61 protein-coding genes and 1 pseudogene (1 of these 62 cut by a window edge) are annotated in these 57671 nt (G+C 39.2%); 58 read left to right on the top strand and 4 right to left on the bottom strand.

The window, feature by feature from the left end; genetic code table 11:
• The first annotated feature begins 384 nt into the window (after positions 1-384).
• The 8 genes from DN393_RS19800 (at position 385) to pyrG (ending at position 10307) form a co-directional block, all read left to right on the top strand.
• Positions 385-2496 (top strand): (Fe-S)-binding protein, encoded by a 2112-nt coding sequence (locus DN393_RS19800; RefSeq protein ID WP_048542718.1) that lies wholly within the window; start codon positions 385-387, stop codon positions 2494-2496.
• A 9-nt stretch (positions 2497-2505) separates the two neighbouring features.
• Positions 2506-3789, top strand: a complete 1284-nt coding sequence (locus DN393_RS19795; protein WP_098101706.1) for an acetyl-CoA C-acetyltransferase — start codon at positions 2506-2508, stop codon at positions 3787-3789.
• A 56-nt stretch (positions 3790-3845) separates the two neighbouring features.
• Positions 3846-4697, top strand: a complete 852-nt coding sequence (locus DN393_RS19790; protein ID WP_149173786.1) for a 3-hydroxybutyryl-CoA dehydrogenase — start codon at positions 3846-3848, stop codon at positions 4695-4697.
• Positions 4698-4769: 72 nt separating this feature from the next.
• On the top strand, positions 4770-5900 hold the full coding sequence (locus tag DN393_RS19785; protein WP_149173785.1) for an acyl-CoA dehydrogenase: 1131 nt from the start codon (positions 4770-4772) through the stop codon (positions 5898-5900).
• Positions 5901-5921: 21 nt separating this feature from the next.
• Positions 5922-7061, top strand: a complete 1140-nt coding sequence (acdA, locus tag DN393_RS19780) for an acyl-CoA dehydrogenase AcdA (protein ID WP_000545531.1) — start codon at positions 5922-5924, stop codon at positions 7059-7061.
• 66 nt (positions 7062-7127) lie between these two features.
• Positions 7128-7757 (top strand): TetR/AcrR family transcriptional regulator, encoded by a 630-nt coding sequence (locus tag DN393_RS19775; RefSeq protein ID WP_000238598.1) that lies wholly within the window; start codon positions 7128-7130, stop codon positions 7755-7757.
• 154 nt (positions 7758-7911) lie between these two features.
• The gene (gene rpoE, locus DN393_RS19770) at positions 7912-8442 is read left to right on the top strand and encodes a DNA-directed RNA polymerase subunit delta (protein WP_064476095.1); all 531 of its coding nucleotides are present in this window, start codon (positions 7912-7914) and stop codon (positions 8440-8442) included.
• A 257-nt stretch (positions 8443-8699) separates the two neighbouring features.
• Complete coding sequence (pyrG, locus tag DN393_RS19765) at positions 8700-10307, top strand: CTP synthase (protein ID WP_000170450.1); 1608 nt, start codon at positions 8700-8702, stop codon at positions 10305-10307.
• Positions 10308-10338: 31 nt separating this feature from the next.
• Here the strand turns inward: pyrG and DN393_RS19760 are convergent, their stop codons facing one another.
• On the bottom strand, positions 10339-10863 hold the full coding sequence (locus DN393_RS19760; RefSeq protein WP_064476097.1) for a DUF2529 domain-containing protein: 525 nt from the start codon (positions 10861-10863) through the stop codon (positions 10339-10341).
• Positions 10864-11065: 202 nt separating this feature from the next.
• Here DN393_RS19760 and spo0F point away from each other — a divergent pair, with 202 nt between their 5' ends.
• The 16 genes from spo0F to DN393_RS19690 all read left to right on the top strand — a co-directional run bounded on the left by spo0F (position 11066) and on the right by DN393_RS19690 (position 24384).
• A complete protein-coding gene (gene spo0F, locus DN393_RS19755) occupies positions 11066-11434 on the top strand; it encodes a sporulation initiation phosphotransferase Spo0F (protein WP_000398593.1) in 369 nt (122 codons plus the stop codon).
• Between the two features lie 211 nt (positions 11435-11645).
• A complete protein-coding gene (locus tag DN393_RS19750) occupies positions 11646-12503 on the top strand; it encodes a class II fructose-bisphosphate aldolase (protein ID WP_048542703.1) in 858 nt (285 codons plus the stop codon).
• 332 nt (positions 12504-12835) lie between these two features.
• Complete coding sequence (gene murA / locus DN393_RS19745; RefSeq protein ID WP_064476098.1) at positions 12836-14125, top strand: UDP-N-acetylglucosamine 1-carboxyvinyltransferase; 1290 nt, start codon at positions 12836-12838, stop codon at positions 14123-14125.
• A gap of 116 nt (positions 14126-14241) precedes the next feature.
• A complete protein-coding gene (gene glpX, locus DN393_RS19740; RefSeq protein ID WP_000442336.1) occupies positions 14242-15207 on the top strand; it encodes a class II fructose-bisphosphatase in 966 nt (321 codons plus the stop codon).
• A 394-nt stretch (positions 15208-15601) separates the two neighbouring features.
• On the top strand, positions 15602-16873 hold the full coding sequence (gene rho / locus DN393_RS19735; RefSeq protein ID WP_001053898.1) for a transcription termination factor Rho: 1272 nt from the start codon (positions 15602-15604) through the stop codon (positions 16871-16873).
• Between the two features lie 444 nt (positions 16874-17317).
• Positions 17318-17563, top strand: coding sequence for a type B 50S ribosomal protein L31 (locus DN393_RS19730; protein WP_000643447.1), 246 nt, complete (start codon positions 17318-17320; stop codon positions 17561-17563).
• A gap of 110 nt (positions 17564-17673) precedes the next feature.
• Positions 17674-18258, top strand: coding sequence for a thymidine kinase (locus tag DN393_RS19725; protein WP_000281086.1), 585 nt, complete (start codon positions 17674-17676; stop codon positions 18256-18258).
• 40 nt (positions 18259-18298) lie between these two features.
• Positions 18299-18646: a hypothetical protein gene (locus DN393_RS31630; protein ID WP_103655212.1), complete on the top strand. Its 348-nt coding sequence runs from the start codon at positions 18299-18301 to the stop codon at positions 18644-18646.
• A 48-nt stretch (positions 18647-18694) separates the two neighbouring features.
• Entirely contained in the window at positions 18695-19762 is a 1068-nt protein-coding gene (prfA, locus tag DN393_RS19720; RefSeq protein ID WP_002096180.1) for a peptide chain release factor 1, read from the top strand.
• Entirely contained in the window at positions 19762-20613 is an 852-nt protein-coding gene (gene prmC, locus DN393_RS19715) for a peptide chain release factor N(5)-glutamine methyltransferase (protein ID WP_064476100.1), read from the top strand. The genes prfA and prmC overlap by 1 nt, the downstream gene beginning before the upstream one ends.
• A 113-nt stretch (positions 20614-20726) precedes the next feature.
• Positions 20727-21590: a stage II sporulation protein R gene (gene spoIIR / locus DN393_RS19710; RefSeq protein WP_064476324.1), complete on the top strand. Its 864-nt coding sequence runs from the start codon at positions 20727-20729 to the stop codon at positions 21588-21590.
• 49 nt (positions 21591-21639) lie between these two features.
• Positions 21640-22098 (top strand): GNAT family N-acetyltransferase, encoded by a 459-nt coding sequence (locus DN393_RS19705; protein ID WP_000758431.1) that lies wholly within the window; start codon positions 21640-21642, stop codon positions 22096-22098.
• 108 nt (positions 22099-22206) lie between these two features.
• Positions 22207-23250: an L-threonylcarbamoyladenylate synthase gene (locus DN393_RS19700; RefSeq protein WP_064476101.1), complete on the top strand. Its 1044-nt coding sequence runs from the start codon at positions 22207-22209 to the stop codon at positions 23248-23250.
• Between the two features lie 74 nt (positions 23251-23324).
• Positions 23325-23873, top strand: coding sequence for a manganese efflux pump MntP (locus tag DN393_RS19695; RefSeq protein WP_064476102.1), 549 nt, complete (start codon positions 23325-23327; stop codon positions 23871-23873).
• A 19-nt stretch (positions 23874-23892) separates the two neighbouring features.
• Complete coding sequence (locus tag DN393_RS32065; RefSeq protein WP_255299896.1) at positions 23893-24024, top strand: hypothetical protein; 132 nt, start codon at positions 23893-23895, stop codon at positions 24022-24024.
• A gap of 81 nt (positions 24025-24105) precedes the next feature.
• Positions 24106-24384: a DUF3935 domain-containing protein gene (locus tag DN393_RS19690; RefSeq protein WP_064476103.1), complete on the top strand. Its 279-nt coding sequence runs from the start codon at positions 24106-24108 to the stop codon at positions 24382-24384.
• A 190-nt stretch (positions 24385-24574) separates the two neighbouring features.
• On the opposite strand, the gene DN393_RS19685 is transcribed toward DN393_RS19690, so the two are convergent.
• The gene (locus tag DN393_RS19685; protein ID WP_064476104.1) at positions 24575-25186 is read right to left on the bottom strand and encodes a flavin reductase family protein; all 612 of its coding nucleotides are present in this window, start codon (positions 25184-25186) and stop codon (positions 24575-24577) included.
• A gap of 159 nt (positions 25187-25345) precedes the next feature.
• Positions 25346-25732, bottom strand: coding sequence for a DoxX family protein (locus tag DN393_RS19680; RefSeq protein WP_064476105.1), 387 nt, complete (start codon positions 25730-25732; stop codon positions 25346-25348).
• A gap of 386 nt (positions 25733-26118) precedes the next feature.
• On the opposite strand from DN393_RS19680, the gene DN393_RS19675 reads away from it, so the two are divergent.
• The 18 genes from DN393_RS19675 to DN393_RS19585 all read left to right on the top strand — a co-directional run bounded on the left by DN393_RS19675 (position 26119) and on the right by DN393_RS19585 (position 39861).
• Positions 26119-26616: a PTS sugar transporter subunit IIA gene (locus DN393_RS19675; RefSeq protein ID WP_000473649.1), complete on the top strand. Its 498-nt coding sequence runs from the start codon at positions 26119-26121 to the stop codon at positions 26614-26616.
• A 247-nt stretch (positions 26617-26863) separates the two neighbouring features.
• Positions 26864-27304 (top strand): low molecular weight protein arginine phosphatase, encoded by a 441-nt coding sequence (locus DN393_RS19670; RefSeq protein ID WP_064476106.1) that lies wholly within the window; start codon positions 26864-26866, stop codon positions 27302-27304.
• A 96-nt stretch (positions 27305-27400) separates the two neighbouring features.
• Positions 27401-27844, top strand: a complete 444-nt coding sequence (rpiB, locus tag DN393_RS19665; RefSeq protein WP_000869917.1) for a ribose 5-phosphate isomerase B — start codon at positions 27401-27403, stop codon at positions 27842-27844.
• 21 nt (positions 27845-27865) lie between these two features.
• Entirely contained in the window at positions 27866-28483 is a 618-nt protein-coding gene (locus tag DN393_RS19660; RefSeq protein WP_098101704.1) for a TIGR01440 family protein, read from the top strand.
• A gap of 253 nt (positions 28484-28736) precedes the next feature.
• Entirely contained in the window at positions 28737-29978 is a 1242-nt protein-coding gene (gene glyA, locus DN393_RS19655) for a serine hydroxymethyltransferase (RefSeq protein WP_064476109.1), read from the top strand.
• A 271-nt stretch (positions 29979-30249) separates the two neighbouring features.
• A complete protein-coding gene (upp, locus tag DN393_RS19650) occupies positions 30250-30879 on the top strand; it encodes a uracil phosphoribosyltransferase (RefSeq protein ID WP_000517539.1) in 630 nt (209 codons plus the stop codon).
• 371 nt (positions 30880-31250) lie between these two features.
• Positions 31251-31364, top strand: coding sequence for a DUF4024 domain-containing protein (locus tag DN393_RS19645; protein ID WP_075309829.1), 114 nt, complete (start codon positions 31251-31253; stop codon positions 31362-31364).
• A gap of 26 nt (positions 31365-31390) precedes the next feature.
• Positions 31391-31615, top strand: a complete 225-nt coding sequence (locus DN393_RS19640) for an AtpZ/AtpI family protein (RefSeq protein ID WP_001171220.1) — start codon at positions 31391-31393, stop codon at positions 31613-31615.
• Entirely contained in the window at positions 31615-32007 is a 393-nt protein-coding gene (locus DN393_RS19635) for an ATP synthase subunit I (RefSeq protein ID WP_000567600.1), read from the top strand. The genes DN393_RS19640 and DN393_RS19635 overlap by 1 nt, the downstream gene beginning before the upstream one ends.
• 7 nt (positions 32008-32014) lie before the next feature.
• Positions 32015-32734 (top strand): F0F1 ATP synthase subunit A, encoded by a 720-nt coding sequence (gene atpB, locus DN393_RS19630; RefSeq protein ID WP_000399874.1) that lies wholly within the window; start codon positions 32015-32017, stop codon positions 32732-32734.
• 56 nt (positions 32735-32790) lie between these two features.
• Positions 32791-33009 (top strand): F0F1 ATP synthase subunit C, encoded by a 219-nt coding sequence (gene atpE, locus DN393_RS19625; protein ID WP_000052064.1) that lies wholly within the window; start codon positions 32791-32793, stop codon positions 33007-33009.
• Between the two features lie 129 nt (positions 33010-33138).
• Positions 33139-33645 carry a F0F1 ATP synthase subunit B gene (gene atpF / locus DN393_RS19620; RefSeq protein ID WP_001142625.1) on the top strand — a complete coding sequence of 169 codons (507 nt, stop codon included), beginning with the start codon at positions 33139-33141 and terminating at the stop codon, positions 33643-33645.
• Entirely contained in the window at positions 33642-34184 is a 543-nt protein-coding gene (atpH, locus tag DN393_RS19615; protein ID WP_046960138.1) for a F0F1 ATP synthase subunit delta, read from the top strand. Before atpF ends, atpH begins: the two co-directional genes overlap by 4 nt.
• 11 nt (positions 34185-34195) lie before the next feature.
• Positions 34196-35704, top strand: a complete 1509-nt coding sequence (gene atpA, locus DN393_RS19610; protein WP_000027511.1) for a F0F1 ATP synthase subunit alpha — start codon at positions 34196-34198, stop codon at positions 35702-35704.
• Between the two features lie 291 nt (positions 35705-35995).
• On the top strand, positions 35996-36856 hold the full coding sequence (atpG, locus tag DN393_RS19605; RefSeq protein ID WP_000157696.1) for a F0F1 ATP synthase subunit gamma: 861 nt from the start codon (positions 35996-35998) through the stop codon (positions 36854-36856).
• A 240-nt stretch (positions 36857-37096) separates the two neighbouring features.
• On the top strand, positions 37097-38506 hold the full coding sequence (atpD, locus tag DN393_RS19595; RefSeq protein WP_002113041.1) for a F0F1 ATP synthase subunit beta: 1410 nt from the start codon (positions 37097-37099) through the stop codon (positions 38504-38506).
• A 20-nt stretch (positions 38507-38526) separates the two neighbouring features.
• Complete coding sequence (atpC, locus tag DN393_RS19590; protein ID WP_000847214.1) at positions 38527-38928, top strand: F0F1 ATP synthase subunit epsilon; 402 nt, start codon at positions 38527-38529, stop codon at positions 38926-38928.
• Positions 38929-39057: 129 nt separating this feature from the next.
• Positions 39058-39861, top strand: a complete 804-nt coding sequence (locus tag DN393_RS19585) for a DUF975 family protein (protein ID WP_149173784.1) — start codon at positions 39058-39060, stop codon at positions 39859-39861.
• A 16-nt stretch (positions 39862-39877) separates the two neighbouring features.
• Here DN393_RS19585 and DN393_RS19580 read toward each other — a convergent pair whose 3' ends face one another.
• Complete coding sequence (locus DN393_RS19580) at positions 39878-42607, bottom strand: putative bifunctional diguanylate cyclase/phosphodiesterase (RefSeq protein WP_149173783.1); 2730 nt, start codon at positions 42605-42607, stop codon at positions 39878-39880.
• 289 nt (positions 42608-42896) lie between these two features.
• Between DN393_RS19580 and nuoA the strand changes: the two genes are divergently transcribed.
• From nuoA to DN393_RS19500, 16 genes and pseudogenes are all read left to right on the top strand, one after another.
• The gene (nuoA, locus tag DN393_RS19575) at positions 42897-43265 is read left to right on the top strand and encodes an NADH-quinone oxidoreductase subunit NuoA (RefSeq protein WP_000179273.1); all 369 of its coding nucleotides are present in this window, start codon (positions 42897-42899) and stop codon (positions 43263-43265) included.
• The gene (gene nuoB, locus DN393_RS19570) at positions 43256-43774 is read left to right on the top strand and encodes an NADH-quinone oxidoreductase subunit NuoB (protein ID WP_000236331.1); all 519 of its coding nucleotides are present in this window, start codon (positions 43256-43258) and stop codon (positions 43772-43774) included. The genes nuoA and nuoB overlap by 10 nt, the downstream gene beginning before the upstream one ends.
• On the top strand, positions 43771-45126 hold the full coding sequence (locus DN393_RS19565; protein ID WP_149173782.1) for an NADH-quinone oxidoreductase subunit C: 1356 nt from the start codon (positions 43771-43773) through the stop codon (positions 45124-45126). Before nuoB ends, DN393_RS19565 begins: the two co-directional genes overlap by 4 nt.
• A 3-nt stretch (positions 45127-45129) precedes the next feature.
• The gene (gene nuoD / locus DN393_RS19560; protein WP_098101694.1) at positions 45130-46230 is read left to right on the top strand and encodes an NADH-quinone oxidoreductase subunit NuoD; all 1101 of its coding nucleotides are present in this window, start codon (positions 45130-45132) and stop codon (positions 46228-46230) included.
• Complete coding sequence (gene nuoH / locus DN393_RS19555) at positions 46230-47231, top strand: NADH-quinone oxidoreductase subunit NuoH (RefSeq protein ID WP_000573430.1); 1002 nt, start codon at positions 46230-46232, stop codon at positions 47229-47231. Before nuoD ends, nuoH begins: the two co-directional genes overlap by 1 nt.
• A 25-nt stretch (positions 47232-47256) precedes the next feature.
• A complete protein-coding gene (gene nuoI, locus DN393_RS19550; RefSeq protein ID WP_000677191.1) occupies positions 47257-47676 on the top strand; it encodes an NADH-quinone oxidoreductase subunit NuoI in 420 nt (139 codons plus the stop codon).
• Entirely contained in the window at positions 47673-48197 is a 525-nt protein-coding gene (locus DN393_RS19545; RefSeq protein WP_064476115.1) for an NADH-quinone oxidoreductase subunit J, read from the top strand. The genes nuoI and DN393_RS19545 overlap by 4 nt, the downstream gene beginning before the upstream one ends.
• Positions 48190-48504: an NADH-quinone oxidoreductase subunit NuoK gene (gene nuoK / locus DN393_RS19540; protein ID WP_000100078.1), complete on the top strand. Its 315-nt coding sequence runs from the start codon at positions 48190-48192 to the stop codon at positions 48502-48504. Before DN393_RS19545 ends, nuoK begins: the two co-directional genes overlap by 8 nt.
• A gap of 29 nt (positions 48505-48533) precedes the next feature.
• Positions 48534-50396, top strand: a complete 1863-nt coding sequence (gene nuoL / locus DN393_RS19535; protein ID WP_149173781.1) for an NADH-quinone oxidoreductase subunit L — start codon at positions 48534-48536, stop codon at positions 50394-50396.
• A complete protein-coding gene (locus DN393_RS19530) occupies positions 50393-51895 on the top strand; it encodes an NADH-quinone oxidoreductase subunit M (RefSeq protein WP_149173780.1) in 1503 nt (500 codons plus the stop codon). The genes nuoL and DN393_RS19530 overlap by 4 nt, the downstream gene beginning before the upstream one ends.
• 7 nt (positions 51896-51902) lie before the next feature.
• Positions 51903-53417 carry an NADH-quinone oxidoreductase subunit NuoN gene (gene nuoN / locus DN393_RS19525; protein WP_323135203.1) on the top strand — a complete coding sequence of 505 codons (1515 nt, stop codon included), beginning with the start codon at positions 51903-51905 and terminating at the stop codon, positions 53415-53417.
• Positions 53418-53629: 212 nt separating this feature from the next.
• Positions 53630-53866, top strand: coding sequence for a DUF1146 family protein (locus DN393_RS19520; protein ID WP_000940744.1), 237 nt, complete (start codon positions 53630-53632; stop codon positions 53864-53866).
• A gap of 51 nt (positions 53867-53917) precedes the next feature.
• Positions 53918-54622, top strand: coding sequence for a YwmB family TATA-box binding protein (locus DN393_RS19515; protein ID WP_370458093.1), 705 nt, complete (start codon positions 53918-53920; stop codon positions 54620-54622).
• Between the two features lie 39 nt (positions 54623-54661).
• A complete protein-coding gene (gene murA, locus DN393_RS19510; protein WP_000411269.1) occupies positions 54662-55966 on the top strand; it encodes a UDP-N-acetylglucosamine 1-carboxyvinyltransferase in 1305 nt (434 codons plus the stop codon).
• Between the two features lie 265 nt (positions 55967-56231).
• Positions 56232-57251: a stage II sporulation protein D gene (gene spoIID / locus DN393_RS19505; RefSeq protein ID WP_064476119.1), complete on the top strand. Its 1020-nt coding sequence runs from the start codon at positions 56232-56234 to the stop codon at positions 57249-57251.
• A gap of 108 nt (positions 57252-57359) precedes the next feature.
• Positions 57360-57671, top strand: a pseudogene (locus DN393_RS19500) (AMP-binding enzyme) (its annotated part continues 165 nt past the right edge of the window); the annotation flags it as partial.

The following is a 57671-nucleotide window of genomic DNA, read 5'->3' as shown; positions in this document are numbered from 1 at the left end:
TTGCATTCTTTTCACCTTCATTTTGCTGGTTGCCTGGAAAAGCCCGATTGGTGAAGCTAATAATCAGTAGGGAATAAACAGCTCTCCACTGATTAAAATTTCACTTTATCCGATATTAATGGGAGGTAAGCCACCTACTTAAAAATTAGGCTTACTTAAAGGAATCAGGCGGGAGGAAACAATCCCCTACTGATTAAAGTTTCACTTTATAGTTTCACCGAAATAAACAGCTTTATTAAAAAATATGTTGTTGTATAACAAAAAACTGTTGACTGAATGCTCACTCATTATATAATGAAGATAGGGGAAAAAATTCAGAAAATTATATGTTTTTGAAGATTCTAAAAAAGAAAGAGGGCTTACAAAGAGAGGGGTAGCATAAAAATGAATAGCTTACTGATCATTAATTGGCTGGCTGCCATTGCTGTTATTGCTTATGCGGGATATTTGTTTGTGTATCTTATACGGACGAGGATGGCCTACATACAGTTAGGAAAAAAGATTGAATTTGACCGTCGTTTTAAAGAGCGTTGGGATCTCCTTAAGGTCAATGTTTTCGGTCAGAAAAAGCTGCTGAAAGATAAGAAGAGCGGCATTATTCACGTTATGTTCTTTTACGGATTTATTCTTGTCCAATTTGGAGCAATTGACTTCGTTTGGAAAGGACTCGCACCAGGATCACATCTTCCACTTGGACCACTATACCCTGCATTTACATTCTTCCAGGAAATTGTCACACTTGTTATTTTAATTGCAGTCTTTTGGGCTTTTCATAGACGTTATGTTGAGAAGCTAGTTCGTTTAAAACGTAATTTCAAATCAGGCCTTGTTCTTATCTTTATTGGTGGCTTAATGATTTCTGTGCTACTCGGTAATGGGATGGGAATTATATGGCACGGCGAGGAGCTTTCATGGAGTGAACCAATTGCTTCTGCAATCGCTTACGTTTTCTCGGGAATAAATGAAACCGCAGCCATTTCTGTGTTCTATTTCTCTTGGTGGGTGCATCTACTAATTTTGTTAACGTTTTTAGTGTATGTTCCACAATCAAAACACGCGCATTTAATTGCGGGACCAGTTAACGTTTTCTTCGGTCGTCTTTCAAATCCAGGGAAACTTGAAAAGATTGACTTTGAAGATGAAACGCAAGAAACATTTGGTGTTGGTAAAATCGAAGACTTTAGACAAAATCAGCTTATTGATTTATACGCTTGCGTAGAGTGTGGTCGCTGTACAAATATGTGCCCGGCAACAGGGACAGGGAAAATGTTATCGCCGATGGATTTAATTTTAAAACTTCGTGATCATTTAACTGATAAAGGAGCAGCAGTGACATCAAAAGCACCGTGGGTTCCAGTAGTTGCCTTTAATAATACACAAGGAAATCAGTTAGCGATGATGGCAGCTGGGAAAGGGCAACAAGAATCAGCAGCTACAACGCTTGCTTACGATCCGAGTTTAATCGGAGATGTTATTACAGAGGAAGAGATTTGGGCTTGTACAACGTGCCGTAACTGTGAAGATCAGTGTCCGGTTATGAATGAGCATGTTGACAAAATTATTGATTTACGCCGCTATCTCGTTTTAACAGAAGGAAAGATGGACGCGGAAGCGCAGCGTGCGATGACAAACATCGAGCGTCAAGGGAATCCGTGGGGACTGAACCGTAAAGAGCGTGAAACTTGGCGCCAAGGTGATGATGAAGTAACAGTTCCAACTGTAAAAGAAAAATCGAAAGCTGGCGAGGAGTTCGAATATTTATTCTGGGTTGGTTCAATGGGATCATATGATAATCGTAGTCAGAAGATTGCGATATCGTTTGCGAAGTTAATGAACGAAGCAGGCATTTCATTCGCGATACTTGGTAATAAAGAAAAGAATTCTGGAGATACACCGCGACGTCTTGGAAATGAATTTGTCTTCCAAGAGATGGCGACAAAGAATATCGAGGAATTTGAAAAAGCAGGAGTGAAGAAAATCGTTACGATTGATCCTCACGCTTATAACACATTTAAAAATGAGTATCCAGACTTTGGTTTGCAAGCAGAAGTCTATCATCATACAGAATTGTTAGCTCAGTGGGTGAAAGAAGGACGCTTAAAACCTGTTCACGCTATTGAGGAAACAGTTACGTACCATGATTCCTGTTACTTAGGAAGATACAACGAAGTATACGAAGCGCCACGCGATATTTTGAAAGCAATTCCTGGTGTGAATCTTGTAGAAATGGCACGTAACCGTGAAACCGGAATGTGCTGTGGCGCAGGTGGTGGCTTAATGTGGATGGAAGAGACAGCAGGTTCACGTATTAACGTTGCTCGTACAGAACAAGCACTAGCTGTAGAGCCATCTATTATCGGTACAGGTTGTCCATATTGCTTAACGATGATTAGCGATGGGACGAAAGCGAAAGAAGTAGAAGAGAAGGTTCAAACTCTTGATGTAACAGAGATTTTAGAACGCTCTGTTATCGGACAGAAGAAAGAAGCGATGTAATCTGCAAGCATGAATACAACTTTAGAGAGAGGTGCAATCATTGCACCTCTTCTCAACGTAAGAACACCGAGCGAGCGCTCGGTCCTAAAAAAAGAGATGGGGGAAATAAATATGAGTAAAACAGTTATTTTAAGTGCTGCAAGAACACCGGTTGGGAAATTTGGAGGATCTTTAAAAGACGTGAAGGCAACAGAACTTGGGGGAATTGCAATTAAAGCAGCGCTTGAGAGAGCAAATGTTCCTGCTAGTGATGTTGAGGAAGTTATATTTGGAACAGTTATTCAAGGGGGACAGGGACAAATTCCATCGCGCCAAGCTGCGAGGGCTGCTGGAATCCCTTGGGAAGTACAGACGGAAACAGTGAATAAAGTTTGTGCATCAGGGCTTCGTGCGGTTACGTTAGCGGATCAAATTATTCGTACTGGCGATCAATCACTAATTGTAGCTGGCGGTATGGAGTCGATGAGTAACAGTCCTTACATTTTACGAGGTGCAAGATGGGGATACAGAATGGGTAACAACGAAATCATCGATTTAAACGTTGCTGACGGTTTAACATGCGCATTTTCAGGTATACACATGGGTGTTTATGGCGGAGAGGTTGCGAAGGAAGATGGAATCTCTCGTGAAGCGCAAGATGAATGGGCATATCGTAGCCATCAGCGTGCGGTTTCAGCGCATAAAGAAGGACGTTTTGAAGAGGAAATCGTGCCAGTAACGATTCCGCAAAGAAAAGGCGATCCTATCGTCGTTGCAAAAGATGAGGCGCCACGCGCGGATACAACGATTGAAAAATTAGCGAAATTAAAACCTGTATTTGATAAGACGTCGGCAGTGACAGCGGGTAATGCTCCTGGACTAAATGATGGCGGTGCAGCGCTCGTATTAATGAGCGAAGACAGAGCGAAGCAAGAAGGAAGAAAGCCATTAGCGACAATTTTGGCACATACAGCAATTGCAGTGGAGTCTAAAGATTTCCCAAGAACGCCAGGTTATGCAATTAAAGAATTGTTGAAAAAAACAGGAAAGACAATTGAAGATATCGATTTATTCGAGATTAATGAAGCGTTTGCAGCGGTAGCAATTGCAAGTACAGAGATTGCAGGAATTGACCCAGACAAATTGAATGTAAATGGCGGCGCTGTAGCGATGGGACATCCAATTGGAGCAAGTGGAGCGCGTATTATCGTTACACTTATCCACGCACTGAAGCAGCGCGGCGGCGGAATTGGAATTGCTTCTATTTGTAGCGGTGGCGGTCAAGGTGACGCAATTATGATTGAAGTTCGTTAATTTACGTGTAGGTGATTTTTGATTTATTAACAATTTATATTAAGGGGGAAGAAAGAATGGGTGTACAAAAAATAGTTGTAATTGGTGCAGGACAAATGGGTTCGGGAATCGCACAAGTATGTGCAATGGCAGGATATGATGTGAAGGTACAAGATTTAAAACAAGAGCAATTAGACAGAGGATTGGCTATTATTACGAAAAACTTAGCGCGCCAAGTAGAAAAAGGACGCATGAAGGAAGAAGAGAAGGAAGCGACGTTAAATCGCCTTACAGTAACGCTTGATTTAGATTGTGTGAAGGAAGCGGATCTTGTTATTGAAGCGGCTGTTGAGAAAATGGACATTAAAAAGAAAATTTTCGCGAATCTAGATGAAATCGCTCCAGAACACGCAATTTTAGCGACGAATACGTCCTCTCTACCAATTACTGAAATTGCAGCAGTAACGAAACGTCCAGAGAAAGTAATTGGTATGCACTTTATGAATCCCGTTCCGGTTATGAAGCTTGTTGAGATTATTCGTGGTTTGGCTACAGGTGATGAGGTGTACGAAACAATTGAAGATATTACGAAAAAAATCGGGAAAGTGCCAGTTGAAGTAAATGATTTCCCAGGATTTGTATCGAACCGTATTTTATTACCGATGATTAACGAAGCGATCTATACGTTATATGAAGGTGTAGCGACGAAAGAAGCGATTGATGAAGTAATGAAACTAGGTATGAATCATCCGATGGGACCACTTACATTAGCTGATTTTATCGGTTTAGATACATGTTTATACATTATGGAAGTGTTGCATGAAGGATTAGGAGATAGTAAATATCGCCCATGTCCATTATTACGCAAGTATGTGAACGCAGGATGGTTAGGACGTAAAACAGGCCGTGGTTTCTACGTTTACGAATAAAGTCCTCCTTTTATTAAAATAGTGGTCTTACCAAATTATTAAAAAGATATATAGCAAACGGAGGCGGAGTACATGAATTTTCATTTTACCGAAGAGCAACAAATGATGAGGAAAATGGTTCGAGATTTTGCGCAGAAGGAAATAGCTCCCTTTGTTCCTAGTATGGAACAAGGGGTGTTCCCTAAAGAGATTTTGCAGAAGATGGGTGAGCTTGGACTAATGGGTATTCCAGCGCCTGCAAAATATGGCGGGGCAGAAATGGATTTTATTTCTTACATTTTAGCAATTGAGGAAATTTCAAAGGTAAGTGCAACTGTTGGTGTAATTTTGGCTGTACATACGTCAGTTGGAATGAACCCGATTTTATATTTTGGAACAGAAGAACAGAAGCAGAAATATGTTTCTAAACTTGCGACTGGTGAATATTTAGGTGCATTTGCATTAACAGAACCAAATGCAGGATCAGATGCAGGGAGTTTGAAATCAAGAGCTGTAAAGAAAGGCGATCACTACATTATTAATGGATCGAAAGTATTTATTACAAATGGCGGTGAAGCAAGTACATACATTGTATTCGCTTCTACAAATCCAGAGGCAGGAAAAAGTGGGATTTCTGCATTTATAGTAGAGAAAGATACACCGGGCTTAATTATCGGCAAAGATGAGCATAAAATGGGACTTCTTGGTTCTCGCACGGTACAACTTACGTTTGAAGATATGAAAGTGCCAGCCGAGAATTTACTTTGTGAAGAAGGACAAGGATTTAAGGTGGCAATGGCGAATTTAGATGTTGGACGAATTGGAATCGGAGCGCAGGCATTAGGAATCGCGGAAGCGGCGCTTGCATGTGCGATTGATTATGCGAAAGAGCGTGAGCAATTCGGCAAGCCAATTGCGGCGCAGCAAGGAATCGGATTCAAACTTGCAGATATGGCGACTAGCGTAGAAGCAGCACGACTACTTGTATACAGAGCAGCATCGCTAAGGGCGCAAGGATTACCATGCGGTAAAGAAGCTTCTATTGCGAAATTATTCGCTTCTAAGACGGCTGTTGAAGTTGCGATTGAAGCGGTGCAAGTATTTGGCGGTTACGGTTATACGAAAGACTATCCGGTAGAACGATTTTTCCGTGATGCGAAAATCACGCAAATATATGAAGGAACGAGTGAGATACAGAAACTTGTTATTAGTCGAGCTTTATAAAAGGATAAGGGGGAGACGGGAATGCATTTTAAACTATCAGAAGAACATGAAATGATAAGAAAAATGGTTCGGGATTTTGCTAAGAACGAAGTAGCACCGACGGCAGCTGAGCGTGATGAAGAAGAGAGATTTGATCGTGCACTATTTGATCAAATGGCAGAGCTTGGTTTAACCGGCATTCCGTGGCCTGAAGAATACGGCGGAATTGGAAGCGATTACTTAGCGTATGTAATTGCTATCGAAGAATTATCTCGTGTTTGTGCTTCAACAGGTGTAACGCTGTCTGCACACACTTCACTTGCTGGTTGGCCAATTTTTAAATTTGGAACGGAAGAACAAAAGCAAAAGTTTTTACGACCGATGGCAGAAGGAACGAAAATTGGCGCATACGGTTTAACGGAACCAAGTTCTGGTTCAGATGCGGGCGGAATGAGGACAACTGCGAAACGAGATGGAGACCATTACATTTTAAATGGATCGAAAATCTTTATTACAAATGGCGGTATTGCTGATATTTATGTTGTTTTTGCGTTAACTGATCCCGAATCGAAGCAGCGTGGTACGAGCGCGTTTATTGTGGAAAGTGATACACCAGGATTTTCAGTTGGGAAGAAGGAAAGCAAGTTAGGGATTCGCTCTTCACCAACAACTGAAATTATGTTCGAAGATTGCCGTATTCCTGTAGAGAACCTACTCGGGGAAGAGGGCCAAGGATTTAAAGTTGCGATGCAAACATTAGATGGCGGCCGTAATGGTATTGCCGCGCAAGCAGTCGGTATTGCGCAAGGGGCTTTAGATGCTTCTGTAGAATATGCAAGAGAGCGTCATCAGTTTGGGAAACCTATTGCGGCGCAGCAAGGAATTGGCTTTAAACTTGCAGATATGGCAACGGATGTGGAGGCGGCGCGTCTTCTAACATACCAAGCGGCTTGGCTTGAATCGGAAGGGCTTCCGTATGGGAAAGAGTCAGCGATGTCAAAGGTATTTGCAGGCGATACAGCGATGAAGGTGACGACTGAAGCGGTACAAGTATTTGGTGGTTACGGTTATACGAAAGATTATCCCGTAGAGCGTTATATGCGCGATGCAAAGATTACACAAATATATGAGGGAACACAAGAGATTCAAAGGCTTGTAATTTCTCGTATGTTAACGAAGTAGGAATGAAAGCGTAGGTATTTTCCTACGCTTTTTCCTTCCAAAAAATAATAGGGAGAGGTGAAGGGGATGGTTAAACATAATGTACATGCGTCCGTGAAAGATGAAAAATTAGTTGCGTTAAGACGTGAACAAATGATTAAAGGTGCGGTGCAATTGTTTAAGCAAAAAGGGTTCCCGCGTACAACAACGAGAGAGATTGCGAAGGCGGCTGGGTTTAGTATTGGAACACTTTATGAGTACATTCGTACAAAAGATGATGTTTTATATTTAGTTTGTGATAGTATTTATGAACATGTAAAAGAAAGATTAGAGGAAGTAGTGTGTACAGAGAAGGGAAGTATAGAAAGCTTAAAGATAGCGATAACGAATTATTTTAAAGTGATGGATGAATTGCAAGAAGAAGTATTAATTATGTATCAAGAGGTACGTTTTTTACCGAAAGAATCACTCCCATATGTATTAGAAAAAGAGTTTCAAATGGTCGGGATGTTTGAGAATATTTTAGAGCAGTGTACAGAAAATGGGACATTTACATTAAATAAAAAAGAGATACAGCTTCTTGCACATAACATTTTCATACAAGGACAAATGTGGGGATTTAGACGTTGGGCCCTGCAAAAACTGTATACGCTTGAAGAATATACAGAAATGCAAATTAGGTATGTACTGCAAGGAGCGCATATGTTTCCGAAATAAGGAATAGACAAATTATAATTTTATTACCATATTAAAGTTTCCCGTTTTTTTTGTAGCATATTTGTGCGACTTTTGTTTATAATGAATAGTATGGATTTTTTTAAGCAGACCGTTATATATAAGGTTATATTTGAAGAAAGGAAGTGCCGCATAAGTGAATTTTAAGCAATATTCACCAGAAGAGCTAAAAGAATGTTCAATGATTGAAGTTGTACATAGCGTTTTAGGGGATAAAAGACAAGCAACGACATTCAACGAGTTGGTTCGAGAAATCGCTCAAGTGCTGGGACTATCTCAAGAGCAAGTTAATGCGAAACTCGCACAATTTTATACAGATTTAAACATCGATGGACGTTTCATTAATTTAGGAGAAAATCGTTGGGGGCTACGTAGCTGGTACCCATATGAGCAAATTGATGAAGAAATCTTACCTCAGCCAAAACCGAAGAAGAAACGTAAAGTTGAAGAGGACGGTTTTGACGACTACATCGAAGAAGATGAAGACTTCGAAGATGCAGACGCAAATGAAGAAGAGGTAGAAGATTTGGACAAGGTTCTTGAAGAAGAAGACGGAGATGACGATGATCTTGATGATTTAGATGAAGATGATGACGATGACTTCGCCGAAGAAGAACTTGAGTACGATGAAGCTGAAGCTGAAGAAGAAGAAGAGGAAGAACTGTAGTTCTTGACTTTTCATTATCGTCCATGTAGAATCATTTTTGGGCTCTTTAAAAAAGGACGATAATACTTTTAAAGTGTAAATATAAAAGAAAATTGCTCCCTACTTATTACTTTATGTGATGAGGGGAGCAATTTTCTTTTTTGTTTTTTGTTTAGAAAATAAAAAGAGTCTAACAATAAGATGGATACAGTGTTATCTACATACGTTGCGCTTTGCAACGGTGATTATATAACAGCAAAATAGGAGGGAGCTTTTTCATGACTAAGTATATTTTTGTAACAGGCGGTGTAGTATCGTCTTTAGGAAAAGGTATTACAGCAGCATCTCTTGGAAGACTTTTAAAAAATCGTGGTTTAAACGTAACGATTCAAAAGTTTGATCCATACATTAACGTAGACCCAGGGACTATGAGCCCATACCAACACGGTGAGGTATTCGTAACAGATGATGGTGCAGAAACTGATTTAGACCTTGGTCACTATGAGCGTTTCATCGACATCAACTTAAACAAATACAGCAACGTAACAACAGGTAAAATTTACTCTTCAGTTCTTCAAAAAGAGCGTCGTGGTGAATACCTAGGAGGAACAGTTCAAGTTATTCCTCACATTACTAACGAAATTAAAGAGCGTGTATATCGTTCTGGTCGCGAAACAAACGCGGACGTTGTTATTACAGAAATTGGTGGAACTGTTGGTGACATCGAGTCTCTACCATTCTTAGAAGCAATCCGTCAAATTAAGAGCGACATCGGTCGTGACAATGTAATGTACATTCACTGTACGTTAATCCCGTATTTAAAAGCAGCGGGTGAAATGAAAACAAAACCAACGCAACATAGCGTTAAAGAGCTTCGCAGCTTAGGTATTCAACCAAATATTATCGTTGTTCGTACAGAATTGCCTGTTTCTCAAGATATGAAAGACAAGCTTGCATTATTCTGTGACATTGATACAAAAGCAGTTATCGAAGCACGTGATGCAGATACTTTATATGCGGTTCCATTATCTCTTCAAGAGCAAAATATGGACCAAATCGTTTGCGATCACTTGAAATTAGACAATCCAGCTGCAGATATGACAGAGTGGACTGCGCTAGTTAATAAAGTACGTAACCTTTCTAAGAAAACAAAAATCGCTCTTGTTGGTAAATACGTAGAGCTTCAAGATGCATACATTTCTGTTGTAGAAGCACTTCGTCATGCGGGTTATTCATTCGACACAGATGTAGAAGTGAAATGGGTAAACGCTGAGCACGTAACACCAGAGAACGTACAAGAATTAGTTGGTGACACAGATGGTATCCTTGTACCTGGTGGATTCGGCGATCGTGGTGTAGAAGGTAAAATCGTTGCAATTCAATATGCTCGTGAAAACAAAGTTCCATTCTTAGGAATTTGCCTAGGTATGCAACTTGCATCAATCGAATTCGCACGTAACGTATTAGGATTAGAAGGAGCTAACTCTTCTGAAATTAATCCTGACACACCTTATGCAATCATTGACTTATTACCAGAACAAAAAGATGTAGAAGACTTAGGTGGCACACTTCGTCTTGGTCTATATCCATGTAAGCTTGCTGAAGAAACAAATGCTTACAATGCTTACAACGAGCCGGTTGTATATGAGCGTCATCGTCATCGTTATGAGTTCAACAATCAATTCCGTCCGGATATGGAAAAAGCAGGATTTGTATTCTCTGGTACAAGCCCAGACGGTCGTCTAGTTGAAATCATTGAATTAAAAGACCACCCTTGGTTCGTGGCAGCACAGTTCCATCCAGAACTTGTATCTCGTCCAAACCGTCCACAACCATTGTTCCATGACTTCGTAAGTGCTTCTATTACGAATAAAGAGAGCAAGTAATAAAAAAAGCGCCTGAAATAGGGCGCTTTTTTTAATATTCATTTAACATTTCATCGATTGTAAATTTGATCCCGTGATATGCAAATAAAGCTACCATTAAACTTGGGAATCCGTAGCGATTGCCTTCATCGTCTGGAATAAGACCTTTTAACAGCTTTGTATCAATATGTACATCTGTATATTGTTCTAGTGATTCAGTACCTTCTTGAATAGCAGAGATGCCGACAATAGAGTGTCCATCAGCTTGAAGTTTTTTTGCCATTGCTACAACTTCTTCATCTGTTGAAAAACGGCTAATAAGAAGTACACGATCTGCAGAAGTTACTTCTACTTCTTTACCATTTTCAAATAATCGTTTTGCTTGCTTCATTGGTTCAGCACCGAATAATGCTTCAGCGACAACGCCCTCCATTTCATTTGTACCATGTAAATAAATGAAACCGTCGCCAACTAATGCTTGAGCAAGTAGACGGGCACTATCTTCTATATTCATTTCTTCTTTTTGAGAAACCCTGGAGAAATAACCACTTAATTGAGTTGAAAAAATTTTTAACATAATGTTACTCCCTTTCGTACGTGTTTATCGGCTTTCATTATAGTTTATTTTTTTAGAAAGGTGAAATCGAAGGGTAGCATAACAAAATAGGAAACGGTAAAATAAGAAAGAATAGGAAGGGATTTGCCAAAGAATAGCGAAAATTAATCGTTAAGATATAAGAAGCTTTAAATCTTGTATTTACACAGAAAGGTTGGGAGTTATGGAAGGTAAAATTTTAATTGTTGATGATCAATATGGCATTCGTGTGTTATTACATGAAGTGTTCCAAAAAGAAGGTTATCAGACATTCCAAGCAGCGAATGGATTTCAAGCTTTAGATATCGTGAAAAAAGATAATCCAGATTTAGTAGTGTTAGATATGAAAATTCCAGGTATGGATGGTATAGAGATTTTAAAACATGTAAAGGAAATTGATGAGAGTATTAAAGTAATTTTAATGACTGCTTATGGAGAGCTTGATATGATCCAAGAAGCGAAAGATTTAGGAGCTTTAATGCACTTTGCTAAACCGTTTGATATTGATGAGATTCGTCAAGCGGTGAGAGAACAGCTTGCTGTAGAGGCGTAAAAAATGAATTTTTTATAAAAAATATGGAAAAAAGCGTTTACATGGACTATTGAGCAGGTGAATACGGTTGAGTTTTTGAGTACAAGTTGTTATCCTATTGAGTGTAGAAAAAAGTCCGGTATGTAAATATACATATTTTACCTTATTCTGGTCATACTACCAGCGATAAGAACTTATCGGATACAAAAAACGTTTTTTAGGAGGATTCACCATGCCTTTAGTTTCTATGAAAGAAATGCTAAACACAGCACTAGAAGGAAAATACGCAGTTGGTCAATTCAACATGAACAACTTAGAGTGGACTCAAGCTATCTTAGCTGCTGCGGAAGAAGAAAAATCTCCTGTAATCCTAGGTGTATCTGAGGGTGCAGCTCGTCATATGACTGGTTTCAAAACAGTTGTAGCTATGGTTAAAGCTTTAATCGAAGAAATGAACATCACTGTTCCTGTAGCGATTCACCTTGACCATGGTTCAAGCTTCGAAAAATGTAAAGAAGCAATCGATGCAGGTTTCACATCTGTAATGATCGACGCTTCTCACCACCCATTCGAAGAAAACGTTGAAACTACTAAAAAAGTAGTAGAATACGCACACGCTCGTAACGTATCTGTTGAAGCTGAGCTTGGAACAGTTGGCGGACAAGAAGACGACATCATCGCTGAAGGCGTAATTTACGCTGATCCAGCAGAGTGTAAGCACCTTGTTGAAGCAACAGGTATCGATTGCCTAGCTCCAGCTTTAGGTTCTGTACACGGTCCTTACAAAGGTGAGCCTAACTTAGGATTCGCTGAAATGGAACAAGTTCGTGACTTCACTGGTGTACCTTTAGTATTACACGGTGGTACTGGTATCCCAACTGCTGATATCGTAAAAGCTATTTCTTTAGGTACTTCAAAAATTAACGTAAACACTGAGAACCAAATTGAGTTTACAAAAGCTGTTCGTGAAGCATTAAGCAAAGACCAAGAAGTTTACGATCCTCGTAAATATATTGGACCTGGCCGCGAAGCTATTAAAGCAACTGTTGCTGGTAAAATGCGTGAATTCGGTTCTAACGGTAAAGCGTAAGAATAAAATTCCGTTTTGGAAACCGTCTAGTCTTTTAGACGGTTTCCTTTCGTTGTATAATGAAAGCGTGAACAAGTCTAAAGATTTTTATCATTTTGCTTTTGAAATAGAAAATAATGTGCATAGTCCTATTAATAAATGTGATAATGTATCTAAATTGATAAAGTAAATTCGATAAATAGTTAATCTTTATCTATTCGTACTACTGGAGAAATGAGGATAATGGTTTCCTATTTATTGAGTTTTAGGGTGGAAAGAGTGATTGAGATTCTTAAGGGGAGCTTTCTATAAAGATATAGAAAGTAAATACATTCACAAGAAGGGAGCTCAATATGGAAAAATTGCTAATTGAAGGCGGAAGAGCTTTAAATGGAACAATTCGAGTGAGTGGTGCAAAGAACAGCGCCGTTGCACTAATTCCAGCGACAATTTTAGCAGATACTCCAGTAACTATTGGTGGTGTCCCTAATATTTCGGACGTGAAAATGTTAGGAGACTTGCTAGAGGAAATTGGAGGAAGAGTAACTTATGGACAGGAGGAAGAGATGGTAGTCGATCCTTCTAACATGGTTGCAATGCCTTTACCGAATGGAAAAGTGAAAAAATTGCGTGCTTCTTATTATTTAATGGGTGCGATGCTTGGCCGTTTTAAAAAAGCTGTTATTGGGCTTCCGGGTGGATGTCATTTAGGACCGAGGCCGATTGATCAGCATATTAAAGGGTTTGAAGCGTTAGGTGCACATGTTACGAATGAACAGGGTGCGATTTATTTAAGAGCAGATGAGCTACGCGGGGCACGTATTTATTTAGACGTTGTTAGTGTAGGAGCTACAATTAATATTATGCTAGCAGCTGTGCGAGCGAAAGGTAGAACTGTTATTGAAAACGCAGCGAAAGAACCAGAGATTATTGATGTAGCTACATTGTTAACGAGCATGGGTGCACGCATTAAAGGTGCTGGAACAGATGTAATCCGAATTGATGGTGTGGATTCACTGCACGGTTGTCACCATACGATCATTCCGGATCGTATTGAAGCGGGTACGTATATGATTTTAGGAGCTGCATCAGGAGGAGAAGTAACGGTTGATAATGTGATTCCTCAGCATTTAGAGTCAGTTACAGCGAAGTTAAGAGAAGCTGGTGTCCAAATTGAAACGAACGATGACCAAATTACAGTGAACGGTAATAGAAGGTTAAAAGTAGTTGATATAAAAACGCTTGTATATCCAGGATTCCCAACAGATTTACAACAACCATTTACGACGCTTTTAACAAAGGCACACGGAACGGGTGTTGTAACGGATACGATTTACGGCGCACGCTTTAAACACATTGATGAATTACGTCGTATGAATGCACAAATTAAAGTGGAAGGTCGTTCGGCAATTGTAACTGGTCCAGTTTTATTGCAAGGTGCAAAAGTGAAAGCGAGTGATTTACGAGCTGGAGCGGCTCTTGTTATTGCAGGGTTAATGGCGGATGGAATTACAGAAGTAACTGGACTTGAGCATATTGATCGAGGTTATGAAAATATAGTAGACAAGCTTAAAGGGCTTGGCGCAAACATTTGGCGAGAACAAATGACAAGTCAAGAAATTGAAGAGATGAAGAACGCATAAGTGATACTTCCGCAAGGGGGAAGCGAAGCATCACTACTTGCGGAAGTATACTTTGTAGAGAAACACGGTTCACAAAATACGGCAGAAATATAAAGACTTAAAGGAGAGGGATTATCGTGGAAAGAAGTTTATCTATGGAGTTAGTACGTGTAACAGAGGCTGCAGCATTATCATCAGCGCGTTGGATGGGGCGCGGGAAAAAGGATGAGGCAGATGGTGCAGCAACATCAGCTATGCGTGATGTATTTGATACAATCCCGATGAAAGGTACAGTTGTAATTGGTGAAGGTGAGATGGACGAAGCGCCAATGCTGTATATCGGAGAGAAATTAGGTACAGGATATGGACCACGTGTAGACGTTGCGGTTGATCCTTTAGAAGGGACAAACATCGTAGCAGCTGGTGGATGGAATGCTCTTGCTGTTATTGCAATTGCAGATCATGGTAATTTGTTACATGCTCCTGACATGTACATGGATAAAATCGCGGTTGGCCCAGAAGCGGTTGGGGCGGTCGATATTGATGCACCTATTATCGATAACTTACGTGCGGTTGCGAAAGCGAAAAATAAAGATATTGAAGATGTTGTAGCGACAGTTTTAAACCGTCCACGTCATCAAGCGATTATCGAAGAAATTCGTAAAGCTGGTGCTCGTATTAAATTAATTAACGATGGAGATGTGGCTGGAGCAATTAACACTGCATTTGATCGCACAGGTGTAGATATTTTATTCGGCTCTGGTGGAGCACCTGAGGGTGTATTAGCAGCAGTTGCATTAAAATGTTTAGGTGGAGAAATCCACGGAAAGCTTCTGCCTCAAAATGAAGCTGAATTAGCTCGTTGTAAAAAAATGGGTATTGAAGATATAAATCGTATTCTTCGCATGGAAGACTTAGTAAAAGGTGACGATGCAATCTTTGCGGCAACAGGCGTAACAGACGGAGAACTATTACGCGGCGTTCAATTTAAAGGTAGCGTAGGAACAACACAATCCCTTGTTATGCGTGCAAAATCAGGCACAGTACGCTTCGTAGACGGACGTCATAGCTTGAATAAAAAACCAAACTTGGTTATTAAATAAAAAGCGTAAGCAGCTCGTTCAGAATGGGAGGGGGATGGAGCTTCTGACGTAGAAGCGCTTTTTGCCTCGTAGGAAGAAGTGAAGCCACCGACCATTCTAGCTGCTGAAGCTGGATTGAATAAAAAGTGGAAGCAGCTCGTTCAGAATCGCAGGGCATTGGAGCTCCTGACCATTCTAGCTACTGGAACTAGGTTAAATAAAAGCGAAGACAAATTTTCTTGTCTTCGCTTCTTGTATTTGTGTTTCAACGTATTGATTAAAACTAGATAAAAGGGTTACAATAGTGAATATTACCCTACTTGAACTTATTGCCTTTCATTATTAATTATTTGCCTTCCGTATTTTTTCCCTTTACCCATGTGAAAAGAGAATAATGTTAAAGTGTGGTGTCTGAATGAATTTGTCAATTGCAGCATTAGAAAACATGAAATTAAAAGAGTTATACGAGCTTGCGAAAGAATTTAAGATTTCGTATTATAGCAAATTAACGAAAAAAGAGTTAATCTTCGCTATCCTAAAAGCTCGAGCAGAAAAAGAAGGTTTCTTCTTCATGGAAGGCGTATTAGAAATTATTCAATCAGAAGGATTTGGATTCCTACGTCCTATCAACTATTCTCCAAGCTCAGAAGATATTTATATCTCAGCTTCGCAAATTCGTCGTTTCGATTTACGTAATGGAGACAAGGTTTCTGGTAAAGTACGACCTCCGAAAGAAAATGAACGCTATTTTGGATTATTACAAGTTGAAGCTGTAAACGGAGATGATCCAGAGTCAGCAAAAGAGCGTGTGCATTTCCCTGCATTAACACCATTATACCCAGATCGCCAAATGAAATTGGAAACGGAACCGAAAAAGTTACCGACACGCATCATGGATTTAATCGCACCAGTTGGATTTGGACAACGTGGTTTAATTGTCGCGCCTCCAAAGGCTGGTAAAACAAGTCTATTAAAAGAAATCGCACACAGTGTTACAACAAATCACCCGGAAGCTGAATTAATTGTACTTTTAATTGATGAGCGTCCAGAGGAAGTAACAGACATTGAACGTTCTGTTAAAGGAGATGTTGTAAGCTCTACTTTTGATGAAGTGCCAGAAAATCATATTAAAGTAGCGGAACTTGTGTTAGAACGTGCAATGCGTCTTGTAGAGCACAAAAAAGATGTTATCATTTTAATGGATAGTATTACCCGTTTAGCGCGAGCTTACAACCTTGTTATTCCGCCAAGTGGTAGAACATTATCGGGTGGTATCGACCCAGCTGCCTTCCATAGACCGAAGCGTTTCTTTGGAGCTGCACGTAATATTGAAGAAGGCGGTAGCTTAACGATTTTAGCAACAGCGCTTGTTGATACAGGATCTCGTATGGACGATGTAATTTACGAAGAATTTAAAGGAACTGGAAATATGGAACTTCACTTAGATCGTTCATTAGCTGAGCGCCGTATCTTCCCGGCAATTGATATTCGCCGTTCTGGTACACGTAAAGAAGATCTATTAATTCCGAAAGAACATTTAGACAAGCTATGGGGTATTCGTAAAACAATGCGTGATACACCAGACTTTGTCGAAGGTTTCTTACGTAAACTTCGTCAAACAAAGACAAATGAAGAATTTTTACAAAACATTGTTGCAGACTCAAAAAGATATGTAACAACTAAGTAAAGGGAAAAGATTGGGACTCGCTTATTTTGTGGTAAGCGAGTTTTTTATGTTTTTTTAAGGGAATATTAGGGAGAGTAATATATGGGAAAAATTTTGTTTTTTGAGATGAAAATCATATTTGGGTCGAGAGTTTGAAGTGTCCCGGATTCTGAACGAGCCGCTTGCGCTTTTAATTATATCCAGCTCCAGCGGCTAGAATCTCCGGCCATTTCGCTCTCTCGGTCGAAGCAAAAAGCGCTTCTTGGTCGAGAGCTCCAATGTCCTGCGATTCTGAATGAGCCGCTTGCGCTTTTAAATTTTAAAAAGACAAAAACAGGTAGTTGCAAAATGGAGTTAGCCTTGTTATAATTTCATCATATGTGTTTCATCAATATAGTTGTGTAAGCAGCTGAAGATGAAAAACTCTGTTTCGAAAATGATTCAGGGCGGAAGGAGATGAAAAGAATGAAAGCAGGAATCCATCCAAATTACAATAAAGTTGTATTTATGGACACGAACACAGGCTTCAAATTCTTAAGCGGGTCTACTAAAGGCTCTAGCGAAACTGTTGAGTGGGAAGATGGTAACACTTATCCATTACTAAAAATTGAGATCAGTTCTGATTCTCACCCATTCTACACTGGACGTCAGAAGTTTGCTACTGCAGACGGACGTGTTGACCGCTTCAATAAGAAATACGGTATCAAGTAATAAAGAACATAAAACAGGCAAGTGTATGTATTCGCTTGTCTGTTTTTTTTGCAAAAATATTAAACCTTTACCCTACTTTGGATTAGGAAAGTAGATGAAAGGAGAGCTCAATGTACTTAATGAATCAAAATGGTTGGATTGAAGTGATTTGCGGGAGTATGTTTTCTGGAAAATCAGAAGAGCTCATCCGCCGTATACGCCGTACGCAATTTGCGAAACAACATGCGATTGTATTTAAACCATGTATTGATAATCGTTATAGTGAAGAAGATGTTGTATCACATAATGGATTAAAGGTTAAAGCAGTTCCTGTTTCAGCTTCAAAAGATATATTTAACCATGTAACAGAAGAAATGGATGTTATTGCAATCGATGAGGTACAATTTTTTGATGGGGACATTGTGGAAGTGGTGCAAGTATTGGCAAATCGTGGCTATCGTGTCATTGTAGCTGGATTAGACCAAGATTTCCGTGGTCTACCATTTGGACAAGTTCCTCAGCTGATGGCGATTGCTGAACATGTAACTAAGTTGCAGGCAGTTTGTTCTGCATGCGGATCTCCTGCAAGTCGTACGCAACGTTTAATCGATGGAGAACCAGCGGCATTTGATGATCCAATTATTTTAGTTGGGGCTTCGGAATCGTATGAACCACGTTGTCGTCATTGTCATGCAGTACCTACAAAACAAAGATAAATGAAACTCGCTATGTAGAGCGGGTTTTTTTCGAAAATAAATGAAGATTGGTGGCCGGCTCTTCAAACAGCTAAGAACTTTAGCAGTCAGAGCTGAGCAAGCCGCTTACGCTTTTAAATATTATCTAGCTCCAGCGGCTAGAATGGTCGGTGGTTTCGCTTCTTCCTGCGAGGCAAAGAGCACCTCTCTGTCAGAAGCTCCAACCTTCTCCCATTCTGAGCAAGCCGCTTGCGCTTTTAAATATTATCTAGCTTCAGCGGCTAGAATCTCCGGCCATTTCACTCTCTCGCTCGAAGCAAAGAGCGCTTCAAGGTCGAGAGTTCCAATGTCCTGCGATTCTGAGCGAGCCGCTTACGCTTTTAAATATAATTTGCGTTTTTTTGATTAAGTACCATATACTATTTGTATTAGATACTAGGATGTAGAGGTGAATGGTGTGTTAGATCGTTTGCAAGCTGTAGAAGATCGTTATGAGAAGTTAAATGAATTGTTAAGTGACCCAGAGGTTATTAGCGATACGAATAAGCTTCGTGAGTATTCAAAGGAACAATCTGATATGCAGGAAACGGTAGAGGTGTACCGTGAGTATAAAGATGTTCGTGAGCAATTAAGAGATGCAAAAGCAATGTTAGAAGATAAGTTAGACGCTGATATGCGTGACATGGTAAAAGAAGAGGTTTCTGAATTAGAAGGACAAGATAAAGAATTGTCAGAGCGTCTGAAAATTTTACTTGTTCCAAAAGACCCTAATGATGATAAAAACGTTATCGTAGAGGTTCGTGGTGCTGCTGGTGGTGACGAGGCGGCTTTATTTGCTGGTGATTTATATCGTATGTATAGCCGTTATGCTGAGGTACAAGGTTGGAAAACTGAAATTATCGAAGCGAGCTATACAGAGTTAGGTGGATATAAAGAGATTATCTTTATGATTAACGGTAAAGGTGCTTTCGCGAAGCTAAAATTCGAGAATGGTGCTCACCGTGTACAACGTGTTCCTGAAACGGAATCTGGTGGACGTATTCATACATCTACAGCAACTGTAGCTGTATTACCAGAGGCAGAAGAAGTAGAAATTAGTATTCATGAAAAAGATGTTCGTGTTGATACGTTTGCTTCTAGTGGTCCTGGTGGACAAAGTGTTAATACAACGATGTCAGCGGTACGTTTAACGCATTTACCGACTGGTGTAGTTGTATCGTGTCAGGATGAGAAATCACAAATCAAGAATAAAGAAAAAGCGATGAAAGTATTACGCGCACGTGTTTATGATAAGTTTAGACAAGAAGCGCAAGCTGAGTATGATCAAAACCGTAAACAAGCTGTTGGTACGGGTGATCGTTCAGAGCGTATTCGTACGTATAATTTCCCGCAAAACCGTGTTACAGACCATCGAATCGGTTTAACGATTCAAAAGCTAGATCAAATCTTACAAGGTAAGTTAGATGATTTCATCAATGCCTTAGTGATGGAAGATCAGGCTCAAAAGATGGAGGCAGCTGAGTAATGCGTGTCTATGAAGCCCTGAAATGGGCTTCTTCTTTTTTACAGGAAAATGGACGAGATGAAAATGCGGGAGAAATTGTCCTTTGTCATGTATTAAAGACGAACAGAACCGGAATGCTCATGAATATGCGTGAAGAAATAACTGTGGAACAAGAAACAAGTTTTACGGAGTTTATTCACAAGCATGTAGAAGGTATTCCTATTCAATATATGATTGGTTATGAAATGTTTTATGGACGGTCGTTCTTTGTGAATGAAGAAGTATTAATACCAAGACCGGAAACAGAAGAGCTTATAGTAGGAGTGTTAGAAAGAATCGAGCGTCATTTCGGTGATGAGAAACTGCATGTGGCGGATATCGGTACAGGTAGTGGAGCGATTTCTATTACGCTTGCTTTAGAAAATAAAAATCTTCATGTGTATACGGTAGATATTGCACAAGAGTCGATTGAAGTTGCAAAAGAAAATGCAAAAACTTTGGGCGCAGAAGTAACGTTCTATCATGGTGATTTATTGTCACCATTTTATAAAACAAGTCAAAAGTTAGATGTTGTTGTTTCAAACCCTCCATATATACCGGAAGAGGATTGGCGTGGCCTTTCTCCTGTGGTGAAAGAGCATGAGCCAAAGAGAGCACTTGTTGGTGGTGAAGACGGATTAGATTTCTATCGCCGTTTTATGGAAGAGTTGCCGAATGTGTTGCAGAAGAAAGCAATTGTGGCATTTGAAATTGGAGTAGGGCAAGGTGAGGATGTAAAAGGGTTGTTACAACAAGCTTTTCCACATGCTCATGTTGAGGTTGTTTTTGATATTAATGGAAAAGATCGTATGGTATTTGCAGAGATGGAGTAAGGTTCACACCTTACTCTATTTTTTTTGTGGAAAAATTCATATAGATTTTGAATTTAATAGTTTAGAAAGATGAAAGTCTGTCCACACTGTTTGTAGAAGGGACGGTGGAGGAAATGAAAAAACAAGTTATTGCTTATCTTCTTCTATTATTAATTGGTGCACAGTTACTTGTGCAGTTTGGATATATGAAAGCTGATGCAAAAGGGCCTTCAGTTATTCCGAAAGAGGCCGTTCGATTACGAATTTTAGCAAATAGTGATTCAGATAAAGATCAGGTGTTAAAGCGCAAAGTGCGTGATGAAGTAAAAGCACAAATTGATGGATGGGTAGCGGATTTAACTTCATTTGAAGAGGCGCGTAAAGTCATTCAAAGTCATATTCCAGAAATCGAAAAAACAGTGGCAAATACGTTGAAAAAAGAAGGAAGTAAAGATTCATTTCAAGTGAAATTTAGTAAGAATGTAAAGTTTCCTACAAAGGTATATGGGAATTTTATTTATCCAGCAGGGGAATATGAGGCGGTATTGATTACAATTGGGGAAGGGGAAGGGGCAAACTGGTGGTGTGTATTATTTCCACCGATGTGTTTCTTAGATTTTTCAAGTGGTACAGCTGTAAGGAAGGAAGAACATGTTGTGAAGGCTGAATCTCCTGAAGAGGGGGAAGTTAAGGAGCAAGATGAGGAAGTGGTGGATGTACCAGAGAAGAAAGAGGGTAAAGTGAAAGAAACGAAAGTTGTAAAGCAGGAAGCTGTAAAAAAAGTAACAGCTTCTGAAAAGAAAGTAGTAAAAAATGAAACAAAAGTAGAAGAACAACCTGTAAGTAAAGAGGAAACAAAAACTGTGGACAAAGTGGAGAAACCTGTGGAACAAAAGCAAGAAAAACAAAATGAGTATGTAAAAGTAGAGGAGGAAGAAGAAAAGCCAGAAGTTAAGTTATTTATTGTAGAGGCTTTTACATCTTTATTCTCTAAATAGTACTATTAGTAAATCCCTTCTCATATATAAAAAAGAGGAGGGATTTACTATGAAGAAAGTATATTTTGCGACGAAAGCAGATGTGGAAAGATTGCATTCTTTTTTCGGACAAGCTAATAAAAAAGATGATAAAATAAATGAGTTGTACGCGCAATTTATGATTTTGGAAGAGGCGGAAGAGATACGGGCTGTTATCGGATATGAACAAAGTGAAGAACATGCACTGATTCGTTCTTGTTTATTCACACCTAATGTGGATAAACAGACTTTCTTATATTTTTTTGAAATGTTTTTGCAGTATATGAAAGAAAAAAATATTCGACAATTGTACTTACTAACAAATCATCCACAATCTATAACAATCTTTCAGTTTTTTGACTTTGTTACTATAGAGAAAGAAAACGTACCAGAGGGAATTCGACAGTTAGAACACTTTTGTAAAAATATAAAAGAGCCAAATGCAATAATACTAAATTGTCAGCTATTCACAAAGTTATCCACGGATTAATTAGGTTTATCCACATTTTGTGGATAAACCTTGTTTGTCTTTTGGATAAATCTCATAGTAAACTAAAAATAGACAAGTATTTCAGGGTAGAAAAGGACGTGGGAAAAAATGCATACAAATATGTGGGTTGTGGATAATGTTGTGGAAAGAAAAAAATATTATCCACAGTTAGAAGAAGCAGCAAAATTATTAAGGGAAAACGAGGCGATTGCCTTCCCTACAGAAACGGTATATGGACTAGGCGCCAACGCGATGAATGATGAAGCAATCGCGAAAATTTTTGAAGCGAAAGGAAGACCGAGTGATAATCCACTGATTGTCCACATCGGTACAAAATCACAGTTGGACGGGATTGTGAAAGAAATCCCGCCAGTTGCAGAGAAGTTAATGGAGCACTTTTGGCCAGGTCCGTTAACAATTATTTTACCTAGAAAAGAAGGAATTTCAGAGAAGGTGACGGCAGGACTTAATACGGTTGGAGTAAGAATGCCTGATCATCCAGTAGCGCTTGCTCTTATTGAAGAGGCGAATGTACCTGTTGCAGCACCGAGTGCGAATCGTTCTGGTCGTCCAAGTCCGACGTTAGCGTCTCACGTATATGAAGATTTAAATGAGAAAATCGCAGGTATTGTAGATGGTGGTGCGACGGGAGTAGGTGTTGAATCGACTGTAATTGATTGTACGAGCGCTGTTCCAACGATATTACGCCCAGGTGGGATTACGAAAGAACAATTAGAAGAGGTGATTGGTACTGTTTCTTTAGATCCGGCTTTAAAGGACGAGAAAGAAAAACCGAAATCACCTGGAATGAAATATACACATTATGCACCGAAAGCGCCACTGAGTATTGTAGAAGGTTCACGTGAATTTATTCAACGCCTTGTGGATGAGAAGAAAGAAGAAGGGTTTAAAGTAGGTGTATTAACGACAGAAGAGTATCAGCATGTATATAGCGCGGATGTTGTATTGTCTTGTGGTGTTCGAAGTGATTTAGCTAGCGTTGCGACTAAATTATATGATGTACTTAGAACGTTTGATGCAAGTGAAGTGGATGTTATTTTTAGTGAATCATTCCCGAATGAAGGAATAGGGAATGCCATTATGAATCGCTTAACGAAAGCGGCAGGACATCAGGTTATTACGGAATCATAAGGTACGATTAGCAAACCGAATATTTCTCCTCGGATAAGCATATTTTGAAGTAGCACGTCCGAGGAGGGACATGAATGACGTTTGAACAGCTAATACCTTTAATAATTATGGCATTCGCCCTAGGGATGGATGCGTTCTCGGTGAGCCTTGGTATGGGAATGATGACCTTAAAGGGAAGACAGATCCTGTATATCGGTATGACGATAGGGATATTTCATATTATCATGCCATTTATAGGGATGGTATTAGGTCGCTTTTTATCAGAGCAGTATGGAGACATTGCACATTTTGCAGGTGCTATTTTATTAATTGGACTAGGATTCTATATTGTATATTCATCTGTTTTGGAGAATGAAGAGACTAGAACGGCCCCTATCGGAATTAGTTTATTCGTATTTGCATTTGGCGTTAGTATAGATAGTTTTTCAGTAGGTCTTAGTCTTGGAATTTACGGAGCGCAGACAATTATTACAATATTACTTTTTGGATTTGTTAGTATGTTATTAGCGTGGATTGGTTTATTAATTGGTAGACATGCGAAAGATATGCTCGGCACATATGGCGAGATAGTAGGTGGTATCATTCTCGTTGGATTTGGATTATATCTCCTTTTTCCTATATAATTTTAAATAGGAGGGAGTTATGAATAAATTATTGGAATGGTATATTCGATTTTTAACTTTTTTCCCTAAGTGGTTAAGACGGCTTGTTATTTGGGGTATTATTTTGCAAATTTCAATTTTAGGTTGGATGAAGTTAATTCGCGAATGGTAAGATAGTTCCTTTCTGTGCATAGTTTTATTTATACTATACTGATTGCGCTAAAAAATTATAGATATAGAAAGGATGAGATGAATGACGAGATTAAAGCAAGTTTTTGGTATTATTATTAGTTTTTTTGTTTTTTGGTTTAGTATGCTCGGTGTACAAATGTTTGCTGAGTTTTTAGATATTGAGTCATTGAAGTTTGTTGCGGGAAAAACGGAGGCGGCGCGTACTTTTTATTCTCCGTATCCGTTTTTAATTGTTTTCCTTATTACGTTACTTTCCTTATATTTTTTTGTAATAAAGCTTGGTAGATCTAAAAAAGAGAAATTCCCGGCATTAGAGGAGAAGAACGAAGAATTACGATAAAAAATCCCCCGCTTTCAGCGGGGGGTTATGTTTAGGTGATGGAAGTGAACGGGCCTCTTGCGCTTTTAGGGGATATATCCAGTTCCAGCGGTTAGAATGGTCGGTGGCTTCGCGCCTTCCTGCGAGGCAAAAAGCGCCTCTACGTCAGGAGCTCCATCCCCTTCTCATTCTGAACGAGCCGCCTCTGCCTTTAAATTGGCCTCACCAATTCAAATTGTTCTCCTAGTTTTGCGTAGTTGTGTCCTGCTAGGCGGCTTACTGGTTTTAGTCCTTCTGCATGAATGCGTCCGTTTTCGTATAGGTGTTCTGCGACGTGGAAACGAACGACGCGTCCGATTAGTAGATCGCAAGCTGGTGATTCTTCTGTTCCGCCAAGAGGGATTGCGCGTTCTAGTATGCACTCCATTCGAATATTGGCTTCTTTTACACCTGGAACGGAGATAACATCACTTTCAATTGGTGTTAGTTTTGCTAGTTCAATTTCGCTCTCATTTGGCGGGAGGTTAGCCGCTGTTTCGTTAATTGCTTCTACGTAAGATTCATCAGAAATATGTACGACAAACTCACCCTTTTCGATTGCGTTTCGAGAAGTATCTTTCGGTGTTCCTGCTTTTCGTTGTACAGAAACTGAGATAAGTGGTGGATTAGCAGCGACAATATTGAAATAGCTATACGGTGCTCCGTTTAATACGCCATCTTTTGTTACAGAAGTAACGAATGCGACAGGGCGTGGAATGATACTTCCCGTTAATAATTTGTAATTCTCTTTTTCCGTTTGTTCATTTGGATTAATGGATAACATGCGTAAAATCCCCTTTCTAAATATGACGACTTATTGTTTGTTTACAAGATGTTAGTGGAAAACTCCTGCTGAAAATAATATTTTTATTACATAAAAAGAACTTACTTCATTGTGATTGAAGTAAGTTCCGTCTAAATAATCTCGAATTCAAGGTAAAAATTATAATAAAACGTATGCCCCAGGTCCGATTAAAGCTACTCCGACAGCGACAGCGATTAACATTAAATTATACTCAAATCCGTTTTGTGTGATCCAGTAACCATTTTTTCCGTGAACAGTGAAGATTGCCATTAACATTGTTCCAACGATAAATAATGAACCGATTGCAGTGAATATACCTGATGCGAATAAGAAACCACCTAATAATTCAGTTGCGCCAGCCATAAATGCCATGAATACACCAGGGCGTAAGCCAATTGACTCCATCCAGCCGCCAGTTCCCTTTAAACCGTAGCCGCCGAACCAACCAAATAGTTTTTGAGCACCATGACCCATGAATGTAATACCTATAATAAGACGAATAATAAGAAGACCGATATCCATCATTTTAAAAACCTCCTAAAAGTTATTAACTTACCTTATGTAAGTAATAATAAAATAGTTACTTACTTTAGTCAAGTGGATTTCGAAAAAAGTTTGAAAATAATTTTACAAATTAGCGACAAAAAGAAAAATGTAGTAAAGACCTCTAGACAAGTTGGGTAAAAAAAGAGAAAATATAAGTAGAAGTTAACTTCTTATTGTTATTCAGACAATCAGAATTGACTGGAATTTTGCAAAGAGCTACAATAAGAGTCTATTAGTAATGACGTAATTTATTTCGAAAGCGTTTTTACAGTATAATATTCGAAGTATGAAGTCTTACATGTATCCCGGGTTTTACTAGGGATTGCCCTATAAACTTTTAGGTAAATTATGAGGAGGACTATCCTATGTTTAAAAAATTATTCGGTTTTGGTTCAAAAACAAATGAAGAAACAATCGTAGCTCCATTAACTGGAGCAGTGAAAAATATTGAAGAAGTACCAGATCCAGTATTCGCTGGTCGTATGATGGGTGAAGGTGTTGCAATCGATCCTACTGAAGGTGTAGTTGTATCTCCAGTTGATGGTGAAATCGTACAGTTATTCCACACAAAACATGCTGTAGGAATTAAAGCGAAAAACGGTACAGAAATTTTAATCCACGTTGGATTAGAAACTGTAAAAATGGAAGGCGAAGGTTTCGAAGCTCACGTTTCTGAAGGCCAAGCTGTAAAAGCTGGAGATAAATTAATCTCATTCGACTTAGAATTAATCCGTGAAAAAGCGAAAAGTACAATTACTCCAATCGTTATTACAAACACAGATGCAGCTGAGTCTATTAAAACAACTGTAGGCGTAACAGCTACAAAAGGTTCAACAGAAGTAATGAAAGTTACAATGAAATAATTATTGTATAAGAGGAGTCCGTTTCATATGAAATGGATTCCTTATTTTGTTTTGTAGTACGCTTGCTATGTATGTTAAAATACTCTAGGCACTTGGAAATAGGGTTTCACATATATGTGGATAAGGCGCATTTTTCTTAGAAAAAATATAAGAGAAATGCGCCTTTCGTATATTCACATTTCTTTTGTTCTATTCTTATGTACGTTATGATGAAAGATAGGAAAAAGAAGAAAAGGGGTGGGTTTGGATGAAACGAGTGTTATTTATTTGCACTGGAAATACATGCCGTAGCCCGATGGCTGAGGCGTTACTTCGTCATCATGGAGAAGGTAATTTTGAAGTGCAATCTGCTGGTGTTTTCGCCTATCCTGGAAGTGATGCGTCGATATATGCAAAGGAAGCTTTAGCTGAAAAGGGAATTACAATCGATCATGCTTCGCAGCAGATAAATGAAGCTTTGATTGATTGGGCAGATATTGTAGTAACAATGACGGAAAACCATAAGCAAATTGTACTTGGGCATTATCCGAGTGTTGAAAAGAAAGTGGATACATTATATGGAGTAACTGAGGGGATAAGTAAGGATATTTCAGACCCATTTGGCGGGTCACTTTCTATTTATAAAGAAACGTTAGAAGAGATGGAAAAACTTGTACAAACTTTACTGAAAAAACATTCAGAAGGTTGATGTTTCGTGTATAATACGATATTGGAGATCACTTCGTTCCGTTAAGGTAACGAGTGAGAAATGAAGATAATTGATTGAAACTTTGGAGGGGTAAAAATGAAAGTAGTAGTAGCATCTGATCACGGCGGTATGAATATCCGTAAAGAACTTGTAAGTTTATTAGAAGAGTTAAATATTGAATATATTGATTTAGGTTGTGAATGTGAAGCTGGTTCTGTTGATTACCCTGATTTTGCGTTTCCAGCAGCGGAAATGGTAGCGAATGGCGAAGTAGATCGTGGTATTTTAGTTTGTGGGACAGGCATCGGTATGTCAATTGCAGCAAACAAAGTAAATGGTATTCGTTGTGCATTAGTTCATGATACTTTCAGTGCGAAAGCAACGAGAGAGCATAATGATACGAACATGTTAGCAATGGGCGAGCGTGTAATTGGTGCAGGTCTAGCACGTGACATCGCAAAAATTTGGTTAACAACTGACTATGAAGGTGGTCGTCATGAAAACCGCGTAGGAAAAATTAAAACATACGAAACAAAGTAATAGATTCTAACTAGAAGTAGTATGAAATATAATTTGGTGAACCAACCTGTGAAAGGAAGAGGCGTAATGACAGAAATCGTAAAGGTAAGAGAACAGTTACAAATTTCGCTTTCTGATTTCCAAGAACAAGCTTCATTACAAAGTGGTCAAATTTTTGTAGTGGGATGTAGCACGAGCGAAGTGCTAGGAGAAAGAATTGGGACATCAGGAACGATGGAAGTAGCAGAGGCGATTTTTTCTGAGTTAAAACAATTTCAAGAGCAAACAGGTATTGAGTTGGCGTTTCAATGTTGTGAGCATTTAAACCGTGCTTTAGTAGTTGAGAGAGAGTTAGCGATGAAATATCAATTTGAAATTGTAACAGTTACGCCTGTTAGATCAGCAGGTGGTGCATTAGCAACATATGCGTATCACAATTTGAAAGATCCGGTAGTAATTGAGTTTATTAAAGCAGATGCAGGAATGGATATTGGTGATACATTTATCGGTATGCATTTAAAGCATGTAGCTGTTCCGGTTCGTACAGGTGTGAAGGAAATTGGAAGTGCGCATGTAACGATGGCAACAACACGTGGAAAACTAATTGGTGGAGCACGTGCTGTTTATGCGGCGAAGGAAGAGACTATCACTTGCCGTTAGACATAAAAAATTATAAAGTCGCATAATGGCTTTATATCGAAAGATAAAAGGTATGTAGTCTGACTTTATAATAGAAGAAAGAAAAGACCGATTTTCGGTCTTTTTTTTCTTTTATGATATAGAAAGTCATGTTAGAATGTAGTTGAAAACATGAAGGTTCGAAAGAATTACAACCTGAATTTTCGTTTTTTCTGAATAAATGAGAAAAAACTATTGGGAATCGATGTAATTCGTTCAGAAAAGGGGGATTTTGGTGAATCATTTAAAACGTCAAGATGAAAAGGTATTTGCTGCAATTGAGGCAGAACTAGGAAGACAGCGTTCAAAGATTGAGTTAATTGCTTCGGAAAACTTCGTAAGTGAAGCAGTAATGGAGGCGCAAGGTTCTGTTTTAACGAATAAGTATGCTGAGGGATATCCTGGAAAACGTTACTATGGTGGCTGTGAGCACGTAGACGTAGTGGAAGATATCGCACGTGATCGCGCGAAAGAAATCTTTGGTGCAGAGCATGTAAATGTTCAACCACATTCTGGTGCACAAGCGAACATGGCAGTATACTTTACGATTTTAGAGCAAGGCGATACAGTACTTGGTATGAATTTATCTCATGGTGGTCACTTAACACACGGAAGCCCTGTTAACTTCAGTGGAGTACAATATAATTTCGTAGAATATGGCGTGGATGCTGAATCTCACCGTATTAATTACGATGATGTATTAGCAAAAGCGAAAGAACATAAACCAAAATTAATCGTTGCAGGTGCAAGTGCATATCCTCGTGTTATCGATTTCAAACGATTCCGTGAGATTGCAGATGAAGTGGGTGCATACTTTATGGTTGATATGGCACATATCGCTGGTTTAGTAGCTGCTGGTTTACATCCAAACCCAGTACCACACGCACATTTCGTTACAACGACAACACATAAAACATTACGTGGTCCACGTGGTGGTATGATTTTATGTGAAGAGCAATTTGCAAAACAAATTGATAAATCAATCTTCCCTGGTATTCAAGGTGGTCCACTTATGCACGTAATCGCTGCAAAAGCTGTTGCATTTGGTGAGACACTACAAGATGAGTTTAAAACATATGCACAAAATATCATTAATAATGCGAACCGCTTAGCTGAAGGTCTTCAAAAAGAAGGACTTACACTTGTTTCTGGTGGAACAGACAATCATTTAATCCTGATCGATGTTCGTAACTTAGAAATCACAGGTAAAGTAGCAGAGCACGTATTAGATGAAGTTGGTATTACAGTGAACAAAAATACAATTCCATTTGAAACAGCAAGCCCATTTGTAACAAGCGGTGTACGTATCGGTACGGCAGCTGTAACATCTCGTGGTTTCGGTTTAGAAGACATGGATGAAATTGCGTCACTTATTGCTTATACATTAAAAAATCATGAAAATGAAGCTGCATTAGAAGAAGCAAGTAAGCGTGTAGAAGCGTTAACGAGCAAATTCCCAATGTACACAGACCTATAATAGATGAAAGAAGGCTGCTGAGACGTAATTGTTTTGGCAGTTTTTTTTTGGACATATATTGTTCTTTAAGTATGTATACAAATGATGAATAAATTTTGGCGATATAATGAAGGATACAGCTCCCATAATTGGTAAAGATACTAGATAGATTCATCGTAAAATCATGATTTTGCCAAATTTGCCCTTGAATATTAGTAGCGTTTTCTTTACAATCGTAAATAGTGTAAAAAAGCGTGCAAACGCATGAATATCATCTAAAGGAGAGATTCACATGGGAAAACTGTATGTATTTGATCACCCGTTAATTCAACATAAGATTACATATATTCGCGATAAGAATACAGGCACGAAAGATTTTCGTGAATTAGTGGACGAAGTAGCAAGTTTAATGGCTTTCGAAATTACTCGCGATCTTCCACTTAAAGACATTGAGATTGAAACACCTGTAAGCAAAGCGACAACAAAAGTGATCGCTGGTAAAAAGCTTGGTTTAATTCCGATTTTACGTGCAGGTTTAGGAATGGTTGATGGAATTCTGAAATTAATTCCAGCAGCAAAAGTAGGGCACGTTGGTTTATACCGCGACCCTAAAACATTGCAACCGGTAGAATACTATGTGAAACTTCCAACGGATGTAGAAGAGCGTGACTTCATCGTACTAGATCCGATGCTAGCAACAGGTGGTTCTGCAGCTGAAGCAATTAACTCTCTGAAAAAGCGCGGTGCAAAACAAATTAAATTAATGTGTATCGTTGCAGCTCCAGAAGGAGTAAAAGTAGTACAAGAAGAACATCCTGATGTTGATATTTATGTAGCAGCATTAGATGAGAAATTAAATGACCACGGATATGTAGTACCAGGTCTTGGTGATGCTGGTGACCGTTTATTCGGAACGAAGTAAGACAACTGACGAGAGGGGGTTCCCTCTCGTTTTTTTGTACCTTGATGAGGTAGGGGAGGGGGGATAAATATACATAGTATATACAACATAAGTTGCATACACATCACATATAATATAGAAGTCTTACGTCTAAAGAGCACTATATTATGGAAGGAAAGCGTTATATCTTAAAAATATAATAGTGACAAACTTGTGAACATTTCCTTCTATTATAAAGAGAAAACTGTTAGAAATTGCATATCTCTAACCAGTATTTAGAAGGGGAACGTTTTCATTTTTGGGAGGAAATGACTAATACTCAAATTTTTTGATTTTTTACGATTTCTCGTTGACACTGTTAATACCCTATTGTATGCTAACAACGGGGATAGATGGTAGGGCTTTCAGTGACAAAAATACATCTATTCCGTGACGAAAATGTAAACTTTTTATTTTGTATAGGATTTATGCAAAAAAATGAGTTATTATTAATACATCGTGAATGAGGGTTACATATTGGAGGGATGAATCCTTGCAAAAAAACGATCGCAGCCATATAAAAGCTTATGCTTTAATGTCAGGTATTCTTGCTCAGTTAGTCGGTTCTATTCTTATTGGAATCTTTGGTGGGCAGTGGATTGATAGTAAGGTTGGAACGTTTCCATTGTTTCTTATTATAGGGTTATTACTCGGATTAGGAACAGGGATATACGCAATGATTCGACTCATTCGACATTACTATTCGGGAGAGCAATGATGATAGACGTACATGGACTTGTCCAAAGACAAAAGAAATATATGTACTACTTGCTTGCGCTTCTAGTGCTAGGATGGGGATTCACCTCTTACAAGGATGTATTTCTTGGGCTGATTATCGGAACGATTTTCAGTTTTCTTAGTTTGCGCATCATTGCACGTAGAACAGACAAGCTGTTGGATCGCGTAACAAATGGAGAAAACGTAAAATTTAAGGCGACAGCAGTAAGTACATATTCGAGATTCGCCACGATTGGATTATTAATTTTATTTGCAGCCAAATATCAAGAGTTAATTGCGATGTGGGGCCTAGGTGTAGGATTGCTGACAGGATACCTTGTCATGATCATAGATTTTCTTTATTTAGAGTATAAGAGCAGGGAAGAGAGGTGAATTACTAGTGGAACACGGTAAATTAGTTGAATTTCTAGGTTTAACGTTCGATTTGTCATCAGTTATGATGGTTACTGTAGCAGCAGTTATTGTTTTCTTAATCGCTGTTATTGGAACTCGCAGTTTAGCCCTTCGCCCAACCGGGATGCAAAACTTCATGGAATGGGTGTTTGACTTCGTGAAAGGGATTATCAATAGTACGATGGACTGGAAAACAGGTGGACGTTTCTTAACGCTTGGCGTTACGCTTATCATGTTTATCATCGTATCGAACTTCCTTGGTTTACCATTCATGTATTCAACAGTTGAGGCTGGCGAACATATTGCATGGTGGAGATCACCAACGTCTGATCCAGCAGTTGCATTAACATTAGCCGTGATGGTAGTTACCCTCACCCATTATTATGGAATTAAGATGAAGGGTACGAAAGAATACGTAAAAGGTTATTTCCAACCTATGAAATTCTTATTCCCATTAAAGGTTATTGAGGAGTTTGCTAACACATTAACGTTAGGTCTTCGTTTATTCGGTAACATTTATGCAGGTGAGATCTTATTAGGATTACTTGCTAAGTTAGGCGGGGCATCGTTCCTCGGAGCATTAGGTGCGCTTGTACCAATGTTAGCATGGATGGGATTCAGTGTATTCGTTGGATCAATCCAGTCATTTATTTTCGTTATGTTAACGATGGTTTATATGGCTCATAAAGTAAGCCATGACCATTAATATAATTTAAGTAAGAAAAAAATTATTTTTTTATAATACAAAGGAGGACAAATTAAATGAGTTTAGGTGTAATCGCAGCTGCAATTGCAATTGGTTTATCAGCATTAGGTGCAGGTATTGGTAACGGTCTTATCGTATCACGTACAATCGAAGGTGTTGCTCGTCAACCAGAATTAAAAGGCGCGCTTCAAACAATTATGTTCATCGGGGTTGCTTTAGTTGAGGCACTTCCAATCATCGGTGTAGTTATTGCATTCATCGTAATGAACAAATAAGGGAGACTCCCCTTACATAGATGGCGAAGAGTGTTTTTCCGAACTTTCTTCGCCATTGCTTTATGAACGAAACGTATGTCTTTTTTTTTCATATGATCAATTTAGATATTTTGAAGGGAGTGAATCCTTGTGCCAACTTTATTATTAGGGGCTTCCATTCCATTTGGAACGATTGCTTATACATTGTTCATTTTCTTACTTCTATTAGTAATGCTACGCAAATTTGCGTGGGGTCCTTTAATGGGAATTATGAAAGAACGTGAAGAGCATGTTACTAATGAAATCGACGCTGCAGAAAGAAGTAACGCTGAAGCGAAGAAATTAGTAGAAGAACAACGTGAAATGTTAAAACAATCGCGTGTTGAAGCACAAGAGTTAATCGAAAGAGCGAAAAAACAAGCTGTAGATCAAAAAGATGTTATTGTTGCTGCTGCGAAAGAAGAAGCAGAATCAATTAAAGCATCTGCTGTACAAGAAATTCAACGCGAAAAAGAGCAAGCGATTGCTGCTTTACAAGAACAAGTCGCTTCTTTATCTGTTCAAATTGCTTCTAAAGTAATTGAAAAAGAATTAAAAGAAGAAGATCAAGTTAAGTTAATTCGCGATTATATTAAAGAAGTAGGAGAAGCGCGATGAGCAATGGGATTGTAGCAAAACGTTATGCTGTCGCTCTTTTTAAAATTGCAAAAGAAAAACACGTATTAGAAATGTTTGAAGAGGAATTACGCCTTGTACAAAACGTTTATGTAAAGAACGAAGAACTACATAGCTTTTTAACGCAACCGAACATTTCAAAGGAACAAAAGAAAACGTTTCTTGCAAACGTATTCGGATCTGTTTCTGAATCTATTTTAAATACGTTATATATTTTAATTGATAACAAACGCATTGATATCTTACCTGAAATTGCAGATGAATATGTTGTTCTTGCTAATGAAGAACGTAACGTAGCCGACGCAACTGTATATTCTACTCGTCTTCTATCAGAAGAAGAGAAGCTTAACATTGCAGAAGCATTTGCAAAGAGAACGGGAAAAGATGCAATTCGCGTAAAAAATGTTGTAGATGAAGATTTACTAGGCGGCATTAAAGTACGTATTGGAAATCGCATTTACGACGGAAGCTTACAAGGAAAATTAGCACGTATTCAGCGTGAATTAATGAAGAATAGATAGGGGTGAAGCACATGAGCATCAGAGCTGAAGAAATTAGCGCACTGATAAAGCAACAAATCGAGAACTATCAGTCTGAAATCGAAGTTAGTGATGTTGGTACAGTTATCCAAGTTGGTGACGGTATTGCGCGTGCTCATGGTCTTGATAACGTTATGGCTGGTGAACTTGTAGAGTTCTCTAACGGCGTTATGGGACTAGCACAAAACTTAGAGGAAAACAACGTAGGTATCATTATTTTAGGACCTTACACAGAAATTCGTGAAGGTGACGAAGTTCGTCGTACTGGTCGCATCATGCAAGTACCAGTAGGAAAAGAACTAATCGGTCGTGTTGTAAACCCATTAGGTCAACCAGTTGATGGTTTAGGCCCAATCAATACAACAAACACTCGTCCAATTGAAAGTCCAGCACCAGGTGTAATGGATCGTAAATCTGTTCATGAGCCACTTCAAACAGGTATTAAAGCGATCGATGCTCTTGTACCAATTGGCCGTGGTCAACGTGAGTTAATCATTGGTGACCGTCAAACAGGTAAAACAGCAGTTGCGCTTGATACAATCATTAACCAAAAAGATGAAGATATGATTTGTATCTATGTAGCTATCGGACAAAAAGAATCAACTGTACGTAACGTAGTAGAAACACTACGTAAGCACGGTGCATTAGATTACACAATCGTTGTAACTGCATCAGCTTCTCAACCAGCTCCATTATTATACTTAGCTGCTTATGCTGGTGTAACAATGGGTGAAGAGTTCATGTACAATGGTAAACACGTATTAGTAGTATATGATGACTTATCAAAACAAGCAGCGGCTTACCGCGAGCTTTCATTACTATTACGTCGTCCTCCAGGTCGTGAAGCATATCCAGGGGATGTGTTCTACTTACATTCTCGCTTATTAGAGCGTGCAGCAAAATTAAGTGATGCAAGAGGCGGCGGTTCTTTAACTGCACTACCTTTCATCGAAACACAAGCAGGGGACGTATCAGCTTACATCCCAACAAACGTAATTTCTATTACGGATGGACAAATCTTCTTACAATCTGACCTATTCTTCTCTGGCGTACGTCCAGCGATCGATGCGGGTACTTCTGTATCTCGTGTAGGTGGATCTGCTCAGATTAAAGCAATGAGTAAAGTATCAGGTACACTTCGTCTTGACCTTGCATCTTACCGTGAGTTAGAAGCGTTCGCTCAGTTCGGTTCTGACCTTGATAAAGCAACTCAAGCGAAACTAAACCGTGGTGCTCGTACTGTTGAGGTATTAAAACAAGGATTACACAAACCATTACGTGTAGAGAAACAAGTTATCATTCTTTACGCTTTAACACGTGGATTCCTAGATGATATCCCAGTAGTAGATATCACTCGTTTCGAAGAAGAATTCCATGCTTGGTTAGATTCTAATGCGACTGACTTATTAGAAGAAATCCGCACAACTAAGAAACTTGCGGATGACGACAAATTTGCAGCAGCTATTAATGGATTTAAAAAAGTATTCGTAGCTTCTGAATAATAAAAGCGGAAGCGGCTCGTCCTGAATGTGAGGGGGATGGAGCTTCTGACGAAGAGGCGGTCTTTGCCTCGTAGGAAGAAGTGAAGCCACCGAACATTCAAGCCGCTGGAGCTAGATAATAATATATAAAAGGCATCTCAAGTTTTGAGATTGCTGACGGTTATGTAAAGGAAAAGAGTAGGTGCACCTATTCTTTTCCTTCAATCATGAGCAAGAATATCTTGCAACGTAGATTAGGAAGAGAATTCTTACTAATCGTGCCAACTTCCGGAAAAAAGGTGGTGAAAACCTGTGGCATCTTTACGCGATATAAAAGCGAAGATTAACTCGACAAAGAAAACGAGTCAAATTACGAAGGCGATGGAGATGGTATCTGCATCTAAGTTAAACCGTGCAGAGCAAAATGCTAAATCTTTCGTTCCGTATATGGAAAAGATTCAAGAAGTAGTAGCGAGCATTGCGCAAGGAAGTAAAGGAATTAATCATCCGATGCTAAATGCGCGTCCTGTAAAGCGTACAGGGTACATCGTTATTACATCTGATCGCGGACTAGCAGGTGGTTATAACAGTAACGTATTACGTACAGTAAGTAACGTAATTCGTGAACGTCATAATATGGATTCAAACCAATATTCAATTATTGTGCTTGGCCGACTAGGACGTGATTATTTAAAACGTCGCGGCTTTAACATCATTGATGAAGTAGTTGGACTATCTGACCACCCATCATTTACTGATATTAAAGATCTTGCTTCTCGAGCAATTGCGATGTTTGCAGATGGTGCTTATGATGAGCTGTATATTTACTACAACCATTACGTAAGTAAAATTTCACAAGAAGTAACGGAAAATAAAATTTTACCGCTTACTGATGTGGCGTCTGACAAACCGACGACAGCTTATGAATTCGAACCTTCTGAAGAAGAAATTTTAAAAGTACTATTGCCACAATACGCAGAAAGCTTAGTGTACGGTGCATTACTAGACGGTAAAGCAAGTGAACACGCAGCGCGTATGACAGCAATGAAGAGTGCTACAGACAACGCAATGGAAGTTATCGATTCACTTACACTTTCATTCAACCGTGCGCGTCAGGCAGCGATTACGCAAGAAATTACGGAAATCGTTGGTGGAGCAGCAGCGTTAGAGTAGTATTAAAAAGTGGAAGCGGCTCGTCCAGAACAAGAGGGCATTGGAGCTCCTGACGAAGAGGCGTAGTTTGCCTCGCAGGAAGGCACGAAATGACCGAATGTTCTAGTCGCTGGAACTAGATTCTATAAAAGCGTAGGCGGCTCTTTCAAAAGAGTCGCGTAAGCTATAAACCAATAAAAAATGAAAAGCTAACTGCTCGTAGCAAGTTGGCTAATTAAAAGAAAGCTAGGAGGGAACCCGATGAATAAAGGGCGCGTTACGCAAATCATGGGTCCGGTTGTAGACGTTAAGTTTGATGGCGGAAAGCTACCAGAAATCTACAACGCCCTTACGGTAAAACAAAGCAACGAAAACGGAGCAAGCATTAACTTAACATTTGAAGTTGCACTTCATTTAGGTGATGATACAGTTCGTACAGTTGCAATGTCTTCCACAGACGGACTTGTTCGTGGTACAGAAGTAGAAGATACTGGTAAAGCAATCTCTGTACCAGTTGGAGATGCAACACTTGGTCGCGTATTTAACGTATTAGGTGATGCAATTGACTTAGATGGTGAGGTTCCTGCCGATGTACGTCGTGATCCAATTCACCGTCAAGCACCTGCATTCGAAGAATTATCTACTAAAGTAGAAATTCTTGAAACTGGTATTAAAGTAGTAGACTTACTTGCTCCTTACATTAAGGGTGGTAAAATCGGTCTATTCGGTGGTGCCGGTGTAGGTAAAACGGTATTAATTCAGGAATTAATTAACAACATCGCACAAGAACACGGTGGTATCTCTGTATTCGCTGGTGTAGGTGAGCGTACTCGTGAGGGTAATGACTTATACCACGAAATGAGCGATTCTGGCGTAATTAAGAAAACTGCGATGGTATTCGGACAAATGAATGAGCCACCTGGAGCACGTCAACGTGTTGCATTAACCGGTTTAACAATGGCTGAGCATTTCCGTGATGAGCAAGGACAAGACGTACTTCTGTTCATCGATAACATCTTCCGTTTCACGCAAGCAGGTTCTGAAGTATCTGCCCTTCTTGGTCGTATGCCATCTGCGGTAGGTTACCAACCAACACTTGCAACAGAAATGGGTCAATTACAAGAGCGTATTACATCTACAAATAAAGGATCTATCACGTCTATCCAAGCGGTATATGTACCAGCCGATGACTATACGGATCCAGCACCAGCTACAACGTTCGCTCACTTAGATGCAACAACAAACTTAGAGCGTCGTTTAACACAAATGGGTATTTACCCAGCCGTAGATCCATTAGCATCTACATCTCGTGCACTTTCTCCAGAAATCGTAGGAGAAGAGCATTATGAAGTAGCTCGTCAAGTACAGCAAACTTTACAGCGTTATAAAGAGCTTCAAGATATCATCGCTATCTTAGGTATGGATGAGTTATCTGAAGAAGATAAGTTAGTTGTACATCGTGCTCGTCGTATTCAATTCTTCTTATCTCAAAACTTCCACGTAGCTGAGCAGTTTACAGGTCAAAAAGGTTCTTACGTACCTGTAAAAAATACAGTTAGCGGATTTAAAGAAATTCTAGAAGGAAAATATGATGACCTTCCAGAAGATGCATTCCGTCTTGTAGGTAGTATTGAAGAAGTTATTGAAAACGCGAAGAAAATGATGGCGTAAGGCCTTAGGAGGGACGAATTATGAAGACATTTCCAGTCAGTATTGTAACTCCTGATGGACCGGTTTACGAAAAAGAAGTAGAAATGGTAAGCGTAAAAGCAGAGAGTGGGGAAATGGGGATCTTACCAGGTCACATTCCAACTGTTGCACCATTAAAAATTAGTGCAGTTCGTCTGAAAAATGGTGGACACACTGATTATGTAGCAGTAAGCGGTGGCTTTATCGAAGTTCGTCCGGATAAAGTAACTGTATTATCATCATCTGCTGAAGAAGCAAACCATATCGATATCCATCGTGCAAATGAAGCGAAGCGTCGCGCTGAACAACGTATGCAAGATAAACAAGCACATGTTGACTTTAAACGTGCAGAAATGGCATTACAACGTGCCGTGAACCGTTTAAACGTTTCTGATATGAAATAAAAAATCCGTAAAGGCTTTGCCTTTACGGATTTTTTATGGAGTTTATGGATAATTTTACAAAAATGGTATAATTATATTGATGCTTGTATAAGTAGAGAATGTACAACAATTTATAAAGGGGATGAATAAATGATCGGTGAAATGAAACGAGAAGCGTTGCACTCTTTAAAGGGAAAATGGGGACTAGGTGTTGGATCAACGATTTTATATTTTATTTTAAGTTATGTTGTTTCAATGGCTGCAATGCTTATACTTTTAATTCCAGGAGTTATTATATTTTTACTATTTGCTGGTTTCACAGGTTCACTTGAAGAGGAAACAATATCAATTGGAGCAGGTATTACATTTGGTATTTTTTATTGCATCATAATAATTTTGAGTAACGCATCGTATGGGATTACATCATACGGTTATACAAATGTGTTTTTACAGATTAGTAAACGAGAAAGTGCTAAAGTAGATCACTTATTCGAAGGATTTCGGGGCTTTAAAAGAATGATGAAAACAATGTGGGCAATGCTTGCGATTTTGTTATATACAGGTACATGGATCCCGATGTTGCTAGTAGCCTTATTTGTATTTTTTGGTGAAGAAGGAAATACGTCTTTTGCTATTGCTTTCTTTGTACTATTAGCTATTTCAATTGTTGGTATGATTGTGATGTACTTTTCTTATGCGATGACGTACTTTATAATAAATGATCATCCTGAGTATTCCATAAATCAAGCTATTACAGAAAGCCGTCGTATGATGGATGGACATAAGATGGAGTATTTCATTTTATGTTTAAGTTTTATTGGTTGGTTTATATTAAGTTGTATTACACTCGGGATTGGATTCTTATGGCTAATTCCATATTTTTATACGACGTCAGCAGCCTTTTATGAAGAAATTGCAGAGGAGTATTACGAGAAAACAATTCCCACACTATAAAAACACCCAGTATGAGCTATTGGTTCATACTGGGTGTTTTTTGTAGAAATTTTATTAATTGATGACTCGTAAGTGGTTTACTGAAATAGTAGCCTTGCATATATTTACAGTTGTTCTTTTGTAGAAACTTAAGTTGTTTTTCTGTTTCAATTCCTTCAGCAACGACAGAAAGGTTTAAAGTATTTGCAAGGGAAAGGATAGTGGAAACGATAGCTCTTTCCTCAGGTCGATGATCGGCTAGTTGTGTAAATTCTCTCGGTACTTTTAATGTATCGATAGGGAAAATTGATAAGTAAGCGAGAGAAGAATAGCCGGTACCGAAGTCATCAATGGACGTTTGAATACCATATTCCTTTAATTGTTTTAGTCTTGATAATGTTTCTTTTTCATCAATCATTGCAATGCGTTCTGTTAACTCAAGTATTACATGCTTTGGATCGACTTTAATGTCTGTTAGTATTTGTGAAATGTTCTTGATTAAATTCTCTTGCTGGAACTCTTTTGCGGATAAGTTCACACTTATTTTTAAATCTGTGTAGCCGAAAGTATGCCATATTTTTAACTGGCGACAGGATTCTTTTAATACCCAATGACCGAGTGGAACGACTTGTGGCGTCTCTTCTACAATTGGAATGAACTCACATGGCGGAATGTCACCTAGGAGTGGGTGTTTCCAACGTATTAATGCTTCAGCACCAATAATCTTTTTCGTCGTAATATCAACTTGTGGTTGATAGACGAGATAAAACTCTTCGTTTACTAAAGCAAGTGGTAAATCTTTTTCAATTCGAGCTTTTCGTTCCATTTTTTTATACAATTCTTTCGTGTACAGAGAGCTACCGTTTTTTCCTTTGTTCTTTGCTTCGTACATGGCCATATCAGCATGCTGTAAAATAGACAATGGATCTTCACCTGCTTCAGGATATATTGCAATCCCGATGCTCGGTGAGATTTGTAAATGTTGATTTTCGATTTCGAATGGTTCGTTCATGGCTGCTACAATCGTATCAGCCATTTTTTTTACATCGGGTCTTTTTTTATAATTTTCGATAAGGATTGTGAACTCATCTCCAGCTAGCCGGGCAAGCTTCATACTTGGTGTCGATAGTCTTTCGAGTCTTTTTGCTACTGCAATTAATAGAAGGTCTCCTACCCTATGACCGAGGGTATCATTAATAACCTTAAAGCGGTCTAGGTCGAGAAACATAACAGCAAAAGGCCTTTTTGATATTTCGGATCGAGCAATTGCTTGTTCTACATATTGATGAAATGAACGGCGATTTGCAAGCTCTGTTAAAGTATCATGGTATGCCAGAAAATTAATTTGTTCTTGTTGTTGTTTGCTTTCCGTAATATCTTTAATCATTAAATAAACCCCAGAAATATGATTCTTTAAAAAGATAGGAACAGCTGTAACATGCAAGTAGTAAATATCTCTATTTTTATGATATGCCCGTATTTCTAAAGAAATAGATTTCCCCTTTTTTACGCTATGAAAGGCATTAATGATTTCTTCTAAATCTTCTTCATACGTAAGTGAATAGTAAGGTTGATTTAATAATTCATTCGTTTGATAACCGAGCAAAGTAGTACCAGCGTTATTCACTTTGAGAAAATTACCGTACAAATCTAAGGTGAAGATTGGATCTGGATGATGCTCATATAAAGATTTAAACATCTGTTGGTTATGATATAGTTCATTTTTTTGTTCTACTAAATCTTCTGTACGTAGTTCAATTTGTTTTTCGAGTTCCGAGTTGAATTGCATTTGGGCTAGTAATAATATTTTATTTTGTCTTCGAACTAAACTATGGCGTATGAGAACGAAGGAGAAAGTTATTATAAGCCCGATTACTACAATCGGTGCAAAAACATATTCAACTAATATAAAAACAATAAGCATTACTACAGAAATATAAGGTAATGATAATCTGATTGATTCCCCAAGTTTAGGGGTTAATAGTACTTGCTCTTGTTTTTCAGGTTCTTTTGTATGCAGAATACAGGCAATTGCTACTAGTACTAAAGTTACTTGATAGAGAGGAGTAACTGTAAACATAGAATACTCTGGTGTGAAGTATTTGATATAAGCATAAATCGCATCTGTAGTAGCATACAAAATTAAAGCAATGCCAAGAAGCGCACCAACTTTTTTTGATAATAAGGATAATGGCTTGAATAACAGATTGATTCCTATGAGAAGAAAGAGCAAATCGGCCATTGGATAGGTAAGTTGAACAAATATGTCGATATAGGATGTTGAAGAAATGTGAATGGTTCGTTCAATAAGTAAGTAATAACTTAAAGTAAATTGGGCTGTAACAATAATACAAATATCACATATCATAAAAAGCTTTTCTAATAAATCGCGATTATAGATGATTTCATATAGAAAGGCAAATGCAAAGCTAATTAAAAAAAGTAGGTAAAAAAAGTCAGACGGATCAACGAATGTATAGTAATCCTTTAAAATTAAACGTTGATAGGCAACGACTAAATCACCAATGAAATAAGAGAGGGTTCCAACACATAATATGGTCCAAAATAAACGAGGTAACCCTTCTTTCCTATTTGAAAAATAAAGTATATAACTACAAGCGATAATATCAATGAATAAGGTACTCATTCCAATTAATATTTGAAAAGGAAATGAGTATTCATATAGAAAAGGCATTGCCACGTAATGAATCGCTATAGACAACAATATAATGCTTATAAGAATACTTACATGTGTTTGTTTTTTCATTTATCTCACCCACGGTATATACATATAAATTCCTCTTTTTATTTTTTATTGTTTCTTGAAAAACATATATAATTTCTATACTTATTTTGCACAGGTATAGCGAGTTATAAAAATAGATTTTAATAATTCTCGTTTCTGTCCCCAACATATCGACATAGGAATTTGAAGTTTGCTATAATGATTAAAATAGTTGCATTATTTAGAAAAATTTAAAAATAATAATTACTGCAACTAGGACATATTGTTTACTAAGTGAACTTGTTCTTAATTCAGGGGGGAGGGTTTCACAATGGCAAGTGTATATGAAAATAGTTATATGATCGTTTTGATTTTCTTGCTATTAGGTATATTGCTGCCGGTAGTGGCTCTTACATTAGGAAGGATGCTGCGTCCAAACAAACCAAGTGCAGCGAAAGCGACGACGTATGAGAGTGGGATTGAGCCTTTTCATGATGCAAATATTCGGTTTCATGCTCGTTATTATATTTTTGCTTTATTGTTTGTCATCTTTGATGTAGAAACTTTATTTTTATATCCATGGGCTGTTGCATATGACAAGCTCGGTTTATTTGCACTGATTGAAATGCTCATCTTTGTTGTAATGTTGCTAGTTGGATTAGCGTATGCTTGGAAAAAGAAGGTGTTACAATGGTTATAAATTTTGAGGAATTACATCCAAATGAACGAGCGGAATTAGAACGAAATATCTTTTTTTCTACATTGGAGCAGTTGAAAGGATGGGCACGGAGCAATTCTTTATGGCCGATGACATTCGGACTAGCATGCTGTGCAATTGAAATGATGGGAGTAGGTTCATCACATTACGATTTAGATCGATTTGGGTCATTTTTTCGGACTTCACCAAGGCAATCGGACGTTATGATTGTGTCGGGAACGGTAACGAAGAAGATGGCTCCTATTGTTCGGCGCTTATACGATCAAATGCCTGAACCAAAGTGGGTGATTGCAATGGGATCTTGTGCGACAGCAGGTGGCCCATATGTAAATTCATATGCTGTTGTGAAAGGTGTGGATCAAATTGTACCAGTTGACGTGTATATTCCTGGCTGCCCACCAAATCCCGCCGCTTTAATTTATGGAATTAATAAATTGAAAGAAAAAATTCGTTACGAGGCAAAGACAGGAAAGCAGGTGACGAATAAATGAGTGATCCAAATAAAGACCTAGAGGATTTGAAAAGAGAAGCGGCTAGGCGTGCGAAAGAAGAGGCGAGAAAGCGTCTCGTTGTGAAACATGATGCGGAAATAAGGAAACTTGAGGAAGAAGATCAAGAAAAAGAGAAAGCGCTACCAAAAAATGATGGTATGACTGTGGAAGAAGCAAAACGACGTGCAGCAGCCGCGGCAAAAGCAAAAGCGGCAGCGTTAGCGAAGCAAAAAAGAGAAGGAACAGAAGAGGTAACGGAAGAGGAAAAGGCCAAAGCGAAGGCGAAGGCAGCAGCCGCGGCAAAAGCAAAAGCGGCAGCGTTAGCGAAGCAAAAAAGAGAAGGAACAGAAGAGGTAACGGAAGAGGAAAAGGCCAAAGCGAAGGCGAAGGCAGCAGCCGGGGCAAAAGCAAAAGCGGCAGCGTTAGCGAAGCAAAAAAGAGAAGGAATAGAAGAAATACCGGAAGAAGAAAAGGCCAAAGCGAAAGCGAAGGCAGCAGCCGCGGCAAAAGCAAAAGCGGCAGCGTTAGCCAAGCAAAAAAGAGAAGGAATAGAAGAAATACCGGAAGAAGAAAAGGCGAAAGCGAAGGCAGCAGCTGCGGCAAAAGCAAAAGCAGCGGCATTAGCGAAGCAGAAAAGAGAAGGAACCGAAGAAGTAACGGAAGAGGACAAGGCTAAGGCGAAAGCAAAGGCCGTGGCAGCAGCAAAGGCAAAGGCAGCGGCTCTAGCGAAGCAGAAGGCCTCGCAAGGTGATGGGGAATCGGGAGATGAAAAGGCGAAGGCAATTGCAGCAGCGAAAGCGGCTGCGGCAGCAAGGGCGAAGACAAAGGGCGCTGAAGGTAAAGCGGAAGAGGAGCCGAAGCAGGAAGAGCCATCCGTGAATCAGCCGTATTTAAATCAGTATGTTGAAGTTATTAAGGGAAACATAGGAGAGGATACATTAGTAGATTCCTATATTAATAAACTTTCAAAAGATGTGCCAACTCTTGTGGCGGAGCCCTCAAAATATTATGAAGTAATGGAGTTACTGCGATTCCATGAGGGACTTGCTTTTGATTATATGTCAGAGCTACATGCGACGGATTTTGTGACACATATGGAAGTATATGTTCATTTATTTTCATATGGAAAGAAACAGTCAGTAGCGGTGAAGGTGAAGTTGGATAGGGAAGAGCCGCAAGTAGAATCGGTGACAGCGCTTTGGAAAGGGGCGGACTGGCCAGAGCGAGAAGCATATGATTTGCTCGGCATTGTATTTAAGGGACATCCGAATTTATCACGTATTTTAATGCCGGATGATTGGATAGGGTATCCGCTTAGGAAAGATTATGAACCGTATGATGTGGAGGTGTAGCTTATGATCCGTACGGAAGAAATGCTTTTGAATGTAGGGCCTCAGCATCCGAGTACGCATGGTGTGTTCAGGCTTGTTATTAAGATTGACGGGGAAATTATTAAAGAAGCTACACCAGTTATTGGATATTTGCATCGCGGGACCGAAAAGATTGCCGAGAGCTTACAGTATACACAAATTATCCCTTATACAGATCGAATGGACTATTTATCGGCCATGACGAATAATTACGTCATTTGCCATGCTGTAGAGACGATGATGGGGCTTGAAATCCCGGAGCGGGCCGAATACTTACGAGTGCTTGCAATGGAGCTTGGAAGGATTGCAAGCCACCTCGTTTGGTGGGGGACAAATCTTCTTGATATAGGAGCGGTCAGCCCGTTTTTGTACGCGTTTCGTGAACGAGAGATGATTATAAATTTATTAAACGAATTATGCGGTGCCCGGCTTACTTTTAACTATATGAGAGTCGGGGGTGTAAAGTGGGATGCGCCGGACGGTTGGATTGAAAAAGTGGAAGAGTTTGTTCCGTATATGAGAGAGCAATTAGCAGGTTATCATGATCTCGTTAGCGGTAATGAGATTTTCTTAAATCGTGTAAAAGGCGTTGGTATATATAACGCGGAAGAAGCGATTTCGTATTCTTTAAGCGGAGCGAATTTGCGGTGTACCGGAGTAAACTGGGATCTTCGCAAGGATGAACCGTACTCCATTTATGATCGTTTTGATTTCGATATTCCTGTTGGGAGTGTGGGAGATGCTTGGGATCGTTACGTTTGCCGCATGCAAGAGATTGAGGAGTCATTAAAAATTGTTGAGCAAGCTGTCCAGCAGTTTCCAAAAGACGGAGCTGTGCTAGCAAAAGTACCGAAAATCATTAAGGCGCCTAAAGGGGAAGCGTTCGTCCGTATAGAATCGCCGCGAGGAGAGATTGGTTGCTATATTGCTAGTGATGGAAAGAAAGAGCCGTACCGCTTGAAGTTTCGCAGGCCGTCTTTTTACAATTTGCAAATTTTACCGAAGTTATTGAAAGGTGAAAACATCGCCAATTTAATTACGATTTTAGGTGGAGTTGATATTGTACTTGGGGAGGTTGATGGCTAATGATTGAAACGCTCTTACAATCACCTTCAAGCTGGACGAATTTCTTCATTTTTTTCGGATTAGCGGTGCTTCTATTATTTGCAGTCCTTGGCTTCGTTACATATGGTATTTTGGCAGAACGGAAAGTGATGGGTTTTATGCAAGGGCGGATTGGCCCAAACCAAGTTGGGGGCCGGTTCGGCTTACTACAAACGGTAGCTGATGTTTTAAAACTATTACTGAAAGAAGATAGTATTCCGAAAGCGGCAGATAAACCGTTGTTTATATTAGCGCCTGTTATTGCATTCGCACCGGCATTTATGGTGCTTGCAGTCATCCCGTTTACTGATAAATTTCAGTTCGCGGATATTGGCGTAGGCTTACTGTATTACATTGCTGTTTCTGGCATTACGACGATTGGTGTCGTAACTGGAGGATGGGCATCAAATAATAAATATTCCCTTTTAGGAGGGATGCGTGCGGCGGCGCAAATGATTTCTTATGAAATTCCGCTCGTAATGAGTGTAATTGGCATCGTTTTGTTAGCTGGTAGCCTGAATTTAAATGAAATTGTAGCGGCGCAGGAGAATGTTTGGTACATTTTCGTGCAGCCAATCGGTTTCGTCGTTTTCTTAATCGCGGCGGTAGCAGAGTTAAATAGGACGCCGTTTGATTTACCAGAAGCAGAATCGGAACTTGTTTCTGGATATCATACGGAATACTCAGGGTTTCGATGGGCGTTTTTCATGCTTTCAGAGTACGTATATTTCTTCGGAATGGCATCTTTAATTACAGTGCTCTTTTTAGGCGGATGGAATCCAGTTATGTTCCTTGGATTTATCCCAGGAGCTGTATGGTTTGCTTTGAAATTTAGCAGTGTAGTCTTTCTATTAATTTGGTTCCGCGTTACGTTCCCGCGTATAAGAGGTGACCAGTTAATGGAGTTTGGCTGGAAAGTATTATTGCCAATTGCACTTGCAAATATTTTCTTAACGGCATTGATTAAGGAGTTGTTCTTCTAATCTATGAGGGGGGTGCCAGTAAGAGATGAAAGGACTATTTAAAGGATTAAAATATACATTAAGCAATTTGAGTAAGAAGAAGGTGACTTATGATTATCCGAATCAACCGTTGCCGCTGCCGGACCGCTTTCGAGGTATTCAAAAGTTTTATCCGGAAAAGTGTATTGTTTGTAATCAGTGCTCCAATATTTGTCCGACAGACTGTATTCAGTTAACGGGAAAAAAACATCCGGATCCTACGAAAAAAGGAAAAATTATCGACACGTACGACATTAATTTTGAAATTTGTATTCTGTGTGATTTATGTACAGAAGTTTGTCCGACAGAGGCGATTGTTATGACAAATAACTTTGAACTCGCGGAATATTCACGTGATGATTTATTTAAAAATTTGCAGTGGCTTGACGAAAACGACGAAAACGTCAGGAAGGAGAATAAAGCATGAATGGCGAGTTTGTAGCATTCTTCATACTATCCTTGTCTGCAATTATCGGCGGTATTCTTATGTTGAACTTAACGAAAGTCATGCATATGATGCTAGCTCTCGTTCTGACATTTCTTAGTATCGCAGGTTTGTACTTTCTTTTATCGGCCGAATTTATCGGAGTTGCACAAATTTTACTTTACTCCGGTGCGATCACAATTATTATGATTTTTGGCATTATGTTAACACAACATAACGCAGAAAATGAATCGCGTCTTACTCTTCGAAAATGGATTATCTTCTTTGCGGTTGTAGCATTTGGGGCAGTTATGTATTTCGCTGTTAACAATATTGATTTTGCAAATGAAAGCACACAAGGAAGTTTACCTCTCCATGAAAAAAACACACTTCAAATCGGTACACTTCTCTATTCGAAATATATTATTCCATTTGAGTTAACCTCAGTTATTTTACTTGTAGCACTTGTTGGCGCGATTATACTTGCGAAGAAGGATGAGAAAGAGGAGGATTCCAATGAGTAGCGTTCCAGCTTCTGCATATTTAACGCTTGCGATTATTTTGTTTTGCATCGGTTTGTTTGGAGCTTTAACGAAGCGAAATACAGTGATTGTATTAGTTTGTATTGAATTAATGCTTAACGCGGCCAATTTGAATTTAGTAGCGTTTAGTAAATTAGGTTTGTTCCCAAATTTAACAGGGCAAATTTTCTCTCTATTTACGATGGCTGTAGCAGCAGCGGAGGCGGCGGTAGGACTCGCCATTTTAATTGCTTTGTATCGTAATCGTACGACGGTTCATGTAGATGAAATGGATACGCTCAAAGGATAACATTGTGACCGAAAAGGGGGAAGGAAACAATGATCGATTATGCATGGCTCATACCGCTTTTCCCGCTTGTTTCGTTTTTTTTATTACTTATATTCGGGAAGAAAATTAGAGAAGGAAGCAGTGTACTTAGTATTTTCCTCGTCTTTCTCTCCTTTATATTTGCGGTACTTGTATTAATAGAAAGATTTTCAGAAGCAAGCGTGAAGCATAAGTGGGTATGGCTTAGAACGGGAGATATTGATATATCATTTGGCTTTGAAGTGACTGCATTAGGGGCTTTAATGCTGTTTATCGTTACACTTGTGAGTTTACTTGTACATGTGTATTCGAAAGGTTATATGAAAGGTGAGGAAAGATTACCAACCTTTTATGCCTATTTAGGGCTCTTTACATTTGCGATGCTCGGGCTCGTTATATCCCCGAATTTATTACAGCTTTATATATTTTGGGAGTTAGTCGGCCTTGGTTCATTTTTACTCATCGGTTTTTATTTCTTTAAAGAAGAAGCGAAGGCTGCTGCGAAAAAGGCTTTTATTATGACTCGTATTGGAGATGTCGGTTTATTTATTGGGATGATCTTAATTTTCTGGCATGCAGGTAGTTTTGAATATGACGCAATATTTAGGGCGATTCATACGGGGGATCTTACCCCTACGATGATTACAATAACAGCGATATTAATTTTTATCGGTGCGATGGGGAAGTCAGGTCAGTTCCCGCTTCATACGTGGTTACCAGATGCGATGGAAGGGCCGACGCCTGTTTCGGCACTTATTCATGCGGCGACGATGGTCGCAGCTGGCGTATATTTAGTGGCGACGATGTTCCCGCTATTTTCAGCAAGTGCGGTGGCGATGCAGACGGTGGCAATCGTTGGAGCCTTCACTGCAATCTTTGCGGCTTCCATAGGTCTTGTACAAACGGATATAAAGAGAGTGCTTGCTTATTCTACAGTGAGCCAGCTTGGGTATATGATGCTTGCGTTAGGATCTGCCGGTTATGTAGCTGGTGTTTTCCATTTAACGACACACGCCTTTTTTAAAGCGCTACTATTTTTGGCGGCAGGAAGTGTCATTCATGCAGTGCATACGCAAGACATTAATAAAATGGGTGGTTTACAGAAGAAGATGAAAGTAACGGGTGCACTATTTTTAATCGGTACACTTGCAATTAGTGGGGTTCCGCTCCTTTCAGGTTTCTTTAGTAAAGATGAAATTTTAGCGGTGACTTGGATGAATGGCAATTACGTTTTATTCATATTAGCAGTAATTGCAGCGTTCTTAACAGCATTCTACATGTTCCGGCTATACTTCCTTGTCTTTACTGGGGAAGCCAAGACGAAGGGAGATGTGCAGGAATCGCCCCGCATTATGACGTATCCGATGATCGTCCTTGGCGTTCTCGCGGTAGTGGCGGGTTATATGAATACACCATGGTTTGGGACATTCCTCGGGGATTGGCTTACGAAAGATGTAGCATTTAAAACGCGAGAGGCACACGGACCAGTTTGGATTATGATCGTAGCGACTATCGTTTCATTTGCTGGGATTGCTCTTGCATATTTCATATATGGCAAGAAATCTATTTCTAGAGATTGGGCTGGTGGTGATGGAACACCTCTTTATAACCTTTTGAAAGAAAAATATTATGTGGATGAACTATACAATATGACGGTGCTCCCTATTACGAAGGGAGTCGCCCATGTGCTTCGCTTATTTGAGGTGTATGTAGTCGAAGGAATTGCCATTTTAATAGGGAGTCTAATTAAAGGGATAAGCGGACTCGGTTCTAGACTCCAAAACGGAAATGTACAAGTGTACGGCACTGTAACAGTTGTTTCGCTTGCAGTACTCGTCATTATTTTGCTCTATACGGGAGGGGATTTACGATGAATGATTTGTTATTAACGTTCTTCATTTTTTCCCCGCTTTTAGGAATTCTCTTACTTGTATTAACACCGAAAAAAGAATCGCGTACAGTGCGAGCGCTTGGTTTATTTGGAACGGCGCTTCCATTTGGAATCGCTATCGTTCTCGCTTGTACATATGCTTCTGGAAAGAGTTTATCGCTATTTGATGAAAAAGTGAAATGGATTAAATTTGGGGATCTTGCAGCGGTGGATAAAAGATGGTTTTCCATTTATTACGAGCTCGGCATTGATGGTTTATCGCTCGTTATGATGGTGCTGACAGCCCTTCTAGCGATGCTTGCAGCAATTGCGGCATTTACTATTAAAAGAAACTTGAAAGCCTTTTATATGCTGCTACTCATGTTAGAAATAGGGATGCTCGGCGTCTTCGCTGCTCAAAATTTAATGTTGTTCTTTATCTTCTTTGAAATTACGTTGCCACCAATGTTTTTATTAATTGGGAAGTGGGGGAAATTGTCGAGTGAAAAAGCTGCTTATAGTTATTTAATATATAACGGTATTGGCTCCGCTATTTTGCTCATCGTTTTCTCGGTTTTATTTGCGAAAACAGGTACAACAAATATTACAGAGCTTAAAGAAATATTAACGAGTGTAGGTGCTGGGGGAGGAATGGCTGTCTCAAGTAGTTTACAGTTCGGCTTGTTTCTTGCCATAATGATTGCTTTTGCGATTAAACTACCCGTTTTCCCGTTACATCGCTGGATGGTCAATGTGCATATTGAAGCGCATCCGGCTGTAGTTATGCTTCATGCGGGCGTTTTACTGAAGATTGGGGCATACGGTATGATTCGTTTCGGAAAGGGGCTATTCCCGGAATACTTTCGCGAGTTTGCAACGCTCATTGCGATTTTAGGAGTCATTAATTTATTGTACGGAGCCTTCTTAGCGCTCATCCAAACGGACTTCCGGAAGGTACTTGCTTACTCTAGTATTTCGCATATGGGCATTGTATTAATGGGCCTTGCGGCGTTAAATGCACCAGGTACACAAGGGGCACTATTCCAAGTTGTCTCTCACGGTTTAATTGCAGCCTTACTCTTCTTCTTACTGGGCGTTATAGAACAGCGCTTTGGAACGTCGGATATTACAGCGCTTGGCGGACTCGCAAAAAGTGTCCCGGTACTTAGCGGCTTCTTCTTAGCAGGAGGAATGGCATCGCTTGGATTACCAGGAATGTCTGGATTTGTTAGCGAGTTTCTTGCCTTTCTCGGTTTATTCCAAGGGGAGCCAATCATTGCTACAGTCGGTGTACTTGGCATCATTTTAACCGCTGTATACGTATTGAGAGCGACACTTCAAGTAACATTTGGTAAGAAAGAGTGGGAGGCGAAAGCTGATATACACGGATGGGAGTATGTCCCTATATTGCTACTTATCTTCTGCATTATTGCAATTGGAGTAATGCCAGAAATACTAGGGGATCCGCTTCAAAATACATTGAAAACATTGGGGGTGAAGTAGGATGGATATGAATACGTTACTTAGCTTATCATGGCATCTCATGGTGCCAGAATTCATTATTCTCGGAGCTGCCATCCTTCTTTCCATATGTGATTTGTTTTTTAAGTTGAACCATAGATATGTAGCGCTTAGTGCAATCGCAGCCGTCATATTAGCAATTGTCTCATTAATTACGCTATATGGTGAACCGACAGGAGATATTTTAAACGGATCGTTTGTGTTAGATGGGTTTTCAAAAGGGTTCAAAACGTTGTTGTTAGGCGGAGCGGCCCTCATCTTATGCACCGCAATGAGCGATGATAAGAAGAATCCAATTGAAGATAAGGGAGAATATTATTACTTATTTTTAATGGCACTTCTTGGGGCTATGTTTATGGCTTCTAGTGTCGACTTCATTACACTTTTCATCGGTTTAGAATTGCTTTCACTTTCTTCATATATTTTAGTAGGAATACGAAAAAAGAACCGTGCATCAAACGAGGCGGCCATGAAATATGTCATTAATGGAGGAATTGGAACGGCAATTACGCTCTTTGGAATGAGTTATTTATACGGTATTACAGGATCAACTAATATCGTGGATATGCAAAAAGTATTCACAGGGGAGCTTGCTGGTGGTATTCAGTTATTGTTAGCTCTCGCATTTCTACTCCTGCTCGTTGGACTCTCATTTAAAATTGCGACAGTACCGTTTCATATGTGGGCACCAGATGTGTATGAGGGAGCGGCTACGCCTGTTACTGCTTTTCTCGGGACGATTTCTAAAATTGCAGGGTTCTTACTAATTACTCGTCTGTTTCTCATGGTTTTTGCAAGTGTATCGGTGCAAGGAGACATGCAATCTTTATACGGACGTATGAGCATATACATTGTAGTACTAGCGAGTATTACGATGATTATTGGAAACGTAGTAGCGTTAAAGCAATATAACGTAAAACGTCTATTTGCCTATTCGGGAATCGCACATGCGGGGTATTTACTCGTTCCGCTTGTAGCATTATCACCATTTACGATGGATAGCATGTGGTTTTACATGCTTGCGTATATGCTTATGAATATAGGCGCGTTTGCAATTATCCACGGCTTAATCTTACAAAGCGACAAAGAAAACATTACCATTTTCACCGGATTATATAAGCGGTCGCCATTTACAGCGATAGTGATGACGATTTTTATATTATCGTTGGCCGGGATACCAGGAACAGCTGGTTTCATCGGGAAAATTAACATCTTTTTAGGTGCACTGCATGTAGAGCCAGCTCATTACGTACTAGCTTCTATTATGATGGGGACGACAGTCATCTCATTCGTATATTATTTCCGTATTTTACAGCAAATGTTTTTCCGGACGGGAGAAGTGGAAGAGAAAATTCGTTTGCCATTGAATATAAAGGTTGTTATGAGCCTTTGTGCAATTGCGATTGTAATACTAGGGATTATGCCGATGATTGGATACAATTTCTTTTATGAATATTTTCCATTAATGAAGGATTTCTTCTTCTTAGGGAACGTGGTACAATAGTGAAAATAAAAGGTGTGGAGTTGTTACTCTGCGCTTTTTATTTTGTGTGAATTACAATTGAAAATGCATGTAGGTATATGTTTTTTGAGAGCAAATTATGATGTGAAATGTAAGATGCTTATTTGTATTTGAAAAAGTGTGGCTCCTACTTATTATGGTATCGTTTTTATAGTATTTCGTAAGTAGTAGCTGGGTAAAAAGGGGTCGATTTTTTGGCACATCTTTTAGGGCAACAAGCACTGATTGCCATTGTTTCGCATTTATTGTTTATTACCATTACATGGTGGGCCTTACAAGGTGTTCACATTGAGCGTTTAATGAAGTCTGGAAAGGTGATGCAGACGCGAGTGTTACTCATCCTAATTACAATTGCAATTGGGACATCTGTAAGTAACTTTTTCCTTGATTATTTAGGCTATTCAAAGAGTTTAACGTATTTAGTAAAGTAAGTGTATAGAACCTCATATCTCCGTTAACAATGGGGATAGGAGGGGATGAAATTGAAGCTTAAAGCCATTCTTATTGTTGTGATAAGTGTTGTTTTATTTTTGGTTGGATATAGAGAGATGAAACCGATCAGCGATGAACAGAAAATGGAGAGCATGATTGCAACTTTAGAGAAAAATGATGCTAAAGTAGAGAAGTGGTCATGGTTAGCGCGAGAAACAAAAACAATTTCTAATATACATACGTTTCAAAAGTTGTTAAACGATGTGAAGGACAAGGCGAATGTTCAAAAGTGGGAATTAGAGCAATCTCCAGATGGATATAAAGCTACATCCTATAAAAAATTTTCTTCTTATGAAGAACGAGTAGTAGTAACATGGAGTAAGGAAAATACTAAAGAAAACACTTTCATTATTTTTGAAGTAAGCGGGGCGAAATGGGACCCGAAGTACATTCAGAAAACAAATAAAATTTTTAGTGAAAAACCTATAATTTACACTTGTGTTCAAGGTGTACTGAATGATAAGATTGAAGGTGTTTTGCAAAATAAAACCAATCAGGTTTTGAAAGATCTTTCAGCAAGAGCGATCGAACAGATAGAAGAAAGAGCATTTGTGTCAGTCTCCGCATACAATAAAAAGTGGGATGACGCTCTTTCAACAAATAGAGAGAAAATAAATGTGCAAATAGCAATACGTTCTACAGACAACAAAGATACAATTGTGGTTGGCACACCGATCATAACTTCTGAGTATTGAGTGAATAGATACTGAAAAAAGGACACGGAGGGGAATAATTTGGAAAAGATCATCGTCCGTGGCGGAAAGCGGTTAAACGGCACAGTGCGTGTTGAGGGCGCAAAAAATGCTGTATTACCTATAATCGCTGCAGCCCTATTAGCGAGTGATGGAAAGAATGTACTATCTGAAGTACCAGTTTTGTCTGATGTATACACAATTAATGAGGTATTACGTCATTTAAATGCTGAAGTCGTATTTGAAAATAACCAAGTAACAATCGATGCTTCTAAAGAACTAAACATTGAAGCACCATTTGAATATGTACGTAAAATGCGTGCATCTGTTCAAGTAATGGGACCATTACTTGCACGTAACGGTCGTGCTCGTATTGCACTTCCTGGTGGATGTGCAATTGGTTCACGTCCAATTGACCAACATTTAAAAGGCTTCGAAGCAATGGGAGCAAAAGTACAGGTTGGTAATGGTTTTGTTGAGGCATACGTTGAGGGAGAACTAAAAGGAGCTAAAATTTATTTAGACTTCCCAAGCGTGGGCGCGACAGAAAACATTATGTCTGCAGCTACATTAGCAAAAGGGACAACAATCCTTGAAAACGCAGCGAAAGAACCAGAAATCGTTGACTTAGCTAACTTCTTAAATGCAATGGGAGCGAAAGTACGCGGAGCTGGAACTGGAACGATTCGTATCGAAGGCGTTGATAAATTATATGGTGGAAACCACTCTATTATTCCTGACCGTATTGAAGCGGGAACATTCATGGTTGCAGCGGCAATTACTGGTGGAGACATCTTAATTGAAAATGCTGTACCTGAACATTTACGCTCAATTACAGCGAAAATGGAAGAAATGGGTGTTAAAGTTATTGAGGAAAATGAAGGTGTACGTGTTATCGGCCCAGATAAGTTAAAAGCGGTTGATATTAAAACTATGCCTCACCCAGGTTTCCCAACAGACATGCAATCACAAATGATGGCATTATTACTACAAGCTGATGGAACAAGTATGATTACAGAAACGGTATTCGAAAACCGCTTTATGCACGTTGAAGAATTCCGTCGTATGAATGCTGATATTAAAATTGAAGGTCGTTCTGTTATTATGAACGGTCCAAACAGCTTACAAGGTGCTGAAGTAGGCGCAACTGACTTACGTGCTGCTGCTGCATTAATCTTAGCTGGTTTAGTATCTGAAGGTTACACTCGTGTAACTGAGTTAAAGCATCTTGACCGTGGTTATGTAGATTTCCATAAGAAATTAGCTGCATTAGGTGCAACTATTGAACGTGTAAACGAAAAAGTAGAAGAAGTGAAAGAACAAGAAGTTTCTGATCTTCACGCTTAATTGAAATAGTCTCTACGTCTTTTGACGTAGGGGCTATTTTTTTGGGTTATTACTGTTATAGTCAATAAATTCTATACTTATGCACGTACCAGTAAAAATATTTAGAAAATTTTTGTTTTATCCTGCGTTAACTGCCCGTAAACATTCGATTGGTGCGGCTAATTAAAGTTCCACTTTATATGGTTCCCCTTCAGTATGTTCTAAAAGAAAGAGTTGTTCCATAAGAATGAATGGAGTAAAGCTTTTGGATATTGGGGGAAATAAGATGAAATTTTCAAAGCCACTTTTTATCACAGTAGCGCTTCTAATAGCGCTCGTTATCATTGTACCTGCTGCTCTTGTTATTCCGTTTGCGAAAGCAAAAGTAGGGGAAGAAGCAGCTTCTAAAACTCCTCCAGCGATAGATAGTATACCAGCTCCAGGGAAAGTGGATACAGCGATTCAAGTTGCTGTATATCGTGATCAGCAAAAGAAGGTAGAAACATTACCTATGGAGGAGTATGTGACCGGTGTAGTAGCTTCTGAGATGAATGCCAGTTTTGAAATAGAGGCGCTAAAGGCGCAGGCATTAGCAGCGAGAACATTTGTGGTGCAGCGTATGCTAAGCGGAGGAAAGAAAAACAATGCGGACGTGACCGATACGGTGAAAGATCAAGTGTACAAAAGCAAAGAAGAATTGAAGAAACAATGGGGTAATAACTATGAAAATAATTTGAAGAAAATCGAAGAAGCCGTTTCGAAAACCGCAGGACAAGTTTTAGCGTATGATGGAAAACCAATCTCAGCATCCTTCTTCTCAACGAGTAATGGCCGGACAGAAAATGCGGCTGATTATTGGGGAAATGATTATCCGTACTTAAAGAGCGTAGATAGTCCGTGGGATCAAGCCTCTCCAAAATTTACGAGCGAGCAAACTTTTACAGTAGCTGACTTTCAAAAACGTCTTGGTGTGAAGGTGTTGGCAGACGGGAAGGTTGGAAATATTAAAGATCTTACGGAAGGAAAGCGAGTAAAAGATGTAGAATTTCAAGGGAAAACATTAACAGGAAAGCAAGTTCGTGAAAAGCTAGATTTACGCTCTTCTGACTTCACGTGGAAACAAGAGAGGGATAAAATCGTCGTTACAACGAAGGGATTCGGTCACGGCGTTGGCATGAGCCAATACGGAGCAAATGGCATGGCAGCGGAAGGTAAGAAATATACAGATATCGTTGCTCATTATTATAAGGGTGTCGAAATAAAGTCGATGAATGATTATGAAGGAAAGTTAATGGTGAAGAAGTAGGGGGAAAAGAGACCGTTCCAAGAGATATATTGGGACGGTTTTCTTTTGTTAGTGGATAGGTTCCTTGTCGAATCGTTGATATATTAAAAAAATCGTCAATGTTCAGCGATGACAGAACTCTGTTTAAGGGGCCCATGGATCGCTGGAAGCTATTATAAGGATGAACGTACAGAAGAATCAATGAAAGACGGTTGGCTCTATACAGGAGACATTGTCACGGTTGATTCGGAAGGATGTATTAAGATTGCTGATCGTACGAAAGACTGAATTAAAAGTGGAGGCGAATGGATTTCTTCCGTAGATTTGGAAAATGCCTTAATGTCGCACGATAAAGTGTTAAAAGCACCTGTTGTGGCGGTGCCGCATGAAAAATGGCAAGAACGTCCCGTTGCTTGCGTCGTATTAAAAAAGGGACAAGCA

This window comes from Bacillus sp. BPN334 (assembly GCF_008368885.1).
Taxonomy (GTDB): Bacteria; Bacillota; Bacilli; order Bacillales; family Bacillaceae_G; genus Bacillus_A; species Bacillus_A wiedmannii.
This window is presented reverse-complemented; position numbering and strand designations above follow the sequence as displayed.

Coding starts and splice junctions, on each gene's coding strand:
- DN393_RS19800 (WP_048542718.1), top strand. CDS start 385: ATGAATAGCTTACTGATCATTAATTGGCTGGCTGCCATTGCTGTTATT.
- DN393_RS19685 (WP_064476104.1), bottom strand. CDS start 25,186: ATGTTATCCATTAATCCAAATGAACAAACGGAAAAAGAGAATTACAAA.
- DN393_RS19645 (WP_075309829.1), top strand. CDS start 31,251: ATGGTAGGGCTTTCAGTGACAAAAATACATCTATTCCGTGACGAAAAT.
- DN393_RS19585 (WP_149173784.1), top strand. CDS start 39,058: ATGATCGGTGAAATGAAACGAGAAGCGTTGCACTCTTTAAAGGGAAAA.
- DN393_RS19695 (WP_064476102.1), top strand. CDS start 23,325: ATGACGTTTGAACAGCTAATACCTTTAATAATTATGGCATTCGCCCTA.
- DN393_RS19545 (WP_064476115.1), top strand. CDS start 47,673: ATGAATGGCGAGTTTGTAGCATTCTTCATACTATCCTTGTCTGCAATT.
- rho (WP_001053898.1), top strand. CDS start 15,602: ATGAATTTGTCAATTGCAGCATTAGAAAACATGAAATTAAAAGAGTTA.
- DN393_RS32065 (WP_255299896.1), top strand. CDS start 23,893: ATGAATAAATTATTGGAATGGTATATTCGATTTTTAACTTTTTTCCCT.
- DN393_RS19660 (WP_098101704.1), top strand. CDS start 27,866: ATGAAATATAATTTGGTGAACCAACCTGTGAAAGGAAGAGGCGTAATG.
- atpH (WP_046960138.1), top strand. CDS start 33,642: ATGAGCAATGGGATTGTAGCAAAACGTTATGCTGTCGCTCTTTTTAAA.
- rpiB (WP_000869917.1), top strand. CDS start 27,401: ATGAAAGTAGTAGTAGCATCTGATCACGGCGGTATGAATATCCGTAAA.
- DN393_RS19670 (WP_064476106.1), top strand. CDS start 26,864: ATGAAACGAGTGTTATTTATTTGCACTGGAAATACATGCCGTAGCCCG.
- DN393_RS19635 (WP_000567600.1), top strand. CDS start 31,615: ATGATAGACGTACATGGACTTGTCCAAAGACAAAAGAAATATATGTAC.
- nuoL (WP_149173781.1), top strand. CDS start 48,534: ATGATCGATTATGCATGGCTCATACCGCTTTTCCCGCTTGTTTCGTTT.
- nuoB (WP_000236331.1), top strand. CDS start 43,256: ATGGTTATAAATTTTGAGGAATTACATCCAAATGAACGAGCGGAATTA.
- nuoD (WP_098101694.1), top strand. CDS start 45,130: ATGATCCGTACGGAAGAAATGCTTTTGAATGTAGGGCCTCAGCATCCG.
- DN393_RS19565 (WP_149173782.1), top strand. CDS start 43,771: ATGAGTGATCCAAATAAAGACCTAGAGGATTTGAAAAGAGAAGCGGCT.
- acdA (WP_000545531.1), top strand. CDS start 5,922: ATGCATTTTAAACTATCAGAAGAACATGAAATGATAAGAAAAATGGTT.
- nuoA (WP_000179273.1), top strand. CDS start 42,897: ATGGCAAGTGTATATGAAAATAGTTATATGATCGTTTTGATTTTCTTG.
- DN393_RS19700 (WP_064476101.1), top strand. CDS start 22,207: ATGCATACAAATATGTGGGTTGTGGATAATGTTGTGGAAAGAAAAAAA.
- DN393_RS19790 (WP_149173786.1), top strand. CDS start 3,846: ATGGGTGTACAAAAAATAGTTGTAATTGGTGCAGGACAAATGGGTTCG.
- atpD (WP_002113041.1), top strand. CDS start 37,097: ATGAATAAAGGGCGCGTTACGCAAATCATGGGTCCGGTTGTAGACGTT.
- nuoN (WP_323135203.1), top strand. CDS start 51,903: ATGAATACGTTACTTAGCTTATCATGGCATCTCATGGTGCCAGAATTC.
- DN393_RS19705 (WP_000758431.1), top strand. CDS start 21,640: ATGAAGAAAGTATATTTTGCGACGAAAGCAGATGTGGAAAGATTGCAT.
- DN393_RS19580 (WP_149173783.1), bottom strand. CDS start 42,607: ATGAAAAAACAAACACATGTAAGTATTCTTATAAGCATTATATTGTTG.
- prmC (WP_064476100.1), top strand. CDS start 19,762: ATGCGTGTCTATGAAGCCCTGAAATGGGCTTCTTCTTTTTTACAGGAA.
- spoIID (WP_064476119.1), top strand. CDS start 56,232: ATGAAATTTTCAAAGCCACTTTTTATCACAGTAGCGCTTCTAATAGCG.
- DN393_RS19725 (WP_000281086.1), top strand. CDS start 17,674: ATGTACTTAATGAATCAAAATGGTTGGATTGAAGTGATTTGCGGGAGT.
- DN393_RS19795 (WP_098101706.1), top strand. CDS start 2,506: ATGAATACAACTTTAGAGAGAGGTGCAATCATTGCACCTCTTCTCAAC.
- DN393_RS31630 (WP_103655212.1), top strand. CDS start 18,299: ATGAAGATTGGTGGCCGGCTCTTCAAACAGCTAAGAACTTTAGCAGTC.
- DN393_RS19775 (WP_000238598.1), top strand. CDS start 7,128: ATGGTTAAACATAATGTACATGCGTCCGTGAAAGATGAAAAATTAGTT.
- atpA (WP_000027511.1), top strand. CDS start 34,196: ATGAGCATCAGAGCTGAAGAAATTAGCGCACTGATAAAGCAACAAATC.
- nuoK (WP_000100078.1), top strand. CDS start 48,190: ATGAGTAGCGTTCCAGCTTCTGCATATTTAACGCTTGCGATTATTTTG.
- pyrG (WP_000170450.1), top strand. CDS start 8,700: ATGACTAAGTATATTTTTGTAACAGGCGGTGTAGTATCGTCTTTAGGA.
- DN393_RS19530 (WP_149173780.1), top strand. CDS start 50,393: ATGAATGATTTGTTATTAACGTTCTTCATTTTTTCCCCGCTTTTAGGA.
- DN393_RS19760 (WP_064476097.1), bottom strand. CDS start 10,863: ATGTTAAAAATTTTTTCAACTCAATTAAGTGGTTATTTCTCCAGGGTT.
- DN393_RS19690 (WP_064476103.1), top strand. CDS start 24,106: ATGACGAGATTAAAGCAAGTTTTTGGTATTATTATTAGTTTTTTTGTT.
- atpE (WP_000052064.1), top strand. CDS start 32,791: ATGAGTTTAGGTGTAATCGCAGCTGCAATTGCAATTGGTTTATCAGCA.
- upp (WP_000517539.1), top strand. CDS start 30,250: ATGGGAAAACTGTATGTATTTGATCACCCGTTAATTCAACATAAGATT.
- DN393_RS19750 (WP_048542703.1), top strand. CDS start 11,646: ATGCCTTTAGTTTCTATGAAAGAAATGCTAAACACAGCACTAGAAGGA.
- spo0F (WP_000398593.1), top strand. CDS start 11,066: ATGGAAGGTAAAATTTTAATTGTTGATGATCAATATGGCATTCGTGTG.
- atpC (WP_000847214.1), top strand. CDS start 38,527: ATGAAGACATTTCCAGTCAGTATTGTAACTCCTGATGGACCGGTTTAC.
- DN393_RS19730 (WP_000643447.1), top strand. CDS start 17,318: ATGAAAGCAGGAATCCATCCAAATTACAATAAAGTTGTATTTATGGAC.
- DN393_RS19785 (WP_149173785.1), top strand. CDS start 4,770: ATGAATTTTCATTTTACCGAAGAGCAACAAATGATGAGGAAAATGGTT.
- nuoI (WP_000677191.1), top strand. CDS start 47,257: ATGAAAGGACTATTTAAAGGATTAAAATATACATTAAGCAATTTGAGT.
- murA (WP_064476098.1), top strand. CDS start 12,836: ATGGAAAAATTGCTAATTGAAGGCGGAAGAGCTTTAAATGGAACAATT.
- DN393_RS19675 (WP_000473649.1), top strand. CDS start 26,119: ATGTTTAAAAAATTATTCGGTTTTGGTTCAAAAACAAATGAAGAAACA.
- DN393_RS19680 (WP_064476105.1), bottom strand. CDS start 25,732: ATGATGGATATCGGTCTTCTTATTATTCGTCTTATTATAGGTATTACA.
- spoIIR (WP_064476324.1), top strand. CDS start 20,727: ATGAAAAAACAAGTTATTGCTTATCTTCTTCTATTATTAATTGGTGCA.
- nuoH (WP_000573430.1), top strand. CDS start 46,230: ATGATTGAAACGCTCTTACAATCACCTTCAAGCTGGACGAATTTCTTC.